The organism is Arcicella sp. GW458-12-2-14-TSB2 (genome assembly GCF_059423785.1).
This window is the reverse complement of the sequence record NZ_JBWKYN010000024.1, coordinates 1-42,927: the sequence shown is the minus strand read 5'-3', so window position 1 is coordinate 42,927 and position 42,927 is coordinate 1. Positions and strand designations below refer to the sequence as shown.

34 protein-coding genes are annotated in these 42,927 nt (G+C 35.8%); 21 read left to right on the top strand and 13 right to left on the bottom strand.

Annotation, left to right across the window (positions count from 1 at the left end; translation table 11 throughout):
• Positions 1–120 precede the first annotated feature (120 nt).
• The 7 genes from AC07XN_RS05590 (at position 121) to AC07XN_RS05560 (ending at position 9,260) form a co-directional block, all read left to right on the top strand.
• Positions 121–768, top strand: coding sequence for a Pr6Pr family membrane protein (locus AC07XN_RS05590; RefSeq protein ID WP_494742311.1), 648 nt, complete (start codon positions 121–123; stop codon positions 766–768).
• A 61-nt stretch (positions 769–829) separates the two neighbouring features.
• Positions 830–1,771: a PorP/SprF family type IX secretion system membrane protein gene (locus AC07XN_RS05585; RefSeq protein WP_494742310.1), complete on the top strand. Its 942-nt coding sequence runs from the start codon at positions 830–832 to the stop codon at positions 1,769–1,771.
• A 307-nt stretch (positions 1,772–2,078) separates the two neighbouring features.
• Positions 2,079–4,826: a 2-oxoglutarate dehydrogenase E1 component gene (locus tag AC07XN_RS05580; RefSeq protein ID WP_309912233.1), complete on the top strand. Its 2,748-nt coding sequence runs from the start codon at positions 2,079–2,081 to the stop codon at positions 4,824–4,826.
• Between the two features lie 215 nt (positions 4,827–5,041).
• A complete protein-coding gene (odhB, locus tag AC07XN_RS05575) occupies positions 5,042–6,607 on the top strand; it encodes a 2-oxoglutarate dehydrogenase complex dihydrolipoyllysine-residue succinyltransferase (RefSeq protein WP_494742309.1) in 1,566 nt (521 codons plus the stop codon).
• Between the two features lie 72 nt (positions 6,608–6,679).
• Complete coding sequence (locus tag AC07XN_RS05570; RefSeq protein WP_494742308.1) at positions 6,680–6,892, top strand: DUF4177 domain-containing protein; 213 nt, start codon at positions 6,680–6,682, stop codon at positions 6,890–6,892.
• Between the two features lie 86 nt (positions 6,893–6,978).
• Positions 6,979–8,379 carry a dihydrolipoyl dehydrogenase gene (gene lpdA, locus AC07XN_RS05565; protein WP_323249227.1) on the top strand — a complete coding sequence of 467 codons (1,401 nt, stop codon included), beginning with the start codon at positions 6,979–6,981 and terminating at the stop codon, positions 8,377–8,379.
• 89 nt (positions 8,380–8,468) lie between these two features.
• Positions 8,469–9,260: a hypothetical protein gene (locus AC07XN_RS05560; RefSeq protein ID WP_494742307.1), complete on the top strand. Its 792-nt coding sequence runs from the start codon at positions 8,469–8,471 to the stop codon at positions 9,258–9,260.
• A gap of 174 nt (positions 9,261–9,434) precedes the next feature.
• Here the strand turns inward: AC07XN_RS05560 and AC07XN_RS05555 are convergent, their stop codons facing one another.
• The 5 genes from AC07XN_RS05555 to rsmA are packed head-to-tail and all read right to left on the bottom strand — an operon-like array spanning position 9,435 to position 12,799.
• On the bottom strand, positions 9,435–9,761 hold the full coding sequence (locus AC07XN_RS05555; protein WP_184132504.1) for a nucleotide pyrophosphohydrolase: 327 nt from the start codon (positions 9,759–9,761) through the stop codon (positions 9,435–9,437).
• Entirely contained in the window at positions 9,758–10,078 is a 321-nt protein-coding gene (locus AC07XN_RS05550; RefSeq protein WP_309912222.1) for a hypothetical protein, read from the bottom strand. The genes AC07XN_RS05555 and AC07XN_RS05550 overlap by 4 nt, the downstream gene beginning before the upstream one ends.
• 10 nt (positions 10,079–10,088) lie before the next feature.
• Positions 10,089–10,541, bottom strand: a complete 453-nt coding sequence (gene dtd, locus AC07XN_RS05545) for a D-aminoacyl-tRNA deacylase (RefSeq protein WP_309912221.1) — start codon at positions 10,539–10,541, stop codon at positions 10,089–10,091.
• A gap of 3 nt (positions 10,542–10,544) precedes the next feature.
• Entirely contained in the window at positions 10,545–11,927 is a 1,383-nt protein-coding gene (gene mgtE, locus AC07XN_RS05540) for a magnesium transporter (RefSeq protein WP_494742306.1), read from the bottom strand.
• 50 nt (positions 11,928–11,977) lie between these two features.
• A complete protein-coding gene (rsmA, locus tag AC07XN_RS05535; protein WP_309958959.1) occupies positions 11,978–12,799 on the bottom strand; it encodes a 16S rRNA (adenine(1518)-N(6)/adenine(1519)-N(6))-dimethyltransferase RsmA in 822 nt (273 codons plus the stop codon).
• Positions 12,800–12,904: 105 nt separating this feature from the next.
• Between rsmA and AC07XN_RS05530 the strand changes: the two genes are divergently transcribed.
• Both AC07XN_RS05530 and AC07XN_RS05525 read left to right on the top strand, forming a co-directional pair.
• Positions 12,905–16,291, top strand: coding sequence for a PAS domain S-box protein (locus tag AC07XN_RS05530; protein ID WP_494742305.1), 3,387 nt, complete (start codon positions 12,905–12,907; stop codon positions 16,289–16,291).
• A 346-nt stretch (positions 16,292–16,637) separates the two neighbouring features.
• Positions 16,638–17,834 carry a nucleoside permease gene (locus tag AC07XN_RS05525; RefSeq protein WP_309912214.1) on the top strand — a complete coding sequence of 399 codons (1,197 nt, stop codon included), beginning with the start codon at positions 16,638–16,640 and terminating at the stop codon, positions 17,832–17,834.
• A 223-nt stretch (positions 17,835–18,057) separates the two neighbouring features.
• Here the strand turns inward: AC07XN_RS05525 and AC07XN_RS05520 are convergent, their stop codons facing one another.
• Positions 18,058–18,309 (bottom strand): hypothetical protein, encoded by a 252-nt coding sequence (locus tag AC07XN_RS05520; protein ID WP_309912213.1) that lies wholly within the window; start codon positions 18,307–18,309, stop codon positions 18,058–18,060.
• A 228-nt stretch (positions 18,310–18,537) separates the two neighbouring features.
• Here AC07XN_RS05520 and AC07XN_RS05515 point away from each other — a divergent pair, with 228 nt between their 5' ends.
• A complete protein-coding gene (locus tag AC07XN_RS05515; protein WP_309912211.1) occupies positions 18,538–18,873 on the top strand; it encodes a helix-turn-helix domain-containing protein in 336 nt (111 codons plus the stop codon).
• Positions 18,874–18,942: 69 nt separating this feature from the next.
• Here the strand turns inward: AC07XN_RS05515 and AC07XN_RS05510 are convergent, their stop codons facing one another.
• The 3 genes from AC07XN_RS05510 to AC07XN_RS05500 form a co-directional block, all read right to left on the bottom strand.
• Entirely contained in the window at positions 18,943–20,091 is a 1,149-nt protein-coding gene (locus AC07XN_RS05510; RefSeq protein WP_309912209.1) for an acyltransferase family protein, read from the bottom strand.
• Between the two features lie 68 nt (positions 20,092–20,159).
• On the bottom strand, positions 20,160–21,668 hold the full coding sequence (locus tag AC07XN_RS05505) for a glycosyltransferase family protein (RefSeq protein ID WP_494742304.1): 1,509 nt from the start codon (positions 21,666–21,668) through the stop codon (positions 20,160–20,162).
• A gap of 60 nt (positions 21,669–21,728) precedes the next feature.
• Positions 21,729–22,913 (bottom strand): sensor histidine kinase, encoded by a 1,185-nt coding sequence (locus tag AC07XN_RS05500; RefSeq protein WP_309912207.1) that lies wholly within the window; start codon positions 22,911–22,913, stop codon positions 21,729–21,731.
• A gap of 671 nt (positions 22,914–23,584) precedes the next feature.
• On the opposite strand from AC07XN_RS05500, the gene AC07XN_RS05495 reads away from it, so the two are divergent.
• Genes AC07XN_RS05495 through argH form a run of 6 tightly spaced genes read left to right on the top strand, consistent with a single transcriptional unit; the run spans position 23,585 to position 30,044 of the window.
• Positions 23,585–24,559: an N-acetylornithine carbamoyltransferase gene (locus AC07XN_RS05495; protein ID WP_309912205.1), complete on the top strand. Its 975-nt coding sequence runs from the start codon at positions 23,585–23,587 to the stop codon at positions 24,557–24,559.
• Positions 24,560–24,613: 54 nt separating this feature from the next.
• A complete protein-coding gene (gene argB / locus AC07XN_RS05490) occupies positions 24,614–25,399 on the top strand; it encodes an acetylglutamate kinase (RefSeq protein ID WP_494742303.1) in 786 nt (261 codons plus the stop codon).
• Positions 25,400–25,438: 39 nt separating this feature from the next.
• Positions 25,439–26,368 (top strand): ADP-ribosylglycohydrolase family protein, encoded by a 930-nt coding sequence (locus tag AC07XN_RS05485; RefSeq protein ID WP_309912201.1) that lies wholly within the window; start codon positions 25,439–25,441, stop codon positions 26,366–26,368.
• A 33-nt stretch (positions 26,369–26,401) separates the two neighbouring features.
• Positions 26,402–27,481, top strand: coding sequence for a M20 family metallo-hydrolase (locus tag AC07XN_RS05480; RefSeq protein WP_494742302.1), 1,080 nt, complete (start codon positions 26,402–26,404; stop codon positions 27,479–27,481).
• Between the two features lie 17 nt (positions 27,482–27,498).
• On the top strand, positions 27,499–28,683 hold the full coding sequence (locus AC07XN_RS05475) for an acyltransferase family protein (protein WP_494742301.1): 1,185 nt from the start codon (positions 27,499–27,501) through the stop codon (positions 28,681–28,683).
• A gap of 23 nt (positions 28,684–28,706) precedes the next feature.
• On the top strand, positions 28,707–30,044 hold the full coding sequence (argH, locus tag AC07XN_RS05470; RefSeq protein WP_494742300.1) for an argininosuccinate lyase: 1,338 nt from the start codon (positions 28,707–28,709) through the stop codon (positions 30,042–30,044).
• 439 nt (positions 30,045–30,483) lie between these two features.
• Here argH and AC07XN_RS05465 read toward each other — a convergent pair whose 3' ends face one another.
• On the bottom strand, positions 30,484–31,272 hold the full coding sequence (locus AC07XN_RS05465; protein WP_494742299.1) for a LytR/AlgR family response regulator transcription factor: 789 nt from the start codon (positions 31,270–31,272) through the stop codon (positions 30,484–30,486).
• A gap of 71 nt (positions 31,273–31,343) precedes the next feature.
• Here AC07XN_RS05465 and AC07XN_RS05460 point away from each other — a divergent pair, with 71 nt between their 5' ends.
• On the top strand, positions 31,344–31,895 hold the full coding sequence (locus AC07XN_RS05460) for a GNAT family N-acetyltransferase (protein WP_309912190.1): 552 nt from the start codon (positions 31,344–31,346) through the stop codon (positions 31,893–31,895).
• Between the two features lie 41 nt (positions 31,896–31,936).
• On the opposite strand, the gene AC07XN_RS05455 is transcribed toward AC07XN_RS05460, so the two are convergent.
• The 3 genes from AC07XN_RS05455 to AC07XN_RS05445 form a co-directional block, all read right to left on the bottom strand.
• On the bottom strand, positions 31,937–33,013 hold the full coding sequence (locus tag AC07XN_RS05455; protein ID WP_494742298.1) for a sensor histidine kinase: 1,077 nt from the start codon (positions 33,011–33,013) through the stop codon (positions 31,937–31,939).
• A gap of 53 nt (positions 33,014–33,066) precedes the next feature.
• Entirely contained in the window at positions 33,067–33,708 is a 642-nt protein-coding gene (locus AC07XN_RS05450; protein WP_494742297.1) for a hypothetical protein, read from the bottom strand.
• Between the two features lie 315 nt (positions 33,709–34,023).
• Entirely contained in the window at positions 34,024–36,231 is a 2,208-nt protein-coding gene (locus AC07XN_RS05445; RefSeq protein ID WP_494742296.1) for a TonB-dependent receptor, read from the bottom strand.
• 269 nt (positions 36,232–36,500) lie between these two features.
• Between AC07XN_RS05445 and AC07XN_RS05440 the strand changes: the two genes are divergently transcribed.
• The 4 genes from AC07XN_RS05440 to AC07XN_RS05425 all read left to right on the top strand — a co-directional run bounded on the left by AC07XN_RS05440 (position 36,501) and on the right by AC07XN_RS05425 (position 42,514).
• Positions 36,501–36,929: a MarR family winged helix-turn-helix transcriptional regulator gene (locus tag AC07XN_RS05440; protein WP_494742295.1), complete on the top strand. Its 429-nt coding sequence runs from the start codon at positions 36,501–36,503 to the stop codon at positions 36,927–36,929.
• Positions 36,930–36,999: 70 nt separating this feature from the next.
• Positions 37,000–38,331 (top strand): TolC family protein, encoded by a 1,332-nt coding sequence (locus AC07XN_RS05435; protein WP_309912183.1) that lies wholly within the window; start codon positions 37,000–37,002, stop codon positions 38,329–38,331.
• A gap of 11 nt (positions 38,332–38,342) precedes the next feature.
• Positions 38,343–39,398, top strand: a complete 1,056-nt coding sequence (locus AC07XN_RS05430) for an efflux RND transporter periplasmic adaptor subunit (RefSeq protein WP_494742294.1) — start codon at positions 38,343–38,345, stop codon at positions 39,396–39,398.
• Positions 39,399–39,409: 11 nt separating this feature from the next.
• The gene (locus tag AC07XN_RS05425; protein ID WP_494742293.1) at positions 39,410–42,514 is read left to right on the top strand and encodes an efflux RND transporter permease subunit; all 3,105 of its coding nucleotides are present in this window, start codon (positions 39,410–39,412) and stop codon (positions 42,512–42,514) included.
• Positions 42,515–42,927: the final 413 nt, after the last annotated feature.

Sequence of the window (42,927 nt, the reverse complement as noted above, 5' to 3'; positions counted from 1 at the left end):
GGCAAAAGTATGGGATTGAATTTTCAATGACTATAAAAATATGTTTTATAATCATTGAAAACAAAAAAGATTCTGAGTAGATTTCAAGTTGTTATTACAAATTGCCTTAATCTTTCCAGTATGAAAATTTCGCGAATCCCGTCAAAAAAGATATTTTTAATATTTTTAGTTTTATTGGGCTGGTTTGCCTTGATTCTCCAATATTATTTATTGATAACAAACAAAAAAGCAGATATTTCAGAATTAACGATTAGGTTTTTTAGCTATTTTACTGTCCTTAGCAACCTCCTCGTTTCAATGAGTGCCACAGTATTATTGTTAAAGCCAAATATTGCATTGACAAACTTTTTGTCACTTCCCAAGACATTAACAGCCACCACAGTCTATATCGTTATTGTCAGCATAATTTATAATACGATACTACGCTTCATATGGCATCCAGAAGGCTTATTGAGGGTTGCCGACGAATTACTCCATTTAATTATACCTCTAATTTTTTTTATCTATTGGCTCGTATATGTCAAGAAAGACGAACTCCAATGGAGTGATTTTCTACCTTGGTTAATTTTTCCTTTCCTCTACATGATTTTTATTTTATTGAGCGGAGCTTTCTCGGGTTTCTATCCATATCCATTTTTTAATGTTATTCAGCTTGGTTATCCGAAAGTAATTATCAATGCCTCCTTTATAACCCTCGTCTTTATAATGGTTTCTTTCCTATTTATAGGCATTGGAAAGCTAATGACTAGAAATGTAGCCTTGAAATAAGTAGTATGATAGAAATATTGTAATCAGGCTTTTTGTAACTTCGCCCCAAAATATTTCATCTATGAAAAACGTCATCTATCGTATATTACTAAATCTTGTTTTCCTTGGTTCATTGTTATGCTCTTTTGTGAGTTTTGCTCAACAAGAACAATTATATATTACCTATCCGTTGATGCCGCTGAATGTAAATCCAGCTTATGCGGGCAGTCGCGAGGTAGTAAGTATGGCAGTACTGTATCGCCGTCGCCCGTTATTTAGTACAGTAGGTGCGGCCGCTACTAATCAACAGTATTTCAATTTTGATATGCCCATTGCTCAAGATAAAATGGCGATAGGTTTTCAAGCATACAGTGCTGATCAATTGATTGGTAACAATACAGGCGGTATTATCGGAAACTTAGGATTATACGGAGACTTCGCCTATCGTTTTACCTTACCCAATGACGGCAAATTAGCATTAGGCCTACAGGCTGGTGTTACGCAAGTGCCCGCATATATCTCATCAAATGGTGGAGGTGTTGGTACGACAGGATTTAATTCAAGTGTTGGCTTGGGGATTTATTACCATAATGATGATTATTACGCAGGTATTTCTTTATTGAATTTGAATGCCAATAAAAATGAATTCAACCAACCTTCGTTTATTACAGCAGGATATGTTTTTGATATCAATGATGACCTTCAGTTGAAGACGGGGATACTTGTCAGAAGGCTTTCAAACAACTATACTACCCGAACAGATGTTGACCTTAATGCAACAGCATGGATTAATAAGCGTTTTGGATTAGGAGTGTGGTATCAAAATACAGGGTCTGAATTTTCAAATAATGCTTTTTTAGGCTCTTTACAAATTCAATTCAGTAAAATTCAGCTTGGATATGCTTATGACTTTACGGGCAATTCAAACGGGGCAGTCGGGGCTAAGGAAGGCTTTCATCAGATAATGTTACGCTATGAATTTGATTCAGGTAATGGTAAATCGGGTGTTTTTAGATATTTCTGAAATAATCTTGCTATCTAAACGAGCGTTTATTATCTGTAAAAGCACTGGAATATATCGAAAACCTAAAAAAGCTGAACCAATAGTATAAAATAATTAACTTTTGAAGTTATTATTGTACTTTGTAAAGAAATGTACCCTTTTAGAATCATTAAAAGCTGTGCTATATAAATTTGGCATTCTTTCAATAAAAAACAAATAATTTTTATGTTTTAATTTGAAAGCTTAGCTTAACTTTGCCGTTAGAATAGAATAAGAACAAAAAAGAAACAAATAACGATAGTCCCAATTCTGGTTACGTCACATTATAATGGATCAATTTTCATACATTGCCAATGCTGATACGGCAGCGATTTCTGACCTTTATGAGTCATATTCAAAAGACCCTAATTCGGTAGATACAAGTTGGCAAAACTTTTTCAAAGGTTTTGATTTTCACGCAAATTGGAGTGACTCTGAAGGGGTGGCCAATGGTATAAAAAGTGAAGGCATTTCTTCGCCTGATACTTCAAACGTTCAGAAAGAAATGGCTGTAATTAGTTTAATTAAAGCCTTTCGTTCTCGTGGACACCTTCTAGCAAAAACCAATCCGATTCGTAATCGAAAAAACCGTCAGCCCCGTTTAGATTTGAAAGATTATTCTCTTTCAGAAGCTGATTTAGATACTAATTTTCAAGCTGGAAATTTCTTAGGCATCGGTGCTGTTTCTTTACGTAAGATACTAGAATCGCTTAATAAGATTTATGCAGGTTCTATCGGTTTTGAATATGCATATATCCGTGAGCCAGAAGTGAAAGAATGGCTACGTACTAAAATCGAAAGAGAAGCCTTATCGTTCAATCCTTCTATTGATGAAAAGAAACAAATCTTAACAAAATTGAACGAAGCAGTAGTTTTCGAGAACTTCTTGGGAACCAAATACTTAGGTCAAAAACGTTTTGGTTTGGAAGGTGGCGAGAGTACGATTCCTGCATTGGATGCTATCATCAACCGTTCAGCAGAATTAGGCGTGAAAGAAGCCATGATAGGGATGGCACACCGTGGTCGTTTGAATGTGCTTGCCAACATCATGCACAAGTCTTACGATGCTATTTTTGATGGTTTTGAAGGTAATCTTCCTGACCAAATTCATGGCGATGGTGACGTGAAATATCACTTAGGATATTCTTCAAAACATATTTCTCCGTCAGGTGTTGAAATTTCTTTGAAATTAGCTCCAAACCCTTCACACCTTGAGGCTGTAAATCCTTTGGTAGAAGGTTTTTGTCGTGCTAGAGCAGATGCTCACTACGAAGGAGATTACGATAAAATTTTGCCAATTTTGATTCATGGTGATGCCGCCGTTGCTGGTCAGGGTATTGTTTATGAAGTAACACAAATGGCAAAGCTAAAAGGTTACGAAGTAGGTGGAACTATCCACTTTGTGATTAATAACCAAGTAGGGTTTACAACAGACTTTGAAGATGCTCGTTCGTCAATCTATTGTACAGACGTTGCTAAAATCATTGATGCACCTGTATTCCACGTAAATGGTGATGACCCTGAAGCGGTAGTTTTTGTATCTAAAATGGCAGCTGAGTTCCGTCAGCAATTCAACCGTGATGTGTTTATTGATATGGTTTGTTACCGTAGAAATGGGCATAACGAATCTGACGAACCTCGCTTTACTCAGCCAACACTTTATGCAAATATTACGAATCACTTAAATCCAAGAGAGTTATATACTCAAAAATTGATTGCTAGGGGTGATATCGATGCAAAATTGGCTTCAGAGATGGATTCTGAGTTTAAGAGTGAATTACAAGCTCGTTTAGATTTAGTAAAACAAAAAATTCGTCCTGAATACCATCCTTTAAAATTGGATAACCGTTGGGCTGAATTACGTTATGCTAATCTAGCAGATTTTGATAATTCTCCGAAAACAAGTATTTCAAAAGAAGCTATCGATAAAATTGCTGCATCGCTTTCAAAATTGCCTGCTGGTTTTACAGCCTTGAAGCAAATTGAAAAAGTATTAGCAGATAGAAAAGGATTCTTTGAAAATGGTATATTGAACTGGGCAACTGCTGAAGCATTGGCTTATGGTTCGTTATTGTTGGAAGGCAAACCCGTAAGAGTATCAGGACAGGATGTACAGCGCGGAACGTTCTCGCACCGTCATGCTGTTTTACATGATGCCAATACCAATGAATCATATACTTCTTTAAATTATATTGAGGAAGGACAAGAGCAATTACAAATTTTTAACTCATTATTGTCAGAATATGCAGTATTGGGTTTTGAGTTTGGTTATGCTTTAGCAAACCCTGATACATTGGTTATTTGGGAAGCTCAGTTTGGGGATTTCTCAAATGGTGCCCAAACAATGATTGACCAATTTATTGCTTCTTGTGAGTCTAAATGGGGAACAATGAATGGTTTGGTAATGCAGTTACCACATGGTTATGAAGGTCAAGGACCTGAGCATTCAAACGCTCGTCCAGAAAGATATTTACAATTAGCAGCCGAAGAGAATATAGTAGTAACAAACCTCACTACGCCAGCTAACCTTTTCCATGCTTTGCGTCGTCAATTAGCTTGGGAATTCCGTAAGCCATTGGTGATGATGTCTCCAAAATCATTGTTCCGTCATCCAAAAGTAGTTTCACCAATCAGTGATTTTACAGATGGAAAATTTGAAGAAGTTTATGGAGATACTTTTGTAGAAGCAAAAAAAGTGAAGAAAGTATTGCTTTGTAGCGGTAAAGTTTATTTTGATTTGTTAGACAAACAAGCTAAAGATAACCGTACAGATGTAGCCATCATTCGTGTAGAGCAATTACAACCATTCCCTACTACAAAAGTTCAGGCAGAGATAGATAAATATCCTAAAGCAAAAGTGTACTGGGTACAAGAAGAACCAGAAAACATGGGATATTGGTCATTCGTTATTCGCGAATTTGGCTGGAAACCATTTGAAGGCTTAGTAGCACGTAAAAAATCAGCTTCGCCTGCAACAGGTTTCTTAAAAGTTCATAATGAAGAACAAGCTGCATTAATAGAAAGAGCATTCGCGTAAAAATAAATTTGTTGGTTACTCATGCTTGAATGGGTAACCAACTTTTATTAATTCATAGGGTTACCAGTGTTTTAGATTAAACAAGTTTTAGAGACAACGCTTGTAATTCATCAATCAACTTAAATTATAGTAACTAAGTATTTTAATCATATAGTTTTGGTTTTTAGAGATATCATCAATTCTAAAATCTAAATTCTAAATTATAAATTCAGAATATGGCAATTGAAATGAAAGTACCGCCAGTAGGCGAGTCAATAACAGAGGTAACTATCGCCGCTTGGAATAAAAAAGACGGAGATACTGTTAAAATGGATGAAGTTTTGTGTGAACTAGAATCAGACAAAGCCACTTTTGAACTCCCAGCCGAAGCTGAAGGCGTCTTGAAAATCGTTGCTAAAGAAGGTGATACTTTACCGATTGGTGCTGTTATATGTATTATTGAAACAGTAGGGGGACAAGTTGCTCCTGCTCCAGCAGAGCCTGCGTCAGCTACTCAAGAAGCAACTGCGCCTGCACCTTCTGCTCCAGCTCAAGCACCAGTAGCTAATACAGAAGCTCCAAAAACGATTGAAATTAAAGTTCCTGCCGTCGGAGAATCAATTACAGAAGTAACGGTTTCTTCATGGAACAAAAAAGAAGGAGATTCAGTAAACATGGACGAAGTATTATGTGAACTAGAATCAGATAAAGCAACTTTTGAACTTCCTGCTGAAGCAACAGGAACATTACATATTGTAGCCGAAGCAGGTACTACCTTGCCAATCGGTGGAATAGTAGCCACTATCACTATAGGTGCTGGTCAGGCTGTAGCGACTTCTGTACCAGCGGCAGCTCCTACTGCACCAGAAGCACCAGCTTCAAGCACATCAGCTACTAGTTATGCAGCAGGGCATGCTTCGCCAGCGGCAGCTAAAGCATTAGCAGAAAAAGGTATCGACCCAGCAAATGTTCAAGGTTCTGGTGTAGGTGGACGTATTACGAAAGAAGATGCTCAATCAGCACAAAAACCAGTAGCTGTGCCAACGCCTGCTCCTGCTAAAGCGTCTGAGCCAGCTCCAGTAGCAGCTCCATCAACGTCAGGTAGAGGAGAAAGAACGGAGAAAATGACTTCTTTACGTAAGACAGTAGCCCGTCGTTTGGTTCAAGTGAAAAACGAAACAGCGATGTTAACTACTTTCAACGAAGTAGACATGAAACCAATCATGGATCTTCGTGGAAAATACAAAGATAAATTCAAAGAGAAACACGGTGTTGGTTTAGGCTTTATGTCATTCTTTACCAAAGCAGTTTGTGTAGCTTTAAAAGAATTCCCAGCAGTGAATGCTTCAATTGATGGAGACTCAATCGTTTTCCATGATTATTGCGATATTTCAATTGCGGTTTCTGCTCCAAAAGGTTTAGTAGTTCCTGTTATCAGAAATGCAGAACAATTATCTTTAGCAGGTATTGAGTCAGAAGTAATTCGTTTGGCTGTAAAAGCAAGAGATAATAAATTGACTTTACCAGAAATGACAGGTGGAACGTTTACTATCACTAACGGTGGTGTATTTGGTTCGATGTTATCAACGCCAATTATCAATGCTCCTCAATCAGCTATTTTAGGGATGCACAATATCGTAGAACGTGCTGTTGTAGTTGGTGGACAGATTGTAGTTCGTCCGATTATGTACATTGCTCTTTCTTATGACCACAGAATTATCGACGGTAGAGAATCAGTTTCATTCTTAGTAAGAGTAAAACAACTTCTTGAAGACCCAACACGTCTATTGCTAGATGTATAGCATTTTATAAATCAATTGAGACACCTTAAAGTGTCTCAATTGATTTAATAATATATAATCTTTTTCTACTCAATGTCTAACTACGAATATTCGACCTATAGTATTTCTATCAATAGTGAAGAACCAGAATGGGATGAATTTGAAGAAATTGACGAAAAGTTTCTGGCAGAAACACTTAATAAAGCAGCTAGAAACGGATGGGAACTTGTTAGTATTATTCCTGTTGTAGTAAAAGGAACTACTGTTCAAATAGTAATAACTTATAAAAGAACAGTACTGTACTAAATGCTTTTTCTTGTTAATCAAAAATCAATTTAAGTAATAAAACCTGATGGCCGACAGCTAATCACTGAATGCCAAAAGTTAATAATATGCAATACGACGTAATAGTAATCGGTTCTGGGCCGGGTGGCTATGTAGCTGCAATCCGTGCCGCACAATTAGGCAACAAGACTGCCATCATTGAGAAATATTCAGTTTTGGGAGGTACTTGCCTTAATGTAGGTTGTATTCCTTCAAAAGCTCTTTTAGATTCTTCTGAGCATTTTCATAATGCTGCTCATACTTTTGCTGACCACGGTATCGAAATCTCTGCTCCGAAAATTAATATCGAGCAAATGATTAACCGTAAGGCAGGGGTTGTGAAGAAAATGAACGATGGGATTAATTTCTTGATGAAGAAAAACAAGATTACTGTTCATAATGGCTTAGGTTCATTCATTGATAAAAACACTATTAATGTTGCTAAGGCTGACGGTACTTCTGAACAGATTACGGGTAAAAATATTATTATTGCTACGGGTTCTAAACCAACGGCATTGCCTTTTATTCCTATTGATAAAAAGAGAGTAATTACTTCAACGGAAGCCTTGAACTTACAAGAAGTTCCAAAACATCTTGTAGTAATTGGTGCTGGGGTAATCGGAGCAGAGTTAGGTTCGGTGTATGCTCGCTTGGGTGCTAAAGTAAGTTTTGTTGAATTTGCTGATTCGATGATTCCTACGATGGATAAAACGATGGGTAAAGAATTACAAAAATCGATTAAGAAATTAGGTGCTGAGTATTATTTCTCTCATAAAGTTACGAGTGTTGTAAACAATGGAGACGATGTAACGGTAACAGCTAAAAATAGTAAAGACGAAGACGTACAAATTACAGGCGACTATGTGTTGGTTTGTATCGGTCGCCGTCCATATACTGATGGCTTGAATCTTGAAGCAGCAGGGTTAACAACTGAGCGTGGTAAGATTGAAGTTGATGAGCATACTTTGCAAACAAAAGTGCCAGGAATCTATGCGATTGGGGATGTGATTCGTGGAGCAATGTTAGCACACAAAGCAGAGGAAGAAGGTGTTTTTGTAGCAGAGACTATTGCAGGACAAAAACCACACATCAACTATAATTTGATTCCAGGCGTTGTATATACTTGGCCAGAAGTAGCTTCTGTAGGTAAAACTGAAGAAGAATTGAAAACGGCTGGAAAGGCTTATAAAGTAGGTTCATTCCCATTCAAAGCGTTAGGTCGTGCTACGGCATCAGGTGATACTGACGGCTTAGTGAAAGTATTAGCAGATAAGGCTACTGACGAAATATTAGGCGTACACATCATTGGCGCAAGAGCAGCAGATATGATTGCCGAGGCTGTAGTAGCCATGGAATATCGTGCTAGTGCAGAAGACGTAGCAAGAATGTCTCACTCGCACCCAACTTATACCGAGGCGATGAAAGAAGCTTGTTTAGCAGCGACTGAAAACCGTGCAATTCATTCTTAATCTAAGAATAAATGATAAAAATCAAAGGCTTGGAGGGTTGTCCCTCCAAGCCTTTTTTATTAGCTTTGGGAAATAAACCAATAATAATCATGGAAAAACCGTTTGTAAGTTTTTTTACTTTAGTGAGAATTTCAATAATTTTTATTTCAGTGGTGTGTCTGAATGGCTGTAGCCAAAAGAAAAACGAAGATAGTAAGATAGATTCGAGTACAAATGCTAAGCGACATTCAAAAATTATTGCAAGACCAGATACCATTCAAGAACTATATTTAGAGGATATTTTAGCTTGTGTGAATTTTGAGGGGCTTACTAAAAAGTATGGAGCAGAGAATGTCAAGAAAGACGTAATAGTAGAAACTGGCGAAGGACAGTTTAAAATAACAAAGCTTTATCCTGATACTGAAAAAGAAGTAGAAGTTTATTGGAAAGACGGCAAAGAATATCAGCAGATTCAGGATGTAATGATACGAGTGCGTTATACGAAAGATGAGAAAACAGATTTTAGTTCGCCTTGGAGTTCAAAAAATGGCATTCATTTAGGGATGAAACTAGCTGAAATTGTTCAGTTAAATGGCAAAACGTTTACAATTACTGGCTTTGGATGGGATTTAGGAGGAAGCGTAGTAAGTTGGGAAGGAGGAAAGCTCGCGGGTAAAAATATCAATGTTCGCTTTAATGATTTTTCAGATGATAATGGAGGATTGACACCGCAAGAATTTAATGCTATTTCAGGCGAGATGGAATTTGATGTTTTACATTCGTCTATCACCAAGTTGAACCCTTCTGTTGACCAAATTTCTGTTTTTATTAAACCAGCAATCACAAAAGACCAAGGACAAAAAATGGTAAAAGAAGTAGAAGCTAAGCAGATGAAGAAGTAGCTTTAAGCTCTTAGCTTTGAGAAGTGAGCTTTGAGCTTTTGAATGTGCACAATAACGAATATTTATCTTCTTTTTCTATTAGGGTGCGACTTAAGTCGCACCCTAATAGAAATTATATCTCAAAGCTCACTTCTCAAAGCTCACTTCTCAAAGCTGAAGGCTCATAGCTGACCGCTACTTAAGCTTCTCATTCTCCAAATGCCTAGTAGCATCACGTTTTGTTTTCTTGTCTAGGTTTTTTTGTAAAGCTTCTGTCAAATTGATACCTGTTTGATTCGCCAGACATATTAACACGAACAATACATCCGCCATTTCATCCCCTAAATCTTTAGCCTTATCAGATTCCTTTTCAGACTGTTCTCCATATCTACGAGCAATTATTCTTGCTACTTCGCCTACCTCTTCCGTAAGCATTGCCATATTGGTCAGTTCATTAAAATAACGAACGCCAATGGTTTTTATCCAATTATCAACCGTGCTTTGTGCTTCTTCGATAGTCATTTTTGATGCAGTGTTTTACTGAAAAAACTACCCATAAAACCTCCAAACAAACAAGGAAGAGGTGAAATATAAGTAGAGAATTGATTGATATTAGGAAATTTTGCTTCTATTCCTAAAAACTGGGCAAGATAAAAACCAGCAAAAATTCCGACTATTAATTGAATCGCCGAAATCCAACCTTTTTTTGGTTCTAAGTAACCAATTACTAAAGCCGAAAGTAGGATAACAAAAAGAGGCCAATGTACTACATCAGCATTCAGATTTACTGCTATAATCACCAAAGTGGCAGCAATCGTTACAATAGTATTGCGTATCATTTTAAAAAGACTAAATTTTATGCTTGGAATCTATCACAATCGTAACAGGACCATCATTGATAAGCGATACTTTCATATCTGCCCCAAATTCGCCTGTTTGTATATTTTTGCCTAAATCTTTGGATAACTGTTGTATCATTTGTTCGTACAAAGGAATAGCAACTTCTGGACGAGCCGCCTCAATAAAACTTGGTCTGTTGCCCTTTTTAGTACTAGCGTGTAATGTAAATTGACTAATTAGCAAAATATCACCATTTATAGTATTGAGGTCAAGATTCATTTTTCCTTCTTCATCAGAGAAAATTCTCATGCCAACAATTTTTTTAGAAAGCCATTCTACGTCTTCCAAAGTATCTGCATGAGTAATCCCTAATAATATCAAAAAGCCAGTTTGGATACTTCCTTTTATATTACCCTCTATTTTTACCGAAGCCTCAGCAACTCTTTGTATAACTGCAATCATAATCTACATCAAGAAAAAAACAATTAATAAATAAATGCCGTAGCCTAAAAGGTCGTTGGTGGTGGTGATAAATGGCCCCGAAGCAATGGCTGGATTAATCTCAAATTTATTCAGTACCAAAGGAGTAATTGTACCCATGAATGATGCCAATAAAACAACTGCAAATAATGATAAAGATACCGTAAGGGATAAATGAACATTGGCGCCATCTACTGCTAATGAACCTATAAAAGCTACTACACCAGCGATAAAAGCATTTAATAAAGCTACTTTTAAAACTTTCCAGAGACGTTCCTTTAAAGGAATATCGATACCAGATTTATCGGCTAAACTTTGTACAATCAGTGAAGAAGATTGGATTCCTACGTTTCCACCTGTTGAACCAATTAAAGGAATAAAGGCAGCTACGGCGGCTGTGATTTCAATAATATTACCAAGTGTATCAATGAGTTTTGCTGCAATAAAGCTCCCGAACATACCTGCAATTAACCAAGGCAAACGAGAACGCACCAATAGCCAAACGCTATCGTCTTCTTCTACGTCTTCCGAGATACCAGTCATCGCTTGAACATCCTCTTGAGCAGACTCAGTAATAAAATCGACCACGTCATCAATGGTAATTCTTCCTAGCAAACGTCCTTGAATATTTACCACTGGCACAGCATCCAAATCGTATTTCTGCATTACATCGGCAACCTCTTCGCCTGTGGCGGTAGTTTTTACAGAAACAATATCTTCATCATATATATCCGATACTTTGGCTCCTCTTTTAGCAAGAATTATTCTTTTTAAAGATACTCTGCCTAATAGAATACTTTCATCATCAACCACATAGACGGCAGATACGTTTTCTACATCCTCGGCTTGTCTTCTTATTTCTTCAATACATTCAGTGATAGACTGCTTTATGTTGATTTTGATTAACTCTTTTTGCATCAAACCACCAGCTGAGTCTTCGTCATAGTGCATCAAATCGTTCACAAAACGAGCTTGCTCTCTGTCTTTCAACAAACCGATAATATCCTCAGAAATATCTTTAGGTTGTTCGTTCAGAATATCAACGGCGTCATCTGAATCCAACACGTCAATGTATTCCGCAATTTCCTTTGCTGTAAAATTCTTGAGGAATTTCTTGCGATCATCAGCATCAAGATTAGTGATGATTTCAGCACCTAATTTTTTGTCTAATAACTTTACTAAATAATGAGACTCTTCACCGTTCAACTCATACAAAATATTAGTTATATCTGCTGGATATAACTCTCCCATTTCAGCGATGATTAACTCATTTTCATGCTCTGAGATGGCAGTCTGTATTTTTTCTAAGTATTCCTTTGTGAGTTCAAAAGGAGTAAGTTCAAAAGGTTGTTGATTTGTCGATTCCATGATTTTGTAGCCCCAGCAATTATTTGGATGGACTAAATAGTTAGAGGATTTTACTCAATAATCGGAGCATTATCTTCGGCTAGCCGAGTTAGTTCAAGAAAATCGGCTACAGATAATTGCTCTGCACGTTTATTTAAAAACGGATTTTCAGGTAATTGTAAGGCTCTCAAGGCATTTCTTAGTGTTTTACGACGCTGATTAAACCCCATTTTTACAATAGCCTTAAATTTACTTTCGGATACGCCCAAATCCGATACATTATTTCTTTTTAGGCGAATTACGCCAGAATTTACTTTTGGTGGTGGTGAAAATACTTCAGGTCCCAACGAAAAGCAGTACTCAATATCATAAAATGCCTGTAAGAGGACACTCAAAATACCATAATCTTTGTTGCCAGGCTTTGAAGCAATCCTTACGGCTACTTCTTTCTGAAACATACCAGCGATTTCTGGTACATAATCTTTATAGTCGAGGACTTTAAATAAAATCTGTGAAGAAATATTATATGGGAAATTGCCCACAATGCCGAATTTTTGACCATTGAAGAAGGTCGATAAATCCTGATGTAAAAAATCGGCTGAATGGATTCTTCCCTTCAATTGTGGATAATGTATATTGAGGTATTCGACCGACTCACGGTCTAGTTCAACTACCGAAGTTTGATATTCTGTATGTTGTAATAAAAATTGAGTAAGTACGCCCATTCCTGGTCCAATTTCCATCACTTGGTCATAGCCCCCATGAAGTGACATCAGCTCTACAATTTTTCTTGCTGCCTCTAAATCTCTTAGAAAATGTTGTCCTAGACTTTTTTTAGCTCTTACGTCTTTCAATGATTCTGTCGTTGGTTTTTGGATGTTAAATAATGTCAAAAAGACTAATGAATTGCTTTTATTCCTTAAAATTACGCCGTTTTTTGTACTTTTAAGATAAAATTTCGTTAAAATCGAAAAGGAAAATAACCAAGAACAAAAGCTATGCGTTGGTCTCATAAAACAAAAGAAGAATTAATCATAGAAATTCGTCACCTCAAAAAAGAATTAAGAGTATTAGAAGCCAATGAAAGAGCAGGCGAAATGCCGCCCTCAATGGCTGCTGAATTAGAAAAGGCTGTAGAGAATCTTAATTTAGTAGGGATGGTGCTGGAGGATAATGGTACGATATTGTATTGTAATGCCTTTTCTATGAGGATGTTAGGGTATCAGCCAGATGAATTGATTGGTAAAAACTTTTTTGATGTATTGGTGCCAAGTGAAGAGAAGGTGCAAAGGATAACCTCTTTTCAAGATGCCATGGAAAAAGGAGGATTGTTTGACCAAAAAGAAAGAACTATGCTTGCAAAGAGTGGGCAAGTAAAATACGTTGAACTGAATTCTACCATTTTTAATGATGCGGGCGATGATACAAGGTACTTAACAATCATTGGTGAAGATGTTACTGAACGTAGAAAAGTAGCCGAAGCTTTAGCACGTTCTAATGCTCAGTTACAAGACTTAATCACTAATACTACCGACGTAATTCAAATCACGAGTATTTCTGGGCGATTTTTGTATGTAAATAAGTCTTGGTTAGAAACCATGGGCTATGAGTCGAACGAATTAGCCGCTTTAAGGTTAAAAGATATTCTTCACCCAGACTTTGCCAAAGATGCCCTTGAGAAATTTGAGAAGGTAAAAAATGGTGTCAATATTCCTGATTTTGAGGTAGTTTTTAGAAGAAAAGATGGTCGCCGACTTTACTTAGCAGGTTCAGTAAACTGTCGTTTCGAGAAAGATGTACCCACTGCTTTTCGCTGTATTTTTCATAATTCAACGGCTAAAGTAAGGGCAGAGCGAGCATCAAAGTTATATGCAAGTATTGCACAGGCAACGATTCGTTCTACCAATTTGGATGATTTATATGTTAACATTCATAAAGAGTTAGGAGAGGTAATTGACGTAAAAAACTTCTTTATCGCTCAATATGATTCTGCAAAATCGTTCTTATATTTCCCTTATTATGTCGATGAATATTTTGATAGTCGAGTGAATTTTACTAAACGAAAGTTGGGGAATGGACTAACAGAATATGCCATTGCGGCCAATAGACCTTTAATTTTAAGGGATGATGACATTTTTAAATTGGCTGAAGACAAAACAATTTATTTATATGGTGTAGTACCCAAAGTGATGATTTGCGTACCTCTGAGAATAGGGAATAAAGTAACGGGAATCATTGGCTTAAAATCGTATGAACGTCAGAATAAATATGAACAACGAGATTTAGAGTTACTTGACTTTATCTCTGGTCAGGTAGCACTAGCTATTGCCCGTAAGCAGGCAGAAGATATTTTGGCTCGTGAAACAGCCCGATTGAACGCTATTATTGAAGGTAGTTCACACTTAATGTGGTCGGTGAATCGTAAGATGTTGTTAACATCTTTCAATAAAGAATATTCTCAATTGATAGAAAACCAATTAAATCTAAAGCCACAATTGATGTTGAGTACAGAGAAAGTTGGTTTTAGAATGGTTTCTGCGGCGGATAGGAGGGTATTAGAAGAAAAATATAAAGCTGCATTTAGAGGAGAGCAACAGCATTTTGAAGTAAAGCTAGATTCGGAGGATGGTAACCCGAATTGGATAGAAATTTATCTTAACCCAATTTTCTTAAATAATGGTATGATTGAGGAGGTATCGGGGATAGGGCGAGATATAACCGATTTAAAGAAATATCAACAAGACATTGTTAAGGCAAAAGATGAAGCGGAACGTTCGTTAAAAGTAAAAGAGCGGTTTTTGGCCAATATGAGCCACGAGATTAGGACACCTATGAACGGTGTAATCGGGATGATAGACTTATTGAACGATACTGCACTGGATATAGAGCAAAAAGACTATGTTCAAACCATTAAAAAATCATCAGAAACACTCTTACATATCCTAAATGATATTTTAGATTTAGCTAAAATTGAAGCAGGGAAAATGGCTTTGCATGAAGCACCAATTGTTTTCAAAGATGTTTTTGATAGATTACAAGCACTTTTCTCACAGATTGCAGCCAATAAAGGCAATAGAATTATCTGTGAATTTGGCGAGAATTTGCCAGAGTTTGTGATTGCGGATGAAACACGTCTTTTACAGATTTTGTCCAATCTTACTTCCAATGCTTTGAAATTTACCGAGAATGGAACCGTAAATATCAAGGTAAATCTGGTGCAAAAAAGAGGAAAGTTTAATAGAATACGTGTTGAGATAAAAGATTCTGGGATTGGTATTACAGAAGAAAACCTGAAAATGCTTTTCAATGCGTTTCAACAAGTGGATAATTCTACTAAAAAATCTTTTGGTGGTACAGGCTTAGGATTAGCCATTTCAAAAGAGCTTTGTCGTTTGATGAAAGGTGAAATAGGCGTTTATTCAGACTGGGGCAAAGGTTCTACTTTTTGGTTTATCATCGAAATCAAGCAAACGGATATTAGCCCAATGATGGCTAAAAAAGACGAAGTAGCATTCCAAGTTGTAGGTCATTTTAGTGATATCACGCCTTATATTTTACTAGTAGATGATAATGCAACTAACCGAAAAGTGGCAAGCGAAATCATGCGCAAAGCTGGGTGTGAAGTAATTACAGCCGATTCGGGTAAAAAAGCCATTGCTTTGGTAGAAAAATCATTAGGAGAAAAACCGTTTGACGTAATATTCATGGATATTCAGATGCCTGAAATGGATGGTGTAGAGACCACTCATCGATTAAGAGCATTATCAGATAACCTGCCACCGATTATTGCCATGACGGCTTATGCCATGCGCGAAGACCGTGACCGTTTTATGGCCAACGGGATGAATGATTATGTTCCTAAACCAATCAGGGCTGAAATATTGGTAAGAAAAGTCAGGGAATGGGTTGAAAGAGGGAACAATCACAAAAAGAACCCTATTAAAACAATTAATACGGCAGGTTCAATGAAAGCTGAGATAACCTCAGTAGCAGATGATAAATCAACTGAAAAAGTAAATACCCCTGCTGAAATCTCACTAGACTCACTGCCTGTGCTTGATCAAGAAATTATCAAACAGCTTGCCAATAGTGTTGGCGGAGATATGAGCTTCGTGAGTTCTATTCTGGAGGGTTTTGAAGAAGAAGCCACCGAACAGATTCACCTTGCTATTGAAGGATTTCATTCTAGCAATTGCAAACAAGTACAAAGCGAACTTCATACGTTGAAAGGTAATTCGGGAACATTAGGGGCGTCTCGTTTACACGAGATAACAAGAATTATTGAAGAAAAAGCCAAACACTGCGATTTTAGATTTTTTGAGAAGGAAATCTTGATTTTACAAGATGAGTTTGAAGCATTTAAAGAAGCCTATAAGAAGTTATAAAAAAAGGTACAATGCTTACGGCATTGTACCTATAATGTGTGTTTTAACCACTACTATTCGCTATAGAATTTTATCAGATAATTATTTTGTTGATGAAAAAAGTCAGAAAATGACCTTCCTGTAATTCAAAAAAGTTCGACAAAAATAAAGCATGTTTTCTGATATTTTCAAATTTTTTAAAATATCAGAAAAACACAATGGTATATAATTAATTGTCTTTTAATTATTTAGCATTCTAGTTTGTATTTTTAGGGTTAGCCATGACAGAATTTATAAATTTATGAATTAAATTACTTGCTTGAAAATCTTCAATTTTAGGCTTTTCTTACTTTATCTAAAACAAAATATGCGATTAACTACTAGAATTCAACTTATGTTTATGATGTTCCTGATGTTTAGTACATGGGGAGCTTGGTACGGTCAAATGGGTAAGTATTTATTTACCTCATTACATGCTAATGGTGATCAAATAGGAAGTGCTTATGCTACTTTTTCAATTGCTTCAATTTTTGCCCCTTTTTTCGTGGGATTGATTGCTGACAGATTCTTTTCGGCACAAAAAGTAATGGGTGTTTTGAATTTATTAGGAGCCGTTATTTTATACTTCTTAATTCAAAACAAAGATGCAGATACTTTCTTTTGGTACATTTTAGCTTATACCTTGACTTTCGCACCAAATTTGGCATTGTCTAGTTCGATTGCGATGAATCAGATGAAAGACCCAGGTAAAGAATTCCCTCCAATCAGAGTATTGGGCACGATTGCTTGGATTGTAGTAACCAATATTATTGGTGCATATGAGATTGGGGATAAAGTAACGATTTTCCAAATTGCGATGTTTACCTCTATTGCTTGGGGAATTTATGCTTTTACTTTGCCAAATACACCTCCAAAAGCTACTGGCACAGCCTCTGTTTCGCAAATATTAGGTACAGACTCGTTTGTACTTTTTAAAGATAGGTCTTTCTTAATATTCTTTATATCATCGGTTTTAGTATGTATTCCATTAGCATTTTATTATGCTCATGCGAATTTATCACTTACGGAATCACACATGACTAACGTAGAGAACAAGATGTCTTTAGGACAAGTTTCTGAGGTGTTATTTATGCTTTTGATTCCTTTTGCTTTACAAAAGTTTGGTATTAAAAAGATGTTAATCGTTGGTCTTATCGCTTGGATTATCAGATTTATCTGTTTTGGTTATGGCGATGGTATTTCATCAGAATGGCTTTTATATTTAGCAATTGTATTGCATGGTGTTTGTTATGATTTCTTCTTTGTTACAGGTCAAATTTATACAGATAACAAAGCGGGTGATAAAATCAAGAACTCAGCACAAGGGTTAATTACATTAGCTACGTATGGTGTCGGAATGGGAATCGGCTCGTTTCTTTCTGGAAAAGTATTGACAAAATATACTACTGATAATGTCCACGATTGGACTTCTGTATGGATGGTACCTGCCGGTATAGCTGCCGTAGTATTAATTCTATTTGTGATATTTTTTCACGACAAAAAAACAGAAAAATTAGTGGAATAAAAGATTTTAATTACTAATTTTAATAGTCCTAGAAAACGCTTATTACTAGATAAATCTTTTGAATAATTATATCTTAAAAATATCATTAGCACAAATTAATGATAATGAAATATAAATAATATAAGATTCTGAAAACAATTTCTAGTAATAAGCGTTTATACTTAAAATGTGACAAAATTAATTTTTATTGTCCATCACTAATCTGTTCTCTTCTTTATCAAAACTATATTTTTTTAGGATTTTGCCCCTTTTTTTGATTAATCTCTTCTACAATTTTTTCAATTAGCTCTGTAAGGCGTAAGTCAGAAGAACGGAGTTTGTAAACATTATCCATTAATCTTGCACCCTTTAAACTATCATACTCAGGTGCGATAATGATAATTCTTTGCCTCCAATTATTCGGTAAAGAATCTTTGCAAGCTTTTATCCGGCATTTAAGTAATTCGGATGTTTTTTTTAGGTCATTTGGTGGCATACGAATGTCAGAGCGTTTATATTTGTACCCTACAAATTTTGTTAGACATAATTTGTTAGGCACTAGGTCGATTTTATGTATTAATTATCAATAATTTGATAATGCAAAGCTATAGTTATATGAGTATAACTCAAAATTTACATTAAATAAATCACAATAAATCAACTTTAATTATTAAAGATAAATACTAATACTTCTTGAGAATTAGATTATTTACCCAGCACAGAAATGAAAAGAATTGAGGACAGAGTAAGAGTACTAATTGTAGAAAAAGGAATGACGTTATTACAATTAGCGACTCAATCAAAAATTACGGAAGCTACTTTACATGCTATTTTAAATAGAAACGATGCAAAGTATTCTCAGTTGAAAAGAATGGCGGAAACATTGAATGTAAAAGTTGCTTATTTAACAGGTGAAACAGATATTCCTTCGATGTCTGTCGTGCAAGAATCAGAAGCTGGCTATGTTGCATTGAAAGCTGATGATGTCATTGAAATGCAAAAACAAATTATAGAGCTACAAAGTAAATTACTGATGCAAAATACTCCTAGAGAAAACTAGCTCAATGTTGGGGCATAATGATTGATAATCAGAATATTAGTTTAACAAAATATTCTGATTATCAAATATTTATCGGTTGAATCTTTCTTTCAAACGTAATAATGGCGTTTCTATAAAGCGGAAGGATAAGTCACACACAAGGACGGTTAAACCGATGGCTGACGTGTATAGAATGACGTTAAAAACAGGAAGGCTCAGGTTATTCCCCAAAAAGTAGTGTATAGCATTGATACAGAATACAATAACTGCTGAATGGTAGATATAAATACCGTAAGAAATTTTACCTAAGTAATGAATAATTGGGGTTTCTAGGTTTAGTATTGTATTAGGGTTTGCGGCTACATTGATAATGAAATAGCAAAAGAAAAATCCATGAAATTCGAGATTGAAACCCGGAATATAGACATTTGACCCAATTATCAATACTGTTATCGTGTAAACGATGATTTGAGTACTCTTTTTAAATAAGAAAGATAAAATCTTTTCTTGTTTACTAAACACTAAATAGGCTCCAATCCCTCCAATTACCATTGTTAGTATTCTAAACTGACTAAAAAATAGGGCTAGGTTTTCATAGATCTTAGCCTTAGTCGCTTCTGGTAAATCACTCAACTTTAGAAAATAGAAAGATGTACTCCCTACTATCGCTACAAATACTGCTACTACGATTAAAAATGATTTAAAAGGATTTTTCCTTTTAATAATCCATGGCCAAATGGCATAAAATTGTTCTTCAATACCTATAGACCAAGTTTGGGCACATAAATAGGGTGCTCTATAAAATACAAAACCTACATTGGGAAGGAAAAGTAAAAAGAAAGGAAGTCTTTTATAAAAATTAGCATCATAATTAAAGTCATTTCCCAGAGGGCCATAGAAAAAAGAAAATTCTGGAAAAACAAAAAACGCTAACAATACTATGATATAATACAATGGCCAAATTCTCAGGATTCGCCTGATATAAAAATCCTTTGTAGAAATGTCTCCTCTTCTATTTTTTTCACTCAACAAAAGGTAGGTAATCAAAAAACCACTTAATACAAAAAATAAACCTACGCCCAACTTCCCCATATTTTTTAAGATAAAGAAATCATAAAAATTTTCAAGACCCATCAAATATTTTATTTGTTCTGTATGATGGATGAGTACTGAAAAAGCGGCAATAAATCGAACTCCATTTAAATTAGGGAAATAAACTGATTGATGAGATTTTTGCATTATTTGCTTTAAGATTGATTAGTTTTAATAATGTAAGTATAGTTGAGTCCAAGTATTTTTGAAAAGTACTATCGAACTATTTTATATATAAACCAAGTCTCGTTATGATTGTGTGAAGGATTTAAAACGTAAGCAATGTTATCTATAAAACTTGGTTCTATGTCAGTATCGTGCTGTAAATTGGGGAATATTTTTTTCATCATCGCAAGCCTTGCTTCCAAATCTGCCGAGCCCACTAAAATTAAATAGTTGGGATATGCCTTTTTGCCCGATTTAAGCTCGTTTGGCAGCTCTTCTAGTTTTTTAGGAGTATCTATATCGTAATAGTCTAATCGTCTGTTTAAATAAAAGATAGCCACTGGTTGCGAAGCCTGAAAGTTTTGCACAACAAAATTCTGAAGATCACCTTTTTCTCTGAAATAGTTCATACTTTCTACCCTCGAACGTTTAGTGTAGGTTACCGAAAGAATACAAAGTAAAACAGTGTTGAGGACAATAAACCAATAGACCAGCACCTTAGTCGTATTCCTGAACCATGCTTTGTTTTGCAATGTTTCGTAAATGTCTCTGAAGCCGATTACCCCCAATATCAAGAAGAAAGGAATAAAAGGCAGGATGAATCTTTCTTGTTTATTAGGATAATAAGAGTGAAAAGCAAAGAAAAATAACGAAGCCAAAAACAACATTCGTCTATTGCCAGCTTGGGTGGCTGTTTTGAAATAACCCGCAAAAAACATTAATGACGATAAGGCCAAGGTTAAGCCCGCCATTGTTCCGATATACCTATGCCAAGGGCCATTAGGGTAAATCTCAATATTTTTTGCATCGGCATTGAACGTGAAATAAGCTTTGATAGAGGCAATAGGACTGCCCCAATATACATAATCAAAAATTCCTTGCGTGAGTAAATAAAAAAGGATGCATCCGAATCCAAATAGTATGGCTTTTTGCCATTGATTTTTAGTCAACAGCCAAGTTAAACCAATTGTAAAAGGAATAAATACAATTTGATAACGGAATACAAAAGCGATGACAAACCAAAAAGCTGCCCAGAGAACAGATTTGTTATCTAATTTTGGGTTGACAGCATAATAACAGGCAATCAATAAAGGAGGAATACAAACAAATTCTCTTAGATTTCTAACCGACATAAATGGGAATACCCAAAATACAGCTAACAATAGCCCAACGATTTTTGCATCATTTTTTCGGTTACTTAGGCTTTCCGTCAGTTTATAACCATAATAAATACTTAATAACGAGAAAAGGCTATTGACGATTCTTGCAAATAACATTTTTGTTTCTGGATTGGTTGTACCAAACCATTCACAAGTAGCAAAAATCAAATAATGGATATAGGGATATATTAAACTGAACAGATAGGCTTCACCATTTACTAAAAAATCTTGTGTAAAGGGAGAGTCAATTTTGTCGAGCAAATTTTGTGCAAGCACAACTACTTCATAATGGTCGTCTGTAAAAGCATATCCTTTAGAAAAAATAATAGATAATACCCTGAAAAAGAGACCAATAAGTAATATCTTCTTAAGATTTAAAGCATCTAAGTATTGTTGCATAATGTAATTGCCTAAATTGTCGTGCAAAATTAGACATTTTAAGAGCAAAAAGAAAGCTGATTAAGCATCAAGCAAAATTCTGAATGTAGTACCTTTATTTAATTCTGAATGTTTTACAAATAATTTACCATCGTGGTATATTTCAATAATACGTTTTGCCAACGTTAACCCTAAGCCCCAACCTCTTTTTTTAGTACTAAAGCCTGGATTAAACACCTTGCTGACATTTTGTTTAGAAATACCTTTGCCACTATCGCTAATGTCGATGGCAATTTTATTGTTTTTGGTTTCAGATAAGGTGATTTTTAAAGAGCCAACGCCCCCCATGGCATCAACGGCATTCTTACAAATATTTTCGATTACCCATTCAAATAAGTAGCGATTGATATTAACGGTTTGTTTTTCGTTAAGTTGATTATCAAATGAAAAAATAATTTTTGTAGAAATCCTTTTTTGCAAATACGACATAAAGGTCTCTATCGTTTCGATGATGTTTTCTGGTTTTAATACTGGAATAGACCCAATGTTTGAAAAACGAGTTGTGATAATATCTAATCGGATAACGTCTTTTTCTAATTCCTTAACGATTTCGGGGTCATAAGTTGGGTCATTTTTGAAATATTCAACCCATGCCGTAAGGGAAGAAAGGGGAGTGCCTAATTGATGAGCAGTTTCTTTCGCCAAACCTACCCAAACTTGATTTTGTTCCGAACGCCTCGAGGCATCAAAAAACAGGTAGGCTGCTAAGCCAAAGACTAATACTACTGCTAATTGAAAAAGGGGGTAATAACGAAGCAAATCTAATAAACGAGAATTGCCATAATAAATATATTCGGTGTGGAGGGTCATGTCGAGCTCGATAGGTGGGTTGTCGTCTCTGATGATTTCCTCTAGTTTTTGCTGTAAAAATGTTTGCTGTGCTTTAGAGCTTAAGCCCTCGGGCATTTCTATGTTTCTAGCTGTTAAATATCCGTTTCCATCTTTATGAATGATAGGAATGGTATTATTCTCATTCGATTTTTTTATTTTCTCAAAGAAAAAATTTACATCCTGATTCGGGTCGCTGGTCATGGCATATTTCAGCGATTCAGCATATAATTCTATTTGCTGTTTTTCACGTTCTTCAAGCTTAGAAACGATTTTGTCAGTAAAGTATAAAGAAAATATACCGACAATCAAGCAAAACCCTAAGAAGGCTACTTTCCACCAAGTATTACGGCTATAAATATCTACAGATAAGATCATAAATAATATGCTAAATAAGCGATTTTAATATTAGGCAATTAGTTTTTTCCTTTTCCCTAACGTCAAATCTACTGCTTTATTTTTTAAAAATAAACGATAAAGTGCGGCTCATTGAGCTAATTGTTTGATAAGAAAACATTCCTCTTAACGATAATTGCCTATGGCAAACCCTGTTAATAAAATAGCTTCATAGTAAGATTGAAATAATACAATATTGATATAGAGGTTTTTTAAAAAAGGGCAATTAGTAATTGTAGCGTCATGAAAAAAATATTAAAAAAAAAATAGTTTGACGAATCCTTTTCCTCACTTTTTACGTAAGTACTCTTAAGAAATAAGATTTGTTCTCTTTTTTAAAGGTATAAGTCTATATTTTGGTGTGTTAGTGGCAGTATGGCGAGTCTTTCTGAGGTTCGCCATATTTTTTTGCTCGATTGTAATATTAAACTTTTTAATCTACTCAATTTTGATAAAAATGTTTTTATCAAAATAAGTCTAATCTTTATTCACTACAAACCCACGATTTAATAGTTCTTTAACTGTTTTAACAAAATCATGTATTATTTTAACAATTGAATTAACTTTGCAAAATATTCTTCAAAAATATTAATCTGCTTAATCAAACTTGAAGAAATTTAAATAATATCTAAGATTAAATCAGCTTATAAAATATGCAACATTTTCTGTCGGTCAAAGATGCCATTGATGTACAAGCACTTGTAAAAGAGGCCCTATTATACAAAAAAGCTCCTTATGCAGATAAACACCTAGGTAGAAATAGAACTATGGGTCTTTTGTTTTTTAACTCAAGTCTTCGTACTCGTTTAAGTACACAACGTGCCGCTCAGAATCTTGGACTAGAGCTTATGGTAATGAATGTTGGACAGGATGGTTGGGGCTTAGAGTTTGAAGATGGTGCCATCATGAATGGTGACAAAGCCGAGCATATTAAAGAAGCTGCTCCAGTGGTGGGACAATACTGTGATATTGTGGGTATTCGTAGTTTTCCGACATTAGTAAATCGTGAAGAGGATTATTCAGAAAAAGTAATAAATCAATTTGTAAAACATACAGGTAAACCAATCGTAAGTTTGGAATCTGCTACTCGTCACCCACTACAATCGCTAGCCGATTTAATTACGATTGAGGAATTGAAAACGAAACCTCGTCCTAAGGTAGTACTTACATGGGCTCCGCACGTAAAAGCTTTGCCACAGGCTGTTCCAAATTCTTTTGCAGAATGGATGAATGCAGCTGATGTTGATTTTGTGATTACCCATCCAGAAGGCTATGAGCTTGCCCCTGAATTTGCAGGCAATGCCAAGGTTACTTATAATCAAGAAGAAGCATTTAAGGATGCCGATTTTATTTATGCCAAAAACTGGTCGTCTTATGAACAATATGGGAAAATATTGAATCAAGACCCAGCGTGGATGGTGACGATGGACAAAATGAAGCTGACCAACAACGCTAAATTTATGCACTGCTTGCCAGTTCGTAGAAATATTGTAGTAGAAGATGCCGTGTTAGATTCTCATCATTCTGTAGTAGTTCAACAAGCAGGTAACAGAGTATGGTCGGCACAGGTAGTGTTGAAGCAAATTCTACTTAAAATAATCAAAGAAGAAAGTCCTTATTTATTCTAGCTTTTGTTTTTGAAAATGCTTGACAAATGCCAAAAGCGTTTTCTATAAGATAATATGAAATTAACAGTTGTAAAAATCGGAGGGAACGTTATTGATAATCCTGCTTTTTGTGAACAGTTTCTAAAAGATTTCTCAGATATTCCTGCACCCAAGATTTTGGTTCATGGCGGAGGTAAAATAGCCACCCAGGTAGCTGAAAAATTAGGCATCGAAACCGTCATGGTTGAAGGAAGAAGAATCACGGATAAAGCCATGTTGGATGTCGTAACAATGGTGTATGGAGGTTTGGTCAATAAATCATTGGTAGCACGTATGCAACAATTTGGCGATAATGCCATTGGATTGACTGGTGCGGATGGGGGTGTGATTTTATCGAAAAAGCGTCCAGTAAAAACGATTGACTATGGTTTTGTTGGGGATATTGAAAAAATAAATAGCTCTTTCATCGCCAGTTTGTTATCACAAGATATTGTGCCAGTGTTTGCTCCTTTGACGTATGACAAAGAAGGAAATATGCTGAATACCAATGCTGATACCCAAGCCCAAGCAATAGCCGTGGCAATGACAGAGGACTATGAAGTAAACTTGGTTTATTGCTTTGAGAAAAAAGGAGTATTGTCAGACCCCGAGGATGATGAATCTGTAATAGCTGTATTGAAGCCTGCTGATTATGAGCATTATAAAGCTGAAGGAGCTATCAACAAAGGAATGATACCAAAATTGGATAATGCCTTTAAAGCATTGACTGATGGAGTAGCCCAAGTAACAATTTGCCATGCTAAAGAAGTAAAATTGGCCGTTAAAGATGGTATCGCTGGAACCGTTTTGATAACCGAATAACCTATAAAATGATAGCAGACTTAGGTCTGATTTACGTTTATGCAACACAGTAAAGGACTACTTTTTGGCATTGCCACTGGTGATGCTTTAGGCGTACCTGTAGAGTTTATGAGTCGTAAACATTTACAAGCAAAACCAGTAGTGGGGATGCGTGAATATGGTACGCATCATCAACCTGCTGGTACTTGGTCAGATGACACTTCCATGTCGCTTTGTTTGGCTGAACAACTAATTGAAGGCTACGATATAGAACAATTAGCCAAGCGTTTATGTGATTGGTATCAATTCAACGTCTGGACACCCCGAGAGGTAGTTTTTGATGTTGGTGTTGCTACACGAAATGCTATTGATAAAATATTAAAAGGGGTTTCGCCTTACCAATCTGGTGAATGTGATGATTATTCGAATGGAAATGGGTCATTGATGCGTATTCTGCCATTGGCTTTTTACTTAAAAAATAAGCCTATTGACCAACGCTTTTGCATGGTCAAAGAAGTATCTAGTATTACTCATGCACATGTTCGTACCATTATTGGTTGTTTTTTTGCCGTTGAATTTGTCATAAACCTATTAAAAGAAGAAAATAAGTTTGAGGCTTATTACGAAACCCAAAATACTGTTCGCGATTACTTGCATTTAATTCAAATAAAAAACTCTGAAATTGAGCTTTATAATAGAATTTTATTTGATGATATTTTTCACCTCGCTCAAGAGGAAATTTTCTCTTCTGGATATATTCTTCATACATTAGAAGCCAGTCTCTGGACATTTCTTACGACCGACAATTTTCATGACGCTGTCCTCAAGGGTATAAATTTAGGGGGTGATACCGACACTATTGGCTCTGTAACGGGTGGAATGGCTGGTTTGTATTATGGTTTTGACCAAATTCCAGCTGAGTGGATTAATCAATTAGCGCGTAAAGAAGATATTTTAGCACTTTCAAACCGGTTTTCAATATTCGGATAAAAAGCTACTTGGTTCTGAAACCAAGTTAATGATATGACCTTACAACAACAACTTACACAAGACGCTATTGCCCTTTTAAAACAATTGATTGCTACGCAATCGTTTAGCCGTGAAGAGCAACAAACAGGTGATATTCTTGAAGAATTTTTCAGAGAAAGAAATATACCCTTTCGTAGAAAAATTAACAACCTCTGGGCAAGGAACAAACATTTCAATCCTTCTTTACCAACGGTATTGCTAAACTCACATCACGATACCGTAAAACCAAATCCTTCTTGGACGTTAAACCCTTTTGAACCACTCGTGGTAGAGGATAAGCTATATGGTTTAGGGAGTAATGATGCAGGGGGATGTTTAGTGAGTTTATTGGCTACTTTTTGCTATTTTTATCATAGAAGTGATTTAAGTTTCAATGTCCTTTTTGTGGCTTCTGCCGAAGAAGAAATTTCAGGCGTAAATGGGTTGGAGTTATTATTGAAAGAAAACGATTTGCCCGAAATATCATTCGCCATAGTAGGAGAGCCGACAGAAATGCACTTGGCTATTGCCGAAAAAGGTTTGATGGTGGTAGATTGTACTGCTCATGGAAAGGCAGGTCATGCTGCTCGTGAAGAAGGAGATAATGCCATTTACAGAGCACTTCGTGATATTAATTGGATTCAAAATTATGAATTTCCTAAAGTATCGCCTGTGTTAGGTAAGATGAAAATGTCGGTTACTATTATCAATGCTGGTAAGCAGCATAATGTAGTTCCTGATACATGTGCTTTTACGATTGACTGTCGGGTAACAGAGCAATATTCATTAGAAGAAACATTGAATACTATTCGTCAGCATATTGAATCAGATGCGCAGGCTCGTTCTATTCGATTGAAGCCATCATCTATTCCTTTGGAACACCCAATTGTTCAAGCAGGTATTAAACTTGGAAGGAATACTTATGGGTCGCCCACTACTTCCGACCAAGCTGTGTTAGACTGCCAGTCATTGAAATTAGGCCCTGGGCACTCTGGGCGTTCGCACACAGCAGATGAATTTATATACCTTTCAGAAATAGAAGAAGGGATAGATTTGTATATTAAAATGTTAGGAGAAGTAATCATTGCCAGATAAAAAAAACTTAAAAAACAATGTCTCAGTCATTACCTACTAGTCGCCTCAGTTCCGCAGATGTATATCGAGGCTTTGTGATGTTTTTAATGATGGCTGAGGTACTGAGTTTCGATAAAGTATCAGAAGCATTACCCGAAAGTTCATTTTGGAAAATACTGGCGTTTCATCAATCTCATGTGTCGTGGATAGGCTGTTCTTTACATGATTTAATTCAACCTTCTTTTTCTTTTTTAGTAGGCGTAGTCCTTCCTTATTCAGTGGCGAATCGTTTGCAACAAGAAGGAAGTTTTTCCAAGACATTTGGTCATGTATTGTGGCGTTCTTTGAAGTTGATTTTATTAGGTATTTTTCTTCGATCTCAATGGCGAAACCAAACAAATTTCACATTTGAAGATACCCTTACTCAAATAGGCTTAGGATATTCGTTCTTGTTTCTATTAAATTTCCGCTCACAAAAGATACAGATTACAGCCTTAATTATCATCCTTTTGGGCTATTGGCTAGCTTTTGCAGTTTATCCACTACCTGACGCTTCTTTTGATTATTCATCAGTTGGTGTGGATAAAGATTGGCCGCATTTACTAAAAGGTTTTGCTGCTCATTGGAATAAAAACAGCAATTTTGCTGCACATTTTGATCAATGGTTTTTAAACCTCTTTCCTCGTGAAAATCCTTTTGTTTTCAATGGAGGAGGGTATGTCACCTTGAGTTTTATTCCTACTTTAGGCACCATGATTCTTGGACTTTTGGCTGGCAATATATTGAAATCAACTACTACGGCTAATCAAAAACTGAGAACCTTTATCGTGCTAGGAATAGCAGGATTAGCCTTAGGGTCATTGATTAATAGTTTAGGAATTTGTCCGAATGTAAAGCGAATCTGGACTCCAACATGGGTAATCTTTAGCGGAGGTTGGTGTTTTCTGTTAATGGCATTTTTTTACTGGACGATTGACGTCCTTGAAAAAAGAAACTATGCCTATTTTTTGTTAGTAATTGGCACAAATTCTATCGCTGCTTATATCATAGCACATACCGTAGATTCATATATTGCAAAATCTTTATTCATCCATCTCGGGAAAGATTATGCCATGATTTTTGGGCTTCCTTATAAAACCTTGGTGCAAGGAACACTTATTTTATTGTTTGAATGGCTAATTTTGCGATGGATGTATCAAAAGAAGATATTTATTAAGGTTTAAAACGAATTATAAAAGATAAAAAATTGAGCAAACTCTGGCAAAAAGATAATGTTTCGGTAAACGAAAAAATTGAAAAATTTACCGTTGGGCGTGACCCTGAATTTGATGTACTCCTCGCTGAATTTGATGTGTTGGGGTCTTTGGCTCATACACAGATGTTAGAAAGCATTGGTTTGCTTGAAAAATCAGAACTCTCTGAAATTCAACAAGAACTAAAGGCAATTTATCAGACTATTCAATCGGGAGATTTTATCATTGAAGAAGGTATTGAAGATGTTCATTCACAGGTAGAATTGATGCTTACGCGTAAATTGGGTGAGGCTGGCAAGAAAATACATTCGGGGCGTTCGCGCAACGACCAAGTATTGGTAGACCTAAAACTTTTCACCCGTAGTCGTTTGCAAGAAGTGGCTGAGTCGTCTAATCAATTGTTTGAATTGTTGATTTCTTTGAGTGAAAAATTCAAAGAGGTGCTACTACCCGGATACACTCACTTACAAATTGCGATGCCTTCAAGTTTCGGATTGTGGTTTGGTGCTTATGCTGAAAGTTTGGTGGATGATATGGAAATGTTGCAAACAGCTTATCGTTTGGCCAACAAAAACCCGCTAGGTTCTGGGGCAGGCTATGGTTCGTCGTTTCCCTTGAACCGCACCATGACTACTGAATTATTAGGGTTTGACAACCTTCATTATAATGTAGTGTACGCTCAGATGTCGCGTGGTAAAACGGAATTGTTTGCTACTACAGCCATTGCTCAATTTGCATCAACGCTTTCAAGGTTGGCGATGGATATTTGCTTGTATAACTCGCAGAATTTTGGCTTTATCAAATTGCCAGATGAAATGACAACAGGTAGTTCTATTATGCCCCACAAAAAGAACCCTGACGTAGCAGAATTGTTAAGAGGAAAAACCAATCGTTTGAAAGGGCTTCCTAACGAAATTATGTTGGTGATGGGTAATTTACCTTCGGGATATCATCGTGAAATGCAGATTTTGAAAGAAATATTGATGCCTGCCTTTGATGAGATACTCAATTGTTTAGACATGACTTACTTCATGCTTTCGAATATTCAAGTCAAAGAAGGTATTCTAGAAGACACCAAATATGATTTATTATTTTCGGTAGAACGAGTAAACGAGTTAGTATTGCAGGGCGTACCTTTCCGTGAGGCTTATAAAATTATCGGTAACGAAATCAATTCAAATACTTATACACCTAATCGTGATTTAAAACACAGTCACGAAGGTAGCATTGGTAACTTGTGTAATGACCAAATTACAGCCATGATGCAAGAAGTTATAGGAAGATTTGGCTTTGAAAAAGTACAAACTGCTGTAGATGATTTATTAAAATAATAATAAATGCTTTTCAACTCAATGAGAGAAAAATTATTGAGTTGAAAACTATTTAAAAGAGAATGGCGTTAAATTGGAAACCATCATCTGCATACATTGGAAAATAATAATCACCCACCCAAAATAAATTTTTTTGCATGGCTCAAACGCTTAGGTTGGGCAGGTTTTTTCTTTTTCTTAATCAAAGGATTACTTTGGTTAATCGTGCCGTATTTAATAGCCAAAGGGGTTTTTAAATAGTTAGATAGTTGTGATTGAGTGAGTTGTGAGTTAGTGATTTTTATCCTACAATTTTTTAATGTTGAAGTCTAAACTCTTACATCTTGTGTCTTTTAGTCTATCATCCTAAAGTCCTTTAGCTCTCAAATTCAAAACTCTTCATCTTCTAGTCTTATGTCTAGCGTCTTAAAGTCTAAAATCCTAAAGTCCTCCCAAAAACCTAAATCTCAAACAAACCTTTAATCGCTTCCCCAAAAGTCCCGCCAGACATCATTTTACTTTGTCCTTTATCCTTCATCGTAATCTGAAATTTTCCATTAAAATGCTTTTCTATTTCTTTGATTTTCTGAGTATTGACAATGTTCGCTCTACTAATTTGTAAAAATTGAGCAGAAGGCAGTTTCTCTGCAAGGATAGAAATCGTGTAGCTCGTTAAATACTTTTGTCCGTCGAGGGTAATCAAAAAAACATATTTATCATCAGCCTCAAAATGGCTAATATCTTGTAAATCAATCAATAAAATTTTGTTACCCGTTTTTACGGAAATTGAGCTAATAGCCTTTTTAGGCTTCATCGCCTCAATCATTTTCAGTAGATTATCATTGAATAGATTCTCTTGATTGGTAGGCTGCTCTATTTTGGCAACAGTGTTCGACTGCCAGAGCATTAATTTCTGCACAGTTTTATCCAATCTTTCATATTCGATGGGCTTCAAGAGGTAATCTATTGAGTTTTCTTCAAAAGCTTTGATAGCATACTCGTCAAAAGCCGTAGCAAAAACCACCAAAGGCATAAAAGTAAGACGAGAAAGCATTTCAAAGCCCGTCATGACAGGCATTTCAATATCTAAAAAAATCAAATCTGGACGGAGCGTTTCTACGAGCGAAAGCCCTTCGGCTCCATTGTTTGCACGCCCTATTATCTCAAAAGTATCCTTATATTTGCTAAGCAATCTTTCGAGGCGATTGATAGCGAGTTTTTCGTCGTCGATTAATATTGTTTTAAACATAGTTTTTATCACGATTTGCCAAATCGTTGATTACTTTTTGATATACACGATGATGGCCAATCGTGGAGATAATGATGATAGAAATATATTCTGAACGCTTAAAATTAATTCCCTTAGATAATGATTTATTGACGCTTTGGTTTATTCAAAGTAGAGATAAGATGGTAGAAAAATTAGGTTTAAATCCATCTACATGGGAAATTAGTGATTTTGACAAAGCTGAAACTTTGGATGCTTTAGTTAATTTTTGGCTTCCGATGACGGCTGAAAATTCTGACATTTTTTTTTGGTACACCAACTGGGAAATAGTTTTAGTTGCTGAAAATATCTCTATTGGTGGTATTGGTTTTGCTGGATTTCCCGACCAAGATGGCGTAACTATGGTAGGCTATTTTATTGATGGCAAACACCGTGAAAAAGGTTATGCTACTGAAGCCCTCAATTGTTTGATAGATTGGGCAAGCCTTGAACCATCATTAAAAACCATCATTGCCGATACTCCATTTTTTAATTTACCTTCTCAGAACGTACTCAAAAAAGCAGGTTTCAGAGAATTTGGCATTGCTGAAGTACAGCACATCGAAAAAATGCAAGTTAAAAACTGGAAACTAAAAATCCGTTAAACTAAAAATCAAAAAAGTAAATAGCAAAAAAGACTCAAAGCTTACAGCTTATCACTATCTACAGGCAAAGCAATAATAACAACTTTCTCTGGCTTATTAGTCAGTTCCATCGAAGCCTGTTCACCTGAAAGCAAACGAAGTTTATCTTGGATAGATTTTAAACCATAACCAGAAAAAATATTATCTGGAAAGGGAACACCGTTATCAAAAATCTTGATAATTAAGTTGTCTTCTTCCTGCGAGACCTTAATTTTCAAGATACCTTGTCCTGCAATTTTTGAAATACCATGTTTAATAGCATTTTCAATAATAGGCTGTAACAAAAATCTCGGTATTTTATATTTCCTAAAAGCTTCGTCTTCAAATTCAACAGCGTAAACCAATCGCTCATCAAAACGGATTTTCTCAATCTCTAGATAAGTCTTTACAATCTCTAATTCGTTCTCTAAAGTATCAAAATGTTCCTGACTTCGTCCTGTTGAATAGCGATAGAATTTTGAAAGGTTCAATACCATGTGTTCGGCTTTGTCGGGGTCATCATGTACTAACGAAGCGATAGAGTTTAAGGAATTGTATAAAAAATGAGGATTAATTTTAGCTTCCAATGCCTCTAGCTCTGCCCTGATTTTTAGGTCGTTTAATTGTAATAGCTGATATTCCTGTTCAGTCATTTTAATGAGCCTTGTGCGTTCATGGGTAAACCAATAGTAGATAATATTTGCACCAAGTATAGGCCCCAACACAAATAATAAATCATAATAATCTCTGGAATAATTACCGGCTCTTTCAGTCGTATGATTTTCAAAAAGACCATATAGCAATGAAAAACTAAAAAACTTTAGTATAGCCGAGACTATCATACAGAGTGTTAAAATGCCGTGCCTTACTAATGAAAACCTACTAAAAGAACCAAACTTGATGAATATCCAGCACAAACCAATCATCATGGTGGCATCATAAATATTGCTGTAAATTACATTAATAAAGAAATCTTTGTATTGACTTTTCCCTCTGATAATAGCGATAATAAAATAGAAATGCCCATTAAAGGCCATTACAGTAAAAAAGCCTATCAACCAGAAACGTCCCCAAAAACTTGATTTTAATTCCTTTGCCATAAAAATGAATGACGGCTTTTACACCGTCATAATTCTTGTATGATTTTATTATCTTAATTACATGCCTTCGCCATGCCCTTGATTTGTTCTACACCCCAGTTTGGACTAATAGGGCTTATTGCTTTGAAGTTAGCGAATTTTTCTAAGGCTTTCTGGATTTCAGGACAAGCATTTTTAGCTCCTCCTCCAAATTGTTCTGGTGTATAAAAAATCATTTGAGCTTTTAAAGCATAAGCTCTAGGGTTTTCAGGATTGATTGCTTTTGCTTTGTTAATAGCTCCTTCAAAAGCTGAACCGTATTTCATAAACCTAGCTTGCCCATCCACCGAAATACGCATCATCGCTATTTGTGCTTTCAATACTTCTACTTCGTCTAAGCTTGTCACTTTTTGCTGTGCAAGTTTTTCTACAAAAGTATCGGCTTTGTCTAAGTACTTATCAATATCATCGCCCTTTTGTTGAATGGCAATAAGTGTGTAGGTTAAGCAAGCATAATAATTTGGCAACCATTCCGCAGTTTCGGAACTGCCAATTCTTTCAAATTTATTAGCTACTTCTTGGAATGAGGCAACATCTTTGGCTTGTCCTAATTGTACCAAGGTTTCGCCCATGGCTTTATTAAAGCGTTCGCTATCGGTGGCTTTTGAGATAAAGACTGTTAATGCAATAACGAAAGTTAAGAATAGATTTTTCATGATAATATTCGGTTATGTTTTTGTGTGAGTATTTTCTTTTTGATGAAGCTGTTTAAACTTTCGGATTCTGAGGTGAAAGTATTGTATTTTTGAATTGATTTTTTCAAAATTTACGAAGCATAGCATCGCTACGTTGAGTAAATTTTGGAACAAGCTATTCAAAAAGACTTAGTTTAACCCGAAAGTGAAAGTTTAAACAGCTTCGATGTTTCAAAAGTAGGTTACGCTAGCTTTTGAATGAATCTAATTCCGATGAACTAAGTATTTCAAGGGGTGAGTTGTTGTTTTCTTAGCGTGAAAAATGTTTGTGTTTCATCAATTTTTACGCATATCTTCTGGCAATACTTTTTTCTTAGAAATTGTGATAAATGTACCAAGCATAATCATGCGATATGCAGCTGGTCTTACTTCTGTACGTGTCTTGCCATCATCCGAATAGCGATAATTATACACATTGTGCGTTCCTAAGATATTATCAACCGAAAAGTAAACTACCATAAAATTGCCTTTGATGTTCGTCAAGTAATTAACCCAAATGCTGGTATTATGTACAACAGGGGTGCGGTCGGACATAAAGACTGGATTGTTCGGGTTATAGTAGGGGCGACCGCTCGTGAAGGAATATGTTCCCGAAACCGTCATCATAGGTTTGGCAATGTATTGCTTGTAAATAACATTTAGGTTATGGTTTGATACAAAGCTAGGTTGTGTTTCAGTAAGGTAATTGCCAGACAAACGTTTTGAGTCGCAGTAGCTATAATTAATCCATAATTGCCCATTCTTAAAAGATTTGTTATCACGAAAGAATACATCAAGTCCTTGAGCATCGCCAAAACCCGAATTGTCTGTTCTCCCATTTGGAAAACGTTGAGGATTGGCATCAAAATAGTTTTCTTGGGCAGGATATTCACGCACTAAGTTTGAATACTTTTTATAATAAGCCTCCACCCTGAAAGTACGGTTATCTTTAATAACTTGATAGTTCAATACTGCATGAGTCGCTTTTTCATACCCTAACGTTTTGTTGTAGTAATAGTATTGAAAATCAGGCGTTTGGTAGAAACTTCCTCCTGCGGCTGATATTTGTGAATAAAGCCCTGTTTTATAAGCCAAAGAAAATCTTGGCGCTACATTAAAGCTTGATGCTAAGGATGAATGCTCGGCTCTAACACCAATTCTACCAGCCAATTTACGGGTTAAGTAAAACTCTGATTCAGAGAATAGTGTTTCAAAATTATCCGTCAATTTGTATTGTTTTGCATCGCTCAAAGCTTGGGCTATTGTTAAGCCATACTCAGCAATGTGTCCTTCTGTACCAAACAAAATATTTGAGCCATTATCAAAAGACTTTATCGCAACAGCTCTGAATTGAGAACGCTGTTCAGTTTTTTCAAAAGCATCAGCATTTACGCTTAGGTTATCTTTGTTATAAGAATAAGAGGCGCCCGATTTCAATACCCATGCTGCATTTTTGTCTAAGGCTTTTTGATAAGTACTAGTTATAAGGATGTTATCGTTTTTTATCCCAAATCGTGAAAGCGAAAGATTTTGGTCAGTATTATTGAACATCATACCAGACTCGCTTTTGGCATATACTGCATCTAGTTTAAAGGCTGCATCTGCCGACGGTTTCAAACGATAAGAGGCTGCTGCATTAATTTGTTCTGGAATTTTTACCCAATCTATATTTTGTGGATATATCTTGAATAAGGGTGTTAAATTAGTATAAGCCAGCGTTCCGCTGATTGAATGGTTGTCAGATAAATTTGTATAAGCAGTAGCAAGCTGTGCAAAATTTGCATTGACAGTATAACTTGATTCCGTCGCTAAATCAGTCGTGTTCATTAATAATACTGCTGACAAAGCCTGACCATATTGAGCAGAATATCCACCTGTTGAGAACGCTGAACCTTTGAACTGAAAAGGAGAGAAGCGTGAGCGAGAGGCCACATCAGGCGAAGCAGTATTATAAGCATTTTGTACGGTTAGTCCATCAATCAAAATTTTAGACTCTTGTGCTGAACCTCCTCTAACAAACATCCCAGTCGACTCACCGTTGCGTTGTGACCCCGGAGTTAACAATGTCATGGTTTTGGTGATGTCGGCTCCGCCACCCGCTGTAGTTACAACATCCAAGGGTTTTATTAAAGTTGTTTTCTTTTCATCTGATGCCTCAAAAGTACCTGCTGTAACAGTGACAGTATTTAGTTCGTTCGCTGATTCTTTAAGTTTGAAAATAACTTCAATATTCTTCTGATCCATCAAAATACTCTTATTGAAGGTATCAAAACCTACAAAAGTACAAACGAGTATTTGTTCACCTTTTTCGGTAGAGGTAAATTTAAAGTTTCCATCCGCATCGGCAGTAGCACCATCATAAGAGCCTTTCAAAGAGATGTTTGCCCCTGGTAAGCCTTTGCCTTTTTCGTCAAGCACTTTGCCTGTTACCGTAGTTTGTGAAAAAACTTGCGTAGCAATAAATAAGAAATAGAGGATTAATAGATAAGTAAAGGTTTTCATCATCGTGTTGTTTAATTGACGATTCAAAACAACTTCAAAATGAATATTTATTGAATTGATTTCCGATGAAATGAGGATTATGATGGATGAACTAAGGATTTTTAAGAGGGAATTTTAATTGAATATTGTGAAATCATCCTATTTTATTCATTGAATGTTAGCAGGAACTAAAAGTTTCTAAAAAATAATGGTGTAGCAGTTTGGAAATCAAAACTTTAGTTGTAATTTTGAATCGTTGTATTTGTCAACTATTTATTATTACAACTAATAACATGGATATTAATCAAAACTCATTTCAATTTTTATTTGCTACCACAATCAAAGCATTGTTTAAGCAAACGGCTAAAAACTTTGAAGAAAATGGTCTGATGATTACTCCTGAACAAAATTTTATTTTGAAAATCCTCTCTCAAGAAGATTCTATTCAGTCAGACTTAGCAGATATTATGAAAAAAGATAAGTCTGCGGTAATGCGCCATATCGACCAGCTAGAAAACCTAGGCTTAGTTGTGCGTGTGAATGACTCAATCGACCGTCGTAAAAAGCATATTGTTATTACTGAAGATGGTTCTGAGATGTTGAAAAAATGCGAGGAAATTATCAATCAGAATACTCATAAGAATCTTAAAGATATTTCAGAGGAAGATTTAGCTATTTTCAAAAGTGTATTAATCAAATTAAAAGAAAACGCTGAAAAGTAGTTTTTTTTGCCTAAAAGGTTGACGTTGTCAATCTTTTCAAATTCAATAATAACCAAATCAACTATATTTTATGAAAACGAGAAAATTGCTCTTCTATTTATGGCTCGCCCTGAGTGGATTTTCAACGCAAGCTCAAAAGGTAATGACGCTAAAAGAATGCATAGCGTTTACCTTAAAAAACCATATAAGCAATAGCATTTATGACAATGAAATAGCGATTGCCAAAGAAAAATCAAGAGAAGCCTTGGCAGGATATTTACCGCAAGTAAATACAACCATTACTTTTGATGATAACCTAAAAAGACAAGTTTCTGTGATTCCAGCAGGTGCTTTTAGTCCCACAGAAATTCGTTTACAATTTGGTAATCAATACAATACCAATGGTACGGCTCAGGTCGACCAAGTAATTTTTGATAAATCAATGTTGGTGGGTATCAAGGCTGCTGAACCCAACAATCAGGTATCATTATTGAAAAGAGAGCAAAATCAAGATAACCTTATTTATAGCACTACAGGGGCTTATTTTCAAGTATTGGTTTATGTAGAACAAGAGAAAATTTTGCTTGAAAACGAAAAGAAATACCGTGAACTATTGGGAATATTGAAATTGCGATTAGACAAAGGAGTTATCAAAAAAACCGAATATGACCGTACCCAAGTAAGCTTGAATAACATCCTGTCTCAGAAATCTATTCTTCAAGCTAATAAGCAAGTGGCTATTAATAAACTGAAAAATGCTATGGGAATGCCTTTGAATGAACCCTTGAATGTTTCTGAAATAGGTAATTATGAAAGTTTTGTAGCAGTTTCACCAGAAAATACAGCCGATATTACTAATCTTTTAGATTATAGAATTCAACAAAATAATATCCTGCTTCAAGAATTTGATGTTAAACGCAAACACGCAGCATATCTGCCTACCGTAAGTGCTTATGCTCGTTATGGAGTGATGGCGTTTGGCAACGAAATCAATCAATCTTTCAAAAATTGGATAGATTTCTCAGCAATTGGCTTGAAAGTAAATGTGCCAATTTTTAGTGGTTATCGCAAGAGCAGTCAAGTGCAACAGGCTGAACTGACGCTGCAAAATGCTAGAGCTAATCTGAAAATTAATACCAATACGATGGATATGCAGTTTCAGAATGCGAATGCTCAACTACAAAAATCATCATCAGATTTAGCCACCAACCGAGAAAATTTGAATTTAGCTAAAGAGGTTTATGATAATAGCGAATTGGAGTATCAAAAGGGCGTAGCTACACTGTCTGACTTACTCAATTCAGATTATTCTTATAAAGAAGCACAGAGTAACTATGTTACATCCTTGATAAATTTCTTGAGCTCGCGTCTCGAATATGAAAAATCTAAAGGAACCTTAAAAAGCTATATTAGTCAATTTTAATTCAACCAGATATGAAAAAGTCATTCATCGTTACCCTCACAATATTTGCCATCGCAGGCTTGATAGCCTTTACCTTATTCAGAAACAAGAAAAAAATTGAAGCTAATAAAGTTGTAGTAGACCGTTCCATTATTCCTGTTTCGGTTGCTACAGCCAAAGCTCAACTATTACCTTTTGATGGAAAGGTATCTTTACCAGCAACGTTAGAATTGAGTAATGAAGCAACCATTGCCGTAGGTATCCAAGGTAAAATTCAGAAACTAACCATTGATATTGGTTCACGGGTTGCCAAAGGTCAGGTTGTCGGTACGCTTGACAATCGTTTGAAAAGTATAACATTGAAAACTAACGAGCTAACCCTTGCTAAATTAGAAAAAGATTATGCCCGAAACAACGATTTATATAAAGGTAATGCTGGTACTGAATTGAGCGTAATAAATGCTAAGTATGACGTTGAAAATACTCGTTTACAAATAGAACAAGTAAAACAGCAAATTGAAGACGGCAATATTATTTCGCCGATTAGTGGTGTGGTTACAGCTCGTAAATTAGTAGCTGGCGAATTTGTAAGCCCCGGTACTGTCATTGCAACTGTTACAGATGATGTACACTTGAAGACAGTAGTTTTTGTCAATGAAAAAGATGTCTATCAATTACGTATAGGACAAACAGCAAAAGTTACTTCTGATGTATTCCCAAATAAAAGCTTCTCAGGTCAAATAAAATTTATTTCGCCCAAAGGTGATGAAAACCATAATTATCGTGTGGAATTACTATTGAATACCAACGTGCTCCGTGCGGGTACTTATGTAATGGTTGATTTTGATTTAGGTAGAAAAGCAACTTTACTACAAATTCCTAAGCTAGCCTTAGCAGAAGGTACAAAGAATCCTTTTGTATATGTAGTAGAAGGCAATACGGCCTTACTCCGTAAAATTACTGTGGGCCGTGAGATAGGCGAAAATATAGAAGTGATTAGTGGCTTAGTAGCTGGTGAAGAAGTGGTTACAAGTGGACAAATCAACCTGACCAATGGTAGTAAAATTACAAAAACCACCAACCAATAATTTTAAGAAATATGTCAATTACTGAAATAGCCATAAAACGACCATTACTGATTACAGTAATTTTCGTGACGTTGATTTTATTTGGTTTTGTAAGTTATAAACAACTGAATTATAATTTATTACCCAAGTTTGAAGCTAACGTAATCATCGTTCAAACAACGTATCGTGGTGCGTCGTCTGAAGAAGTACAAAATACAATTACGAAACCTGTAGAAGAGGCCGTTTCGGCCATAGAAGGGGTAGATAAAATTTCGTCATCATCATCTGAAGGTGTATCGTTAATCACCGTTCAATTGAAAGCGGGCATTAATACACTGAATGCGCAAAGAGATGCCGAAAGAAAGATTAATCAAATTAAATCAACGCTACCTGATGATGTAGACGACCCTGTAGTAAGTAGATTTAATACGGACGAAATTCCTGTATTGAGAATAAGTGCCTCGGCAAAAATGTCAGAACCAGCTTTGTACGACCTTATCGACCAAAAATTAAAACCAATTTTATCAAACGTACCCGGTGTAGGAACGGTTCGATTGATTGGTGGTAATGAACGTGAAATTCAGGTTACTTTTGATAATGATAAACTACAAGCATATAATATTTCATCGGCACAGGCTAGTCAATTGATTGCCAATAGTAATAGCTCATACCCAGCAGGTAGTGTATTGAATAATGAAAATAGAACGTCTATACGTTTAGATGCCAAAATTGTAAAAGTAGAAGACCTCCGTGAACTAATCGTTCGTCAAAATGCTGACGGTAGCCGAGTTTTATTAAAAGACATTGCCATCATTACAGATGCACAAACAGAAACCAAAACCCTTAACCGAAATAATGGTAAGGCTGGGATAGGGATTGAAATTGTGAAACAAGCCGATGCTAATGCTGTTAACGTAAGTAAATTGGTAAAAGAAAAGTTGAAAACGATTCAAGCACAGTATGCTAGCAAGGGATTTAGTTATGATATTGCCGCCGACCAGTCTATTTATACGCTTGCTTCAGCTGATGCTGTAATACATGATTTATTTCTGGCCATTATCATCGTTGGTTTAGTAATGTTGTTCTTCTTACACAGTTTCAGAAGTTCAATATTTGTATTAATTGCTATTCCTTCGGCTATGATTCCGACGTTTATTTTAATGTACTTATTCGGATTCTCGCTCAACTTAATGAGTTTGATGGGGCTTTCCTTGGTAGTTGGTATTCTCGTAGATGATAGTATCGTGGTATTAGAAAACATCTATCGTTACCTCGAAATGGGTAAATCTAAAATGGAAGCGGCGATTGAAGGACGAAGTGAAATTGGGTTTACTGCTATTGCCATTACATTAGTAGACGTTGTGGTATTCCTACCACTTTCAATGAGTGGAGGATTGATTGGAAATATTCTTCGTGAGTTTTCTTTGGTAGTAGTATTCTCTACTTTGATGAGTTTATTTGTTTCTTTTACGCTTACTCCTCTGTTGGCATCGCGTTGGGGGAAAATAGAAATCCTGAGTGAAGATAGCCTTTGGGGCAAAGTAAACCTTGGTTTTGAACGCTTCCTTGATGGGCTGAAAGAAGATTACGGTACTATCCTAAGATGGACGTTAGGACACAAACGCTATGTACTTATCGGTATTATCTTGATGTTCATTGGGTCGATTGCTTTATTGGCGAAGGGCTTTATTGGGTCATCATTTGCAGGTTCTGGCGACCGTGGAGAGTTTTCTGTGCAGTTAGAAATGTCGCCACAAACACCTTTATCGCAAACCAATTTGATGGTGAAACAAGCCGAAGCCATTTTATTGAAAAAACCAGAAGTAACCAAAGTGTTCTCTAACGTTGGGACACAGACTGGAGCCGTGGGTACAGGTAGCGCTAATTCAAACATCGCGGAGCTTTCGGTTACGCTAGTAGATAAAGAACATCGTAACATTTCTACAGATGCCATGGGCATGTTGGTGCGAGATGAAATATCAAAAATACCGGGTGTAAAAGTTGTTGTTCGCCCTACTTCACTGACTGGTGGTAGCGAAGCACCTATCCAAGTAGCCATTAAAGGAACTGATATGGATAAGATTTTGGAAACAGCCAAAATTGTGAAAGAAGTCGTTCGTAAAACACCCGGTACTGACTATGTAGAATTTAGTACTAAAAGTCCTAAAACAGAAATTGCGATTAATCTTGACCGTGAAAAAATCACGAAAGCAGGTTTGACGATTCCTGAAGTGGGGCTAGCAGTGCAATTGGCTTTTAGAGGAAACGACCAAAGCAAATTCAAGCAAGGAGGAGAGGAATATCCGATTAATATCTCTTTAGAAAAATCTGATAAGCGTTCTATCGAAAATGTGAGAGAGCTGACGCTTAGAAATAGTCGCGGAGCAATCATTCGCTTAAAAGAAGTAGCCAATGTAAGTGAAATTGTGGGACAAGCTGTGTTAGAACGTTCAGACAGAATGAATTCAATCAAAGTAACGGCCTCAACCGTGGGACGAGCAACAGGAACTGTAGTAGCGGATATTCAAAAAACGTTGAGTACTGTAAAACTACCCGAAGGCATTATCATTGAATATCAAGGAGAAGCACAACGCCAAGCAGATGCTTTTGGTAGCTTAGGTTTAGCCATGTTATTAGGTATCTTATTGGTTTATTTAATCATGGTAGCCCTGTACGAAAGCACTATTTATCCATTTGTGGTATTGTTTTCTATTCCTGTTGCTTTGATTGGGGCATTGTTAGCCTTGGCTTTGACGATGGAATCACTGACAATTTTTGCCATTGTAGGATTGATTATGTTATTAGGGCTAGTAGCCAAAAATGGTATTTTGATTGTAGACTTTACTAATCACCTAAAAGAAAAAGGGATGTCCGTTACAGAAGCATTGATAGAAGCAGGTAAAGAACGTTTACGTCCTATTTTGATGACTACCATCGCCATGATAGCAGGGATGTTGCCTATTGCCTTAGCAAGTGGTTCAGGAGCGGAAGTGAAAAATGGGATGGCTTGGGTAATTATTGGAGGTTTAACTAGCTCGTTATTATTAACGCTGTTGTTAGTACCAAGTATGTACTACATCATCGAAAGCTTAAAAAATAGAGTTTTGAATTGGAGAAGAAAGAAAGCAAATGCTTAGAAGTATAAAAATATATTATTTTTCCAGCTAAAGTTTTTCTTGAAACGTCATTAATTCTTTTTAACCATAAGGTTTTAAAAAAGATTAATGACGTTTCTTTAGTTTATATATAATATTAAACCCCAACTTTTAGTTTATAATATGACTCAAATAAATAGCACCTTCTAATCGTATTTTATCAAGTGTTTTACTATAAAACATCCATTTATGGTAATGTATATTTAACAAAAGACTAATAAACTAACACTTTTTCATCCCAATGTCAGGAAATAATAAGTTTAGATACAAAAGGTTTTTTGACGAGTGACAAAAGGTTTTACAAAGTAAATAGGTTAGTAAATCCAGTTTATGGGTACTGAAATTATGATATAGCTCATAATAAAAAGTCTAATGCTAAAAATACAGGATAAAAA

Excerpts from the sequence above, each read along its gene's own strand:
- AC07XN_RS05495 (WP_309912205.1), top strand. The coding sequence starts at position 23,585 with ATGCAACATTTTCTGTCGGTCAAAGATGCCATTGATGTACAAGCACTT.
- AC07XN_RS05555 (WP_184132504.1), bottom strand. The coding sequence starts at position 9,761 with ATGACTATCGAAGAAGCACAAAGCACGGTTGATAATTGGATAAAAACC.
- mgtE (WP_494742306.1), bottom strand. The coding sequence starts at position 11,927 with ATGGAATCGACAAATCAACAACCTTTTGAACTTACTCCTTTTGAACTC.
- AC07XN_RS05550 (WP_309912222.1), bottom strand. The coding sequence starts at position 10,078 with ATGATACGCAATACTATTGTAACGATTGCTGCCACTTTGGTGATTATA.
- dtd (WP_309912221.1), bottom strand. The coding sequence starts at position 10,541 with ATGATTGCAGTTATACAAAGAGTTGCTGAGGCTTCGGTAAAAATAGAG.
- AC07XN_RS05530 (WP_494742305.1), top strand. The coding sequence starts at position 12,905 with ATGCGTTGGTCTCATAAAACAAAAGAAGAATTAATCATAGAAATTCGT.
- AC07XN_RS05590 (WP_494742311.1), top strand. The coding sequence starts at position 121 with ATGAAAATTTCGCGAATCCCGTCAAAAAAGATATTTTTAATATTTTTA.
- AC07XN_RS05430 (WP_494742294.1), top strand. The coding sequence starts at position 38,343 with ATGAAAAAGTCATTCATCGTTACCCTCACAATATTTGCCATCGCAGGC.
- AC07XN_RS05520 (WP_309912213.1), bottom strand. The coding sequence starts at position 18,309 with ATGCCACCAAATGACCTAAAAAAAACATCCGAATTACTTAAATGCCGG.
- AC07XN_RS05580 (WP_309912233.1), top strand. The coding sequence starts at position 2,079 with ATGGATCAATTTTCATACATTGCCAATGCTGATACGGCAGCGATTTCT.
- AC07XN_RS05435 (WP_309912183.1), top strand. The coding sequence starts at position 37,000 with ATGAAAACGAGAAAATTGCTCTTCTATTTATGGCTCGCCCTGAGTGGA.
- AC07XN_RS05475 (WP_494742301.1), top strand. The coding sequence starts at position 27,499 with ATGTCTCAGTCATTACCTACTAGTCGCCTCAGTTCCGCAGATGTATAT.
- AC07XN_RS05570 (WP_494742308.1), top strand. The coding sequence starts at position 6,680 with ATGTCTAACTACGAATATTCGACCTATAGTATTTCTATCAATAGTGAA.
- AC07XN_RS05425 (WP_494742293.1), top strand. The coding sequence starts at position 39,410 with ATGTCAATTACTGAAATAGCCATAAAACGACCATTACTGATTACAGTA.
- AC07XN_RS05480 (WP_494742302.1), top strand. The coding sequence starts at position 26,402 with ATGACCTTACAACAACAACTTACACAAGACGCTATTGCCCTTTTAAAA.
- AC07XN_RS05460 (WP_309912190.1), top strand. The coding sequence starts at position 31,344 with ATGATGATAGAAATATATTCTGAACGCTTAAAATTAATTCCCTTAGAT.
- AC07XN_RS05500 (WP_309912207.1), bottom strand. The coding sequence starts at position 22,913 with ATGATCTTATCTGTAGATATTTATAGCCGTAATACTTGGTGGAAAGTA.
- AC07XN_RS05585 (WP_494742310.1), top strand. The coding sequence starts at position 830 with ATGAAAAACGTCATCTATCGTATATTACTAAATCTTGTTTTCCTTGGT.
- AC07XN_RS05560 (WP_494742307.1), top strand. The coding sequence starts at position 8,469 with ATGGAAAAACCGTTTGTAAGTTTTTTTACTTTAGTGAGAATTTCAATA.
- lpdA (WP_323249227.1), top strand. The coding sequence starts at position 6,979 with ATGCAATACGACGTAATAGTAATCGGTTCTGGGCCGGGTGGCTATGTA.
- AC07XN_RS05455 (WP_494742298.1), bottom strand. The coding sequence starts at position 33,013 with ATGGCAAAGGAATTAAAATCAAGTTTTTGGGGACGTTTCTGGTTGATA.
- AC07XN_RS05485 (WP_309912201.1), top strand. The coding sequence starts at position 25,439 with ATGCAACACAGTAAAGGACTACTTTTTGGCATTGCCACTGGTGATGCT.
- AC07XN_RS05445 (WP_494742296.1), bottom strand. The coding sequence starts at position 36,231 with ATGATGAAAACCTTTACTTATCTATTAATCCTCTATTTCTTATTTATT.
- AC07XN_RS05465 (WP_494742299.1), bottom strand. The coding sequence starts at position 31,272 with ATGTTTAAAACAATATTAATCGACGACGAAAAACTCGCTATCAATCGC.
- AC07XN_RS05505 (WP_494742304.1), bottom strand. The coding sequence starts at position 21,668 with ATGCAACAATACTTAGATGCTTTAAATCTTAAGAAGATATTACTTATT.
- AC07XN_RS05515 (WP_309912211.1), top strand. The coding sequence starts at position 18,538 with ATGAAAAGAATTGAGGACAGAGTAAGAGTACTAATTGTAGAAAAAGGA.
- AC07XN_RS05525 (WP_309912214.1), top strand. The coding sequence starts at position 16,638 with ATGCGATTAACTACTAGAATTCAACTTATGTTTATGATGTTCCTGATG.
- AC07XN_RS05510 (WP_309912209.1), bottom strand. The coding sequence starts at position 20,091 with ATGCAAAAATCTCATCAATCAGTTTATTTCCCTAATTTAAATGGAGTT.
- AC07XN_RS05440 (WP_494742295.1), top strand. The coding sequence starts at position 36,501 with ATGGATATTAATCAAAACTCATTTCAATTTTTATTTGCTACCACAATC.
- argB (WP_494742303.1), top strand. The coding sequence starts at position 24,614 with ATGAAATTAACAGTTGTAAAAATCGGAGGGAACGTTATTGATAATCCT.
- odhB (WP_494742309.1), top strand. The coding sequence starts at position 5,042 with ATGGCAATTGAAATGAAAGTACCGCCAGTAGGCGAGTCAATAACAGAG.
- AC07XN_RS05450 (WP_494742297.1), bottom strand. The coding sequence starts at position 33,708 with ATGAAAAATCTATTCTTAACTTTCGTTATTGCATTAACAGTCTTTATC.